We start from the raw sequence: 56,793 nt of genomic DNA, 5'->3' as shown, positions 1-56,793 counted from the left end.
CGACGGGTCGAGCAACATCGACGTCGATCTCTCGGTCGGCACGATCTTTTCGGTGCTGCGCGCGGCCGAGACCGCGTCGGGTGCCGACGTGACCGAGAATGATTTCCTCCAGGCGGGGCAGACTCAGGTCGCGGCCGGCTATGCGGTGTACGGGCCGCAGACGATCCTGGTGCTGACCGTCGGCGCGGGCGTCCACGAGTTCACGCTCGATCGAGAGGTCGGGTCATGGGTCATGACGGATACCAACATCCGCATGCCCGGCGGCAAGCGCGAGTTCGCCATCAACACGTCGAACGCGCGGCAATGGTCGGCCGAGGTCACGCAGTTCATCGACGATCGCGTCGCGGGCGCCGAAGGGCCGCTCGGCAAGGATTACAACATGCGCTGGACCGGATCGATGGTCGCCGACGCGCACCGGATTCTCAAGCGCGGCGGCGTCTTCCTGTACCCGCGCGACGTTCGCCAGCCGGGCAAGGTCGGCAAGCTGCGGCTGATGTACGAGGGCAACCCGATGGCGATGCTGATGGAGCAGGCCGGCGGTGCCGCGACCGATGGCGAACAGCGCATCCTGTCGATCGAGCCCAGCAGCCTGCACCAGCGTATCGGCCTGATCATGGGTGATCCGGCCGAAGTCGAAGCGATTACCAGCGCGTATCGGGACTGATCGGCGCGCAGTCGGCGGCCCGGTACGACGTGACGAGAGGAGCAAGAGATGGATGTTGCGTCACAAGGATATGCCGCCGACCGCGAGGATCGCGCGTCCTGGAGCCGGCTGATCGACGATCACGACCGGATCGCCGAACGATGCGTGGACCTGGTCGCATTGCTCCAGCGGCGCCACCGGAACTGCGCGGCGGCGTCGCGCAAGCTGGTGGATCTGGCCGTGCTGGTCGCGGATCATCTCGGCGTCGAGGACGATATCGTCGACCTCAGCGCGCTGGCGACCGAGGCCGACTATGCCCCCGAGACGGTCGAGCGGATGGCGGCCGAACTGGCCGCGCTGCGGCGCGACTGGCGCGTGTACATCGGACGCTGGCTGCCGACGATCGAGCCCGCCGACTGGACCGAATTCCGTGCCGAATCAGAGGCGATGCTGGAACGGTTGTCGCATCAGGTGAAGCGCGAGAGCGCGCTGCTGTACGATGATGCGCTGCAAACCGGGGTGATCGCCACGGGACCGGTCGAGCTGCACTGAGCCGCAGGACGGTTGAGCACGCGCGGGTTCGCGCGATCTTAACCGACCCGCTCTACCCCGAGGCTCATGCTGCGCGTCCTGACCCTGTCCAGCCTGTTCCCCGACGCGACGCGGCCGAATTTCGGGGTGTTCGTCGAGCAGCAGACGCTCGGCCTCGCTGCGCATCACGACGTCGAGTTGTGCGCCGTCGCGCCGGTCGGCGTGCCGCCGCTACCGTTTGATCGGCTGTCCCGATACGCGCCGCTGACGCGGTTGCCGACGCGCGAGACGTGGCGAGGGATCGAGGTCGATCGGCCGCGCTTCACGACAATTCCGGCGACGCAGGGGCGGTGGCATGCCGCCGCGCTGGTCCGCGCGCTGGTCCCGCTGTTGGATGCGCTTCGCACCGACTTCGCGTTCGATGTCATTGATGCGTCGTTCTTCTTTCCCGATGGTGTCGCCGCGGTGGCGCTGGGACGGCGGTACGGGGTGCCCGTCTCGATCAAGGCGCGCGGCGCGGATATTCATCATTGGGGATGCGCCGGCGCGACGCGCGCGCAGGTCGTTGGCGCCGGGCGGGCGGCGGACGGTCTACTTGCGGTCAGCGGCGCGATGAAGGCGGACATGATCGCGCTCGGCATGCCGGGCGATCGGATCCGGGTGCACCATACAGGCGTCGATCACGACCGGTTTCATCCGATCGATGCCGAGGACCGGACGCGCGAGAAACGGAAGCTCGGCGTTCGTGGTCCGCTCGTCCTCTCGGTCGGGGCGCTGATCCCGCGCAAGGGGCATGACGTGGTGATCCAGGCGGTCGCGCGGTTGCCCGGCGTGGCGTTGATCATCGCGGGGGAGGGGAGCGACCGTCCCCGGCTCGAGGCCGCGATCGCCCGTCACGGCGTTGCGGACCGGGTCCGGCTGCTCGGGAGCGTCGCGCATGCGGACATTCCGCGGCTCGTCGCGACGGCGGACGTCATGGCGCTGGCATCGGCGTCGGAGGGGCTCGCCAATGCGTGGGTCGAGGCACTGGCGTGCGGGACGCCGATCGTGATCACCGAGGCGGGCGGCGCGGGCGAGGTGGTGACGTCGCGCGATGCCGGGCGGATCGTGCCGCGCGACGCCGCCGCCTTTGCCGCGGCGATCGCCGACGTGCTGGCCGACCCGCCCGCGGCCGACGCGACATGCGCGGTGGCGGGGCGGTTTACGTGGGAGGCGAATACCGCGGCGCTCTATGCGCATCTCGCGGGGCTGGTCGGACCGCGGTCCTAGGCCTTATTGTTCAAGCGGATAGAGCGCGCCGGCGATCCACCGGCCTTCGCCGCGCAGCACCGCCCAGGCGCGCGCCGCCGCACGGCTGTCCATTGCCTCGATCCCGATGCCGCGCGCCTCGACCGCGCGACGGAACGCTGCGGACGGCTGCCGCAGCTGTGTGCCGGTGCCGAGCAACAGGAACTCCGGTGCAGGGGACAGGCCGAGGATAGCGTCGATATCCGATGCCGCGAGCGCCGCGAACGGCGGCGGGGTCCAGCCGTCCGCGCGTTCGGGGGTGATCAGCAGCGCGGTATAATAGCCGTCGTCGACCTTGAACCCGGCGCGACCGATCGCCGCGATCATCGGCCCGTCGGTCTTCTCGCGGTCCATCCTCATGCGCGACCCCCGGCGCGCATCAGCGTCCGGCCTTCGGGCCGACCCGCTCCGCGCCGTCCTGATCGCCCTTGCGGCCCTCGGGCTCGGCGCGCAGGCCGAGCGTGATGAGCAGCGACGACGATACGTAGATCGACGAATAGGTGCCGACGACGATGCCGAGGATCATCGCGGCGGTGAAGCCGCGCAGGACGTGCCCGCCGAGGATCAGCATCGCGAAGAGCGCGAGCAGGATCGTCACCGAGGTCATGACGGTACGCGGCAGCGTCTCGTTCACCGAAAGGTCGATGATCTCGCGCATGTCCATCTTCCGGTACCGGCGCATGTTCTCGCGGATGCGGTCGTCGATCACGATCTTGTCGTTGATCGAATAGGAGATAATCGTCAGCACGGCCGCGACGATGTTGAGATCGACTTCGAAATAATCGCGCATCAACGCGAAAAAGCCGATCGTCATCAACAGGTCGTGGACGATCGCGACGATCGTCGAGACGCCGAACTGCCATTCGAACCGGACGACCGCGAACAGCGCGATGCCGAGGATCGACAGCCCGACCGCGAGCAGGCCGCGGGTGATCAGCTCGTCGGAGACCTTCCCCGTGATCGTGTCGTATTTGGAGAAGGTCGCGCCGGGGAACTTGACCGCGAGGTGGTCGGAGACCTTCTTCACCAGCCGGTTGGTCGCGCCTTCGTCGTTGCTCTCGGGCAGCGGGAGGCGGATCGACAGCGTCCGCGGATTGCTGAACGACTGGATCGAGGCTTCGCCGACGCCGAGCCGGTCGACTTCGGTCCGTACCGCCTCGATCGACGGCGGGGTCGCGAAATTCTCCTCCATCAGCACGCCGCCGACAAAGTCGACGCCCATGTTGAGGCCGCGGACCGCGACCAGTCCGATCGCCAGCAGCGAGAGGACGAGCGTCAGCCCGAACGCCCATTTGCGGAGCGCGACGAACTGCAGGTTGGTGTTGTCGGGTACGAGTTTCAGCAGGCGCATGATGATCTCCCGCCTCAAATATTGATCGTGGAGGGACGGTTCTTGCGCAGCCACAGCGCCACCAACATCCGCGTGAAGGTCACCGCGGTGAACACGCTGGTGCAGATGCCGATCAGCAGCACGACCGCGAAGCCCTTGACCGGGCCCGAGCCCAGCAGGAGCATGATCACGCCGGTGATCGCGTGCGTCACATTGGCCTCGAAGATCGTCCGCGACGCCTCCTTATAGCCGAGCTCGACCGCCTGGACGACGTTGCGCCCGCGACGGCGTTCCTCGCGAATCCGCTCGTTGATCAGCACGTTGGCGTCGACCGCGGTACCGATCGTCAGCACGAAGCCGGCGATGCCGGGCAGCGTCAGCGTCGCGCCGAGCATCGACATGACCGCGACGATCACGAGGATGTTGATGACCACCGCGAGGTTCGCATAGAGGCCGAACCGGCCATAGGTGACGAACATGAACACGATCACCGCGACCGCGGCGACGATGCTCGCCAGCACGCCCGCGCGGATCGAATCCTTGCCGAGATCGGGGCTGACGGTGCTTTCGGCGATGATCTTCAGGTTCACCGGCAGCTTGCCCGAACGCAGCGAGATGGCGAGCGAGTTGGCGGATTCGGTGGTGAAGTTGCCCGAGATCGAGGCGCGGCCACCAAGGATCGGCTCGTTGATGTTGGGCGCGGAAATGACCGAATTGTCGAGGATGATCGCGAACGGCTTGTTCGTGTTCTCCTGCGTGACCTTGGCGAAACGGCGGCCGCCGACCGCATCGAAGGTGATCGCTACCTGCGGCGCGTTGGTCTGCGGCTCGAATTCCTGGCGCGCATCGGCGAGCTGGTCGCCCGAGATGATCACCGACCGCTTGACCGCGATGAAGGGAACCCCCTGCGGGTTGCCGGGATAGGGCAGGACCTGACTGCCGACGGGCGCGATGCCCTTGACGAGGTCGGCGGGGTTCGCGGTCTCGTCGACCAGCTTGAATTCGAGCTTGGCGGTCTTGCCGAGCAGGCTTTTCAGCGCCTGCGGATCCTGCAGGCCGGGGACCTGGACGACGATTCGCGTCGCGCCCTGGCGGACGATCGACGGCTCCTTGGTCCCGAGTTCGTCGATGCGGCGGCGAACGACTTCGGTCGCATCCGTCATCGCGCGGTCGATCGCCTGCTGGAGCCCGGCCTCGGTCGGCTTGAGCACGAACCGGCTCGTGTCGACGACGGTGATGTCCCATTCGCGCTGGCCGCTCATCCCGGCGCCGCCGCCGGTGATCCCGAGCAGCCGCTCGCGCGCGGCATCGACCTGGCTCGGATCGCGGAGCAGGAAGCTAAGCTGCCCGCCACGCACCGAAATATCGCCGATCGCGATCCGCGGCGTGCCGTTGCGCATCGTCCCCGCGACGCTGTCGCGCATCGCCTCGATCCGCGTGTTCGCGAGATCGGCGGTGTCCGCCTCGAGCAGCAGATAGCTGCCGCCCGCCAGATCGAGACCCAGGTTGATCCGCTGATGCGGGATCGCCCCCCACTTGCTGGTCGTCGATTCGGAGAAAAAGCTCGGGATCGCAAGCGCGCAGAGCACGGCCAGCAGGCCGATGATCGAGGCGACCTTCCAGCGGGGAAAGTCCAGCATCAGTCGTTCGCCGGCTTCGTGTTCGGGCTGGTGATGTCGGTCAGCGTCGCCTTGACGACGCGGACGCGCGTGTTCGGCGCGATCTCGACCTCGACGATGCTATCCTCGACCTTGGTCACCTTGCCGATGATCCCGCCCGAGGTCACGACGCTGTCGTTCTTCTTGACCGCGGCGACCGACGCCTGAAGCGCCTTCATCCGCTTTTGCTGCGGACGGATCATCAGGAAATAGAACACGATGAAGACGAGGAAGAGCGGCGCGATGCTCAGGAAAGAGGCGATGCCGCCCGATGCTGCCGTCTCGCCGGCGGCCTGCGCGTATGCTGGGGAAATGAACATGGAGTCCCGTTTTGGCTGGTGGGCAGGCGCCATACGCCCGCGCTCGCATGGGCGATGCCGCTATCACCGGTTGCGGGTCCGTGCAACCGATGTGCGGGGCAGGCGGCCGCGTATGGCGCCGGTGAAGCGAGCCGCAGCGGCGACGAGCGCGCGCGGCCGGTTCGGCAAAATCACGGTCGCGACACGGTTTTTGCGGCATTCGCTTGCATCGCGTGCGGCATCGGCATAAGGCGCGCCCCTCGGTCGGGGCGTAGCGCAGCCTGGTAGCGCATCACACTGGGGGTGTGGGGGTCGCAGGTTCGAATCCTGTCGCCCCGACCAGAGAATTTCAGGCCGCTGGCGGATCGCTTCGGATCCGGCCCGGCCTGTTCCCCTTACACTATCGGCAGCGGTTACAGCGCCTTGAGCGTCGCGTACGGCGGTCAGCCCTTGCAGGTCGGGCCGGCGCGCGTCGCGACCTGATCCGCGACGATCCGCATCGCGCCCTTGTCGGTCTGCCCGGTCATCGTCATCCGGGCGGTGAAGCCGCTCGCGCCGTAGCTGCCCGCGCGGACGACGCGCATCGGCGGGCCCTTTTTCTGCGGGCACAGCATCACATGATCGATTCGCCCGCCGTCGAACTGCGCGCGCTCGACGGTGCATTTCGCATCGGGGCGGGGCACGAACAGTGTCGCGACGCCGGTCCGCGCCTGGTCGGGCGCGATGCATTTATGCTCGGTCTTCGACTTGCCGCGCATCATCCGCAGCATGAAGCCGGGGGCGCCCGGAATCTCGAGGTCGACCGCGGTCGATTTGATGGCCCAGTTGCCCGCGGGAAGCGACTGCGCCGACGTCGCGGCGGGGCACAGGAGAACGGGGGCCAGCAGGACGGGCAACAGCAGGAAAGGCGGGGATATCTGGCGCATAGGCGGGGCAGTCTGTAGCGCGATCGGGATGCTGGCAAGCGGCGAACGGAGATTTGTCATGGGCGAGATCGTCAATCTTCGACTGGCGCGCAAGGCGAAGGCGCGCCGTGCGGCGGCAGCGGCCGCGGACGTCAATCGCGCGGCGTTCGGGCGGACCAGCGCGGAGCGCGCGCGGGATGCTGCGGATCGGGCGAAGGTGGAGCGGGTGCTCGATCAGGCGCGGCGGGATGGGGAGGAAAGCTGATTTCCGGCAGCGGGTTGCGGGTTGGCGGCGTGATCGAGGGGGCGGTGTGCGGGGCTCTGGATCCTGACTTTCGTCAGGATGACGGGGTGTTGGGGGAGTCGCGTTTGCTGCTGCGTCATCCTGGGCTTGACCCGGGATCCAGGGTTGCGGGGGGTGGCGCTGCTTGGCTCTGGATCCTGACTTTCGTCAGGATGACGGGGTGGGTGTGGGGTCTGCGTTACCTTCTCCGTCATCCTGGGCCTGACCCAGGATCCAGGGTTACGGGGGGTGGCGCTGCTTGGCTCTGGGTCCTGACTTTCGTCGGGATGACGGGGTGTTGGGGAGTCGCGTTTCCTGCTCCGTCATCCTGGGCTCGACCCAGGATCCAGGGTTGCGGGGGGTGGCGCTGTTCGGCTCTGGATCCTGGGTTTCGTCGGGATGACGGGGTGGGGGGGGTTTGTCTTTTACCATTGACGGCTCTGATCTTGCTTTTCGCTAACCCATATGGTTATAACGCGATGGGCGAATCGGGGGGGACTTGGGATGGAGATCGGCGAGCGGATCGACGACGTGATCGATCGTGAGGGAGGCTATGGCGATCATCCGGCGGATCGCGGGGGGGCGACGCGGTTCGGGATCACGCAGGCGGTGGCGCGGGCGCATGGCTTTGCGGGGGACATGCGGGTGTTTCCGCGGGCGGCGGCAGTCGCGATCTATCGGCAGGCTTACTGGATTGACCCCGGATATGAGGGGGTTGGCCGACTCGCGCCGGCTATTGCGGGCGAATTGTTCGACACCGGGGTCAATATGGGGCGGGCGGTCGCGAGCGGGTTCCTGCAGCGCGCGCTCAACGCGCTCAATCGCGGGGCGAGCGATTATCCCGATCTCGTCGTCGATGGCCGGATCGGGCCGGGGACGCTCGCGGCGCTGGCGGGGTTCCTTAGGCGACGCGGCGCGGGGGGCGAGGCGGTGCTGCTCAAGGCGATCGAGGCGTTGCAGGGCGAGCGCTATGTCGCGCTCGCCGAGCGGCGGCCGGCGAACGAGGCGTTTCTCTATGGCTGGCTCGCCAACCGGGCGTGAGGCGGAAAGCGCCACTTTTCCAGGGGGGTGTCATGACGAGAGGCGTTGAGGAGGGGGCGGCAATGCCTGTCGATCCGTGGGTGACGCGGGCGCGGCCGGGGTTCCTGTATGTGATGTACGCGTTGCTGCTGGGGGCGATCCCGGTGGGGCTGCTTGCGGCGGTGCGACCGGGGGCGGCGCAGGCGATCGCGCGCGGAATGTCGGCGTATCTGAACGCGATACCCGAGCCGCTCTATGCGCTCTTCGGGACGGGGTATCTGGGGTATACCGCGGCGCGTGAGTGGGGGAAGCGGCGGTGAGCGGGGTGGGCGGCCGCGCGGCGGGCGTGGCGTTCGGGGCTCTGGATCCTGACTTTCGTCAGGATGACGGGAAGGGGGAAGGTAACCGGGACGCTGACAGGGAAGTCGAGCGGGAGGGTGAGGGGGTGGTGCAGGGGGTCGGTGCAGCGAACCGTTGCGTGGTCGAAAGCGCACCCTACATCGCTGGTATGAGTGCACATGATCCCCACGCCATGCCCGTCTGGCACGGCACCACCATCCTTTCGGTCCGGCGCGGCGGCAAGGTCGTCGTGATCGGCGACGGCCAGGTCTCGATGGGCCAGACCGTCATGAAACCCAATGCGCGGAAAGTGCGGCGGCTCGGCGACGGGTCGGTGATCGGCGGGTTCGCCGGCGCGACCGCGGATGCCTTCACGCTGTTCGAACGGCTCGAACGCAAGCTGGAGCAGCATCAGGGGCAGTTGCTCCGCGCGGCGGTCGAGCTTGCCAAGGACTGGCGGACCGACAAGTTCCTGCGCAACCTCGAGGCGATGATGATCGTCGCGGACAAGGACGTGACGCTGATCCTGACGGGCAATGGCGACGTGCTCGAGCCCGAGAACGGCGTCGCGGCGATCGGGTCGGGCGGCAACTATGCGCTCGCCGCGGCGCGTGCGCTGGTCGAGTATGAGAGCGATGCCGAGATACTGTGCCGCAAGGCGATGGGAATCGCGGGCGAGCTCTGCGTGTATACCAATGACCGGCTGACGGTGGAGTCGATGGACTCAACCAGTTGAAGACCCGGAAGCCCCTCTCCTTCAGGGGAGGGGTTGGGGTGGGGGGCTTCATAAAGCGCTCCGCCCGCGGATAGTCCCCACCCCCAACCCCTCCCCTGAAGGGGCGGGGCGAAGAAGAGTAATCATGAACGACCAGCTTACCCCCAAGGCGATCGTCGCCGCGCTCGACGCCCATATCATCGGCCAGGCCGCCGCCAAGCGCGCGGTCGCGGTCGCAATGCGCAACCGGTGGCGGCGCCAGCAGCTCGACGAGGATCTGCGCGACGAGGTGACGCCCAAGAACATCCTGATGATCGGGCCGACCGGGTGCGGCAAGACCGAGATCAGCCGGCGCCTCGCCAAGCTCGCCGATGCGCCGTTCGTCAAGGTCGAGGCGACCAAGTTCACCGAGGTCGGCTATGTCGGGCGCGACGTCGAGCAGATCGCGCGCGACCTGGTCGAGGAGGCGATCCGGCTGGAGAAGGAGCGCCGGCGGATCGCGGTGAAGGACAAGGCGGAGGAGGCGGCGATGGGCCGGCTGCTCGACGCGCTGGTCGGCAAGGATTCGAGCACCGCGACGCGCGAAAGCTTCAAGCAAAGGTTCCTCGACGGGCATCTGAACGCCGCCGAGGTCGAGATCGAGGTCGAGCAGACGCCGACCACGCCGTTCGAGATCCCCGGCGGTGCGCCGCAGATGATCAATATCGGCGAGATGATGAAGTCGCTCGGCGGCGGGCAGCAGCTGAAGCGCCGCAAGCTGACGGTGACCGCGGCGTGGGACAAGCTGGTCGAGGAAGAGGCCGACAAGCGTCTCGACCAGGACGAGGTGAGCCGCGTCGCGCTGGCGGATGCCGAGGCGAACGGGATCGTGTTCCTCGACGAGATCGACAAGATCGCGGTCAGCGACGGGCGCGGCGGGTCGGTGAGCCGCGAGGGCGTGCAGCGCGACCTGCTGCCGCTGATCGAGGGGACGACGGTCGCGACCAAATACGGGCCGATGAAGACGGACCATATCCTGTTCATCGCGAGCGGGGCGTTCCATGTGGCGAAGCCGAGCGATTTGCTGCCCGAGCTGCAGGGGCGGTTGCCGATCCGCGTCGAGCTGAAGGGGCTGACCGAGGGGGATTTCGTTGCGATCCTGTCGGATACGAAGGCGTCGCTGCCGCTGCAGTACAAGGCGCTGATCGCGACCGAAGGCGTCGAGATCAGCTTCACCGAGGACGGCATTGCCGCGATCGCGCGGATCGCCGCGGAGGTGAATGCCGAGGTCGAGAATATCGGCGCGCGGCGGTTGCAGACGGTGATGGAGAAGCTGCTCGAAGAGGTCAGCTACAATGCCGAGGATCGCGGCGGGTCGAGCGTGGTGATCGACGGGGCGTATGTGGATAGTCAGCTGAAGGAGATCGCGCGGAATACGGATCTCAGCCGGTTCGTGCTGTAGGCGGCGGGGGGCTTCTGCCGTCATCCTGGGGTTGACCCGGGATCCAGGGTTAGGCCCGGTGTCGCTCTTGGCTCTGGATCCTGACTTTCGTCAGGATGACGGGGGTGGGGCGGGTGGCTTCACCTTGGCCCTGATGCGCGGCGATCGCCCTGCTTTCCGTCATCCTGGGCTTGACCCAGGATCCAGGGTTGCGGGCGGGGTCGCTTTTGGCTCTGGGTCCTAACTTTCGTCAGGATGACGGGGGGTGGCGTGGGTGGCTTCGCCTTGAGCCTGATGCGCGGTGCTCGCCCCGCTTCCGTCATCCTGGGCTTGACCCAGGATCCAGGGTTAGGCGCGGTGTCGCTCTTGGCTCTGGATCCTGACTTTCGTCAGGATGACGGGGGTGGGGCGGGTGGCTTCACCTTGGCCCTGATGCGCGGTGCTTGCCCTTCTTGCGTCATCCTGGGCTTGAGCCAGGATCCAGGGTTAGGCGCGGGGTCGTTCGTGGCTCTGGGTCCTGACTTTCGTCAGGATGACGGGGGGTGGGGTGGGTGGCTTCGCCTTCGCCCTGATGCGCGGTGCTCGCCCCGCTTCCGTCATCCTGGGTTTGACCCGGGATCCAGGGTTAGGCGCGGTGTCGTTCTTGGTTCTGGATCCTGACTTTCGTCAGCATGACGGGGGATGGGGCGGGTGGCTTCGCCTTTGCCCTGATGCGCGGTGCTCGCCCCGCTTTTCGTCATCCTGGGCTTGACCCAGGATCCAGGGTTAGGCGCGGTGTCGTTCTTGGCTCTGGATCCTGACTTTCGTCAGGATGACGGGGGTGGGGCGGGTGGCTTCGCCTTGGGCTTGACGCGCGGCGCTTGCCCTTCTTGCGTCATCCTGGGCTTGACCCGGGATCTAGGGTTACGGGCGGTGTCGTTCGCGGCTCTGGGTCCTGACTTTCGTCAGGATGACGGGGGTGGGATGGCGGCCGCCCCCGTGCAACCGGGGGGCGTCAGAGGATGACGGTTTGGGGTTTGGCGTTCTTGATGCCCGCGAGGATCATCGCTTCCCAGACCGCGGGGTCGCCCGCGGCGGCCATGGCCTTGTCGGGTTCGCGCAGCGTGCGCAGGACCGCGAGCGCGTCGGGCAGATAGTCGGCCCAGGCATCGTCGATCAGCCGCGATGCGGATTCGGCGTCGCCGCCCGCATTCGCGCTGATCCGCTGGCCGGCGAGCACGCGTGCGATGCGCTCGGCGACGGGGGTAGTGGAAACGTCCATGATCCTTCTCCTCGCGACCCTGCATACAGCAAACCCGCGAGGGGAGGATATGGTCCGTTAGCGCGCGGCGCTCGGACCGGCGCCGCGACCGCCACGGCCGCCGCCGCCACCGGCCGGGCGACCACCGCCCTGGCCGCCCGGACGACCGCCGCCCTGCGGACGACCGCCGCCGCCGCCCTGGCCGCCACGGCTCGCACCCGCATAGTTGCGGCCGGTGCTGCCCGTCGCGCGCGGTGCATGCGTCGCGCGCGGACGCGCCGGATCGCGCGGACGGTCGATCCGGACTTCGGGATCGGCGCCCATCGTCTTGACGCGCGTCTGCTTGATCTGGTTCGACAGGTTGACGAAATCGTCGGGCAGCGCGCGGACCGTCACCTTCTGGCGGGTGATCCGCTCGATGTCGCGCAGATACGCCTTCTCGTCATCCGCGCAGAACGCGACGGCGATGCCGCTGGCGCCCGCACGCGCGGTGCGGCCGATGCGGTGGACATATTGCTCGGCGACGTTGGGCAGCTCGAAGTTGATGACGTGGCTGACGCCCGAGACGTCGATGCCGCGCGCGGCGATGTCGGTCGCGATCAGGACCTTGACCTTGCCCTGCTTGAATTCGCCGAGTGCGCGTTCGCGCTGGCCCTGGCTCTTGTTGCCGTGGATCGCGTTCGAGGCGATGCCGTTGCCCGCGAGCAGCTTCACGACGCGGTCGGCGCCGTGCTTGGTACGCGTGAAGACGAGCGCGCGGTCAATCGCGGGATCACCCAGCGTGATCGTCAGCAAAGCCTGCTTTTCCGACTGGTTGCAGAAGGTGACATACTGGTCGACGCGCTCGGCGGTGGTCGCGGCGGGCTTGACCGAGACGGTCTTCGGGTCGAGCAGGAACTGCGAGGCGAGGTCGCGGATCGCGGCCGGCATCGTCGCCGAGAAGAAGAGCGTCTGGCGCTTCTTCGGGAGCATGCGGACGATCTTCTTGAGCGCATGGATGAAGCCGAGGTCCATCATCTGGTCGGCTTCGTCGAGCACGAGGATCTCGATCATCGACAGGTTGCAGAAGCCCTGCTCGATCAGGTCGATCAGGCGGCCCGGCGTGGCGACGAGGATGTCGACGCCGCGGCTGAGGTCCTGGCGGTTCTTGTTGATGCTGGTGCCGCCGAACACGGTGGTCACCGACATCTTGCTGAACTGGCCGTAGGCGCGCGCGCTGTCGGCGATCTGGCTGGCGAGTTCGCGCGTCGGCGCGAGCACGAGCATGCGGCAATGCGTCGGCAGGACGCGCTTCTGGTTTTCGGTCAGCCGCTGGATCGAGGGGAGCACGAACGCGGCGGTCTTGCCGGTGCCGGTCTGCGCGATGCCGAGCAGATCGCCGCCCTCGAGCAGGATCGGGATCGACTGTGCCTGGATCGGCGTCGGCTCGGTATAGCCCTTGGCTTCGAGCGCACGGACGAGCGGCTCGGCAAGGCCGAGGTTTGCAAATGACATGTAGAGTCTCTCAAATATGCCGGGCTCGCGAATCCACGAAGCGGACGCACGAGGGGCGGTGGTGTTTTGACACCCCGCGTGAAAAGGGAAGCCCGTTGGAAACGACCGAGGCGGAGCTTAGACCGTAAAGGTCCAATCACGCTGCATTACGCCTCGATCCGGTGCAGATGGTCGATAAGGACCAAAATGTCAAGCGGAGGGGGCGGGCCGGTCTCGCGGCGGGGCCCTTGGCCCGGCCGCGGGCTTCAGCGGCGGAACTGGTCGAGGTGGAGATAGCGTTCGTTGAATTCGGCGGCGTCGCGCAGCGCGTGCCAGTCCGCGACGCCGATCTGGCGCTTCCGGCGGGTGATCAGCCCCTCGGTCTCGAGCGACTTGAGCACGCGGTTGACATGGACCGGGGTCAGCCCGAGCGCATCGCCGATCTGCTCCTGCGTCATCGGCAGCTCGTAGCCGTCGTCCTCGGTCATCATCGACGAGGCGCGCAGCCGTGCGGCATATTCGCAGAGCAGGTGCGCGAGCCGCATCTTGGCGTTGCGGCGGCCGATGTTGAGCAGCCACTCGCGGTGGATCGACGCCTCGATCAGCACTTCGGTCCACAGCGCGCTTGCGATCCGCGGGCATTGCGCGACGGCCTCGCGCAACGCGGGGATCGCGATCTCGGCGACGGTGATCCGCGTCAGCGCCTGGACGTCGTGATCCGATTCCTCGAGAAACAGGTTCTGCAGGTCGATGAAGTCGCCGGGCATCAGGATCGAGACGATCTCGCGCTCGCCATTGGGGGTGAGCTTCTGGCGATAGGCGAACCCCTCGATGACGAACGCGCAGCGCTGCGGCCGCTGTCCCTCGCGCACCATATAGGTCGACTGCGCGATCGTCCGCAGCTTGAACGGCAGGTCGGCGATGGTCGCACGGTCGCCGTCCGTCAGCGCGACGCGCGTGGACAGCTTGGCGATCAGATGATCGGTAACAACGGTGGATCTTTCCACATGAACTCCGCATCGAGGCGGGAGCACATCGAAACTCTCAGTCGCCTCGACCATGTCTAGACGAACCCCATTTCTAAAACTCTATCACAGGAGGCACGGGCTGGCTTATACATAGGTTAGGAAAACCCCCGTATGGAACCACCGCGCCAAGGAGGCGTAGTCCACAACGCAGGAAAGGCGCATTTCGCGACGTCGTATATAAGGGAAACTACGTAGGGCGATCAATCGGACCGCAGGCGCTCGCGCCCTTTCCGATCGGGACCCCGCCGATCAGGACATCGTCAATGCCGTGGTTTCACTTCCATCTCTCCATCGGAGACGCGGTGATCGAGGACCCCGAGGGGCTCGAACTGCCCGACCGGACCGCGGCGATCCGCCAGGCGCTGGTCTCGGTGCGCGAGATCCTCGCGGAGGACATCCGGATGGGCCGTACCGACCTGACGCTCCAGCTCGCGCTGGCGGACGAGACCGGGGTGTTCCACGTCACGACCTGTACCGACGCGATGGCAACGAAAGTCTAGCGGGGGGAGCCGCCGGCGCGATCCGCGGCGGCTCCCGGTCCGCGCCTACCAGTGGCCCCTACCAGTGACCGGTGTTGGGCATCGACGCCCAGGGCTCGGCGGGGTCGAGATGACCGTCCTGGAGCAGCTCGATCGAGATGTTGTCGGGGGTGCGGACGAACGCCATGTGGCCGTCGCGCGGCGGGCGGTTGATCGTCACGCCCGCGTCCATGAGCCGCTGGCACGTGTCGTAGATATTGTCGACGCGGTAGGCGAGATGGCCGAAATTGCGGCCTTCGCCATATTCTTCCGGATCCCAGTTGTGCGTCAGCTCGACCTCGGCGGACTCGTCGCCCGGCGCGGAGAGGAAGATGAGCGTGAAGCGGCCCTTCTCGTTTTCCATGCGACGCGCTTCTTTCAGCCCGAGCAGCTCGAAGAACGCGATCGTCTTGGCCGGATCGGTGACCCGGATCATCGTGTGGAGATATTTCATGGACGGCCTTTTCCGTTGGACCGCCGCTAGATAGGCGGCGTCCGGGTGAGGTTCCAGAGGGGGCGACACGTCATCCCGGCCCGTCATCCTCGCGCAGGCGGGGATCCATAGTCGCATCGTCCACGATAGAATCGTGAGGGTCGCCAGTCTGGCTTCCCGCCTTCGCGGGAATGACGGTGGGGGAGGTGGGGGGGGGCGCGACCTGCCGTACGGATCAGGGTTTGGGCGGGTCGAACTGGCGGAGCGCGGCGACGGCGTTGCGCGCGGTGGGGGTGTCGGGGGCGAGGCGTGCGGCTTCGGCCCAGGCGGTGCGGGCGCGGTCCTCGTCGCCGCCCGCCGCGGCGATGTTGCCCGCCTCGAGCTGGACCGAGGCGTCGTCGGCGGAGCGCTTGAGCGCCTCGGCGATGTCGCCCTTCGCGCGCGGCAGATTGCCCATCCGGCGCGACAGCGTCGCCGACAGCAGCCACGCGAGCGGATCGTCGCCCGCGGTCGTCAGCGCGAGGTCGATGTCGGTGCGCGCGGCGTCGAGATCGCCCGCGGCCACCAGCGCACGCGCATGGTCGAGCCGCGCCTCGCCCAGCTGCAGGCCCTCGAGCGTTCCCGCGGTCAGCGCCGAATCGAGCGCGAGCCGTGCCTTGGCGGGGTCGCCCGCCGCCAGCCAGGCATTCCCACCCTGCGCCCAGTAGTTCGCGGCGCGGTCGTCCCTGGCGAGCTGCGCCTCGCGCGCGGCGGCCTCGAATTCGTCCGCGGCCGAGCCCCAGTTCTTCTCCGCGGCGAGGGCGAGGCCCGCGCACTGCCGTGCGACGTACCCGCCGCCCGCGATCCGCCAGCGACCCGCCTCCGCGCGCGCCGCCGCGGGATCGGTCGCGATCATCGTGACGCAGCGCGAAAACCGTGCCTCACGATTGTCGACCGGACCCGAAGGCCTGGCCGGCCTGGCCTGGGCCGGCGCGGCCTTTGCCGGGGGGCGGGCGGACGCGCTGGTCGCCTGCGCGGGCGACGCGGCGGGCAGCAGGGCGGGAGCGATCAGGGCGGGAGTGAGCAGGGCGGGGGCAAGCAGCATCAATATCATAGCGGGGCGATCACATCCTCGACCGCGCGGATGATCAGCGCGATGTCGGAATCGCGTGACAGGCGGTGATCGCCGTCCTTGACGAGCAGCGTCTGCACATCGGCTGAACGAAGCAGATCGGCGAGCCGGGTGGTGCGCAGCCACGGCACCTCCGTGTCGCGCTGGCCCTGGAGGAGGCGGACGGGGCAGGTGACCTCGATCCAGCCGAACATCAGCCGGTTCGCCTCGCCCGACGACCAGAAGGCGCGCGTATAGACGGTCGGCTGGGGGCCGTAGCTGTTGGGGCGTTCGAGCCGGCCCGCGCTGAGCAAGGTCAGCTTTTCCTCGGGCGTGAAGCCCCAGTCGGTGAAGTCGGGCGCGGGGGCGATGCCGATGAGTGCTGCGACCAGATCGGGACGCAGCTTGGCCACCAGCAGCATCAGCCAGCCGCCGAGCGAGGAGCCGACGAGCACCGCCGGGCCATTGCCGAGCGCCTCGAGCATCGCGATCGTGTCGTCGCGCCAGTCGACCAGCGTCTGGTCCTCGAACGCGCCCTCGCTCTGGCCGCAGCCGCCATAGTCGAAGCGGAGGAACGCGCGGCCCTGCGATTTCGCCCAGGCTTCGAGCGTGACCGCCTTGGTGCCCGCCATGTCCGAGCCATAGCCCGAGAGGAAGACGATCGTCGGGCCGGTGCCCTCGCTGTGGTGATAGGCGAGGCGGGGGCGTTCCTTAACGGGAGCGGGGACAGGAGCGGGCGTCGGGGCGGGCGTGTCGGTCATGCCACGGCTTTAGCCAGACCGGGCGGGCGGGGCTAGGTCAAGAGGGGGCGGACGGGCTGGTGAAGATGTCCTCGATCGCGAGGCCGAACAGCTCGGCGATGCGGAAGGCGAGCGGGAGCGAGGGGTCGTAGCGGCCGGTCTCGATCGCGTTGACGCTCTGGCGCGAGACGTCGAGGCGGTCGGCGAGGTCGCTTTGGCTCCAGTCGCGTTCGGCGCGCAGGACTTTGAGGCGGTTCTTCATACCGCGCGGCGCATCGTCAGCGTGTTGATGCAGCTGCCGACGCCGAGCCCGCCGAACCACAGCACCGCGATGTAGAAGGATTCGACATGGCCGACGATCTCGAACGATTCGAGAAAGCCCCAGATCGTGGCCACGCTGAGCGCGAAGCCGGTCGCGTAGAAGCTCTGTCGCGCGGTGAGCATGCGGATATATTCGTCGGTCTCCTCGACCAGATACCGCCCCATCGCCGCGAACACGCCGATGATCGGCAGCGCGGGGAGGATCGCCACCACGACCGCGAGCGGGCCGCTGACAAGCTGGTGGTTGAAGGCGTAGATCGCGGTCATCAAGAACGCCGCGTAGAGCAGGCAGAGGATGATGACGGTGCTGTTGTAGCGGCGGATGGCGCGACTGCGTGACATGGAAAGCTCCCTTGCGGATTGGTAAAGGGAGCTTGTCATTTGCGGGTGTGAGAGTCAAGGGGGCTTTACAGGGGGTGGCGTCTCACCGCCGTCATCCTGGGCCTGACCCAGGATCCAGAGTCGCGGGGGTTGCGCTGCTTGGCTCTGGATCCTGACTTTCGTCAGGATGACGGGTGGGGGATGGGGGTGCTTCCCCGCCGTCGAGATGACGGGTGGGGCGGGCTGCACTTCATCGCCGTCATCCTGGGCTTGACCCAGGATCCAGGGTTACGGGGCGCAGCGCTGCTGGGCTCTGGATCCTGACTTTCGTCAGGATGACGGGTGGGGAGGGGGCGGCGCTTCACCGCCCTCGGGTGACGGGTGGGGGCTGCACTTCATCGCCGTCATCCTGGGCTTGACACAGGATCCAGGGTTCGGGGCGCAGCGCTGCTGGGCTCTGGGTCCTGACTTTCGTCAGGATGACGGGTGGGGGGAGGGCGGCGCTTGCCGCCGTCGTCCTGGGCCCCGCTTTCGCGGGGCGCGCGGGGTCAGATGATGAATTCTACCGTCTTCATCTGCGTCTGGTCGGCCGCCACCGCGCCGCGTTTGGCGACCATCTGGCGGTGGAGTTCGCGGACCGTGTCGCTGCCGCGCGTCTTGCAGAGCGCGGGGACGACCGCGTGGACGAGCGCGCCGAGCCCGCCGGCGATCATCGCCACGCCGAACCGGCCCGCGACGCCGAAATGCTCGGCATAGCTTTCGCCGACAGTGGCGGGATGGTCGAGGAAGAGGCGGCGGAACATCGGCGGGTCTCCGGACGGGCTGGTGCGGCTATCCTATCAGCCGCCGAGGGATTCGACCATGGTCGCCGCGAGCAGCCCGAGCGTGTCGTCGCGCGCGCCCATCACGACGATGCGGTCGCCGGGGCGCGCCTCGGCTACCAGCAAGGCGGCGGCGTCGGCGCGGTCGGCGATGTGGCGGGCGTCGCGACTTCCCGCGGCGATCCGGGCGACGATGTCGGCGCTCGTCACCTCGCGGGTGACGGTGCCGCCGTAATAGGCCGGGTCGGGAAGGACGAGCAGGTCTTCGGGGGCCATCCGGTCGACGAAGGTGGCGACGAGTTCGCTGCCCATGACCTTCAAGGGGCCATAGCCGTGCGGCTGGAAGAGGATCAGCAGGCGGCCGGGAAACGCGTGGAGCGTGTCGAGCGTCGCGGCGATCTTGTCGGGGTTGTGGCCGAAATCGTCGATCACCGCGACGCCGTTCGCCTCTCCCACCAGGTCGAAGCGGCGGCGCAGGCCGGTGAAGCTCGCGAGCGCCCTGACCGCGTCGGGGAGCGACACGTCGGCGGCCATCGCCGCGCCGATCGCGGCGAGCGCGTTCGAGACGTTGTGGCGGCCGGGGACCGCGAGCTTCACGCGCGTGCGGACGCCGCGCGAGACGAGGTCGAAGCCAATCGCGAAGGGCTCGGGCTTGAGGTTCTCGGCGCGGAGGTCGGCGGAGGCGTCGATCGCGAAGGTGGTGACCTGGCCGCGGGGGAGGCGCGACGCGAGCGCGGCGGCGTCGGGGTCGTTGGCGTTGACGACCGTGGTCTCGGCCTTGGCGATGAAGCTGCCGAAGAGCGCGCGGAGCTCGTCGAGCGACTTGTGGTCGAGGCTGACATTGTTGAGCACGGCGATCTTCGGCGCGTACTGCGCGATCGAGCCGTCGCTTTCGTCGACTTCGCTCACGAAGGTGTCGCCCGCACCCACGAGCGCGCTGGCGAAGGGGGCGTCGGGCCCTGCGAAGTTCTTCATCACCGCGCCGTTCATCACGGTCGGGTCGCGGCCGACGGCGTGGAGGATCCAGCCGATCATGCCGGTGACGGTCGACTTGCCGCTGGTGCCCGCGACGCCGATCGGGAGGCGGCTGTCGTTGAACAGCGAGGCGAGCATCGCCGCGCGCGTCGAGCGCGTGCAGCCCTGCGCGTCAGCGGCGATCATGTCGGGGACGGTCGGCTCGATCGCGGCAGACGCGATCACGATCTGGTCGGGCGAGACGATGCCGCTGCCGTCCTGCGGGAAGAGCGCGACGCCCTTGGCGGCGAGGTCGGCGAACTTGGCGGGGACGCGGCCCTGGTCGAGGTTACGGTCCGACCCCGCGACGGTCGCGCCGCGGCCCGCGAGGATCATCGCGAGCGGCATCATGCCGCTGCCGCCGATGCCGACGAAAAAATAGGCGGGCTGGTCGGCGGCGGGCTGGTCGGAGGGGTTGGTGATATCCATGCGACCGCGCTATCGGCGGTTGCGTAACGGGGCAAGACAGGACGAACCATGCGCATCGGTGTTCTCGCCGCGTCGAGCCGGACCAATCCTTCGGCGATCCCCGTGATGACCGCCTATGTGGCGGCAGCGTTTCCCGAGGTCGAGCTGGTGTTCCATCCGCAATGCACCGCGACCGACGGCCATTTCGCGGGGTCGGATTTCGCGCGCGCGGCGGCGTTTCTGGAATATGCGAACGATCCGGCGTTCGACGCGGTCTGGTTCCTGCGCGGGGGCTATGGCGCGAACCGGATCCTCGCGATGGTGATGCCCGAGCTGGGGCGTGCGGCGCGGCACAAGATGTATCTGGGCTATTCGGATGTCGGGTTTTTGCTGGGGGCGCTGTACGCGCGGCGGATCGGGCGGGTGGCGCATGGGCCGATGGTGAGCGACATCAACCGGCATGACGGCGAGACGACGGTCGCGCGGTCGCTCGGGTGGATGGCGCGGGGGGATCGCTCGGGGCTCGAGCCGGGGCTCGGGGGGCAGCCCTCGGCGGCGTTCAACCTGTCGATCCTGACGGCGCTGATCGGGACGCCGTGGCTGCCGGATCTGACCGATCACGTGCTGATCGTCGAGGAGGTGTCGGAGCCGATGTATGCGATCGACCGGATGCTGTTCAAGGTGGCGAACGCGACGCAGCTGAAGGGGATTGCGGGGCTCAGGCTCGGAGCGGTGACCGCGGTGCAGGCGAACGAGCCGGCCTGGGGGGAGACGCTCGACTATATGATGGTGCGGTGGGCGCGGGATATGGGGGTGCCGTATCTGGGGCGGGCCGAGGTGGGGCACACGCAGGGGAACCATGTGGTGCCGTTTGGGGTGGCTTGAGGGGGGCGTTCATTGCCGTCATCCTGGGGTTACGGGGGTGGCGCTGCTTGGCTCTGGGTCCTGACTTTCGTCAGGATGACGGGGGGTGGGGGTGGCGGCTCTCCCTTCTCGTTATCCTGGGCTTGACCCAGGATCCAGGGTTACGGGGGGTGGTGCTGTTTGGCACTGGGTCCTGACTTTCGTCAGGATGACGGGGGGTGGGGGCGGCTCTCCCTTCTCGTCATCCTGGGCTTGACCCAGGATCCAGGGTTGCGGGGGGTGGTGCTGCTTGGCTCTGGGTCCTGACTTTCGTCAGGATGACGGAAGGGGTGTCGGTGCGTGGCGGGTTGCCTATATCGGCACCGCGACGGCATAAGCGCCGTTCTTCCATCACGAGAAAGTTCCTCATGTCTGCCATGTTCCGCATTACGCTTCCCGACGGCTCCGTCCGCGAGGTTGCGCCCGGGACTACGCCCGCGGATGTCGCCGCGGCGATCGGGCCGGGGCTCGCCAAGGCGGCGCTTGCTGCGCGGATCGACGGGCAGGTGCGCGATCTGGGGCGGCCGTTCGAGGGCGACACGAACCTCGCGCTCGTCACCGCGCGCGACGAGGCGGATGCGCTCGAGCTGGTGCGGCATGACCTCGCGCATGTGATGGCGGAAGCGGTGCAGCATCTGTTCCCGGGCACGCAGATCACGTTCGGGCCGGCGACCGATGACGGCTTCTATTACGACTTCGCGCCGAAGGACCGGCCGTTCACCGACGAGGACCTGCCCGCGATCGAGGCGGAGATGCGCGCGATCATCGCGCGGAACGAGCCGTTCCTGCGCGAGGTGTGGTCGCGCCAGCAGCTGATCGACCGCTGGACCGAGCAGGGCGAGACGTTCAAGGCCGAATGGGCCGCCGAGCTGCCCGAGGGCGAGGAGCTGACCATCTATCGCCAGGGCGAGTGGCTCGACATGTGCCGCGGGCCGCACATGGTGTCGACCGGCAAGCTGGACCCGGCTGCGTTCAAGCTGACGCGCGTTTCGGGGGCTTACTGGCGCGGCGACCAGAAGAACGCGATGCTCAGCCGCATCTACGGCACCGGCTGGCTCAACAAGAAGCAGCTCGACCAGCACCTGTTCCGGCTGGAAGAAGCCGCCAAGCGCGATCATCGCAAGATCGGGCAGGAGATGGACCTGTTCCACCTCCAGAGCGAGGCGCAGGGGTCGGTGTTCTGGCATCCCAACGGCTTCGTGCTGTGGCGGCAGCTCGAGGCGTATATGCGCCGGCGGCTCGACGCGGCGGACTATGCCGAGGTGAAGACGCCGCAGCTGATGGACGCCAAGCAGTGGGAACAGTCGGGCCACTGGGGCAAGTATCGCGAGAACATGTTCGTGGTGCCCGACGAGATTCCCAACGTCGAGGACGAGGGCGCGGTGCTGTCGGGCGAGGGCGACCTGATGGCGCTCAAGCCGATGAACTGCCCCGCGCACGTCCTGATCTTCAAGCAGGGGATCAAGTCGTATCGTGACCTGCCGATCCGGATGGCGGAGTTCGGCTGCTGCCACCGCAACGAGCCGCATGGCGCGCTGCACGGGATCATGCGCGTCCGCCAGTTCACGCAGGACGACGCGCATATCTTCGTCCGCGAGGACCAGCTGGTCGAGGAGGTCCGGAAATTCTGCGAGCTGCTCGACAGCGTGTACAAGCATCTGGGCTTCGAGGAGTATGCGGTGAAGCTCGCGCTGCGCCCCGAGAAGCGGTTCGGCGACGACGCGATGTGGGACAAGGCCGAGGCCGAACTGCGCGAGGCGGTGATGCAGTCGACCTTGTCCGACACGATCAAGGCGAATTTCGAGGAGCTGCCGGGCGAGGGGGCGTTCTATGCGCCGAAACTCGAATTCCACCTGACCGATGCGATCGGGCGGACGTGGCAGGTCGGCACGATCCAGTCGGACCGCGTGCTGCCCGAGCGACTCGACGCGTCGTATGTGGGTGCGGATGGCGAGCGGCACCGGCCGGTGATGCTCCACCGCGCGATTTTGGGCACGTTCGAGCGGTTCATCGGCATATTGATCGAGCATCATGCCGGGCGCTTCCCGCTGTGGCTGGCGCCGGTGCAGGTGGTGGTCGCGACGATCGTGTCGGATGCCGACGAGTATGCGCACCGTGTCGTGGCGGCGCTGCGCAAGGCGGGGATCCGCGTCGAGACCGATCTGCGTAACGAGAAGATCAACTACAAGGTGCGCGAGCACAGCCTGGCCAAGGTGCCGGTGCTGTTCGTGGTCGGCAAGCGCGAGGCGGACGAGGCGACGGTCGCGATCCGGCGGCTCGGCAGCCAGGGGCAGGAGATGCTGTCGCTCGACGAGGCGGTGGCACGCCTTGCGGTCGAGGCGCGCGCACCCGATATGTGATGTCGTAACGGGCCGGCTATCCGCGCAAGCGATTTTACGCTATGAGTCGGCCCAAATACTGCGTCAGAAACAACAGGAGCAACCCCCATACGTCCTCCCACGATGCGCCGGCCCATGCAGACTCCCGCGATGAACGGCCCGCGATTCAACGAATTCATCCAGAGCCAGAAGGTCCGCGTGATCGATCACGAGGGCGAGAATCTGGGCGTGATGTTCACGCGCGAAGCGATGGAGCAGGCGGCCGAGCTCGGCCTCGACCTGGTTGAGGTTTCGCCCAACGCCGATCCGCCCGTCGCCAAGTTCCTCGACGTGGGCAAGTTCAAGTACGAGGCGCAGAAGAAGGCGAACCTCGCACGCAAGTCGCAGAAGACGCAGGAGATCAAGGAGATCAAGATGCGTCCGAACATCGACGACCATGATTACGACACGAAGATGAAGAAGGTGAACGACTTCATCGGCGAGGGCGACAAGGTCAAGATCACGCTGCGCTTCCGTGGCCGCGAGCTGAGCCATGGCCAGCTGGGCATGAACCTGTTGAAGCGCGTGCAGGACGACGTCGCGGAAATCGCCAAGATCGAGGCATACCCGCGCATGGAAGGCCGTCAGATGCTGATGGTGCTCGCGCCCAAGTAAGCGACGCCCGCAGCGCCCCCGGTCAGGATGTGCCGGCCGGGGGCGGCTTGTAAAAACTTCCTGTAAATAATTTCGGGGTCGTCGGGTCCGTGCGTTGCGCCAGACCCGCCTCCGCCAGCCAGCCGTAGCGTCAAGCGCGTGTCACGCCGGGTCCCGTCGGGGCCCGGTGTTGCGCATCTGCGACACAATTGCCGGAAAGCGTTTGCCGCATACGGAAATTGATGGACGTTGACGCAGGTTTCTCCTTACCTCCTGACCAAACCGGATATTCGAACTAATTCGAAGCCGCCAGGAGAGATGCCCATGCGTATGACCGCGTATCTGTTGTCTGCCGCTGCTACCGTCGCGCTCGCCGCGCCCGCCTATGCGCAGGACGTCCCGACGACGCAGCCCGAGGCGCAGACCGTACCCTCAAACGCCTCGGGTACGGCGGCGGGATCGGTCGACGCGCAGCAGCCGCCGGTCGCGGTCAACGACACGCCGCAGCCGGTCAACGCAGGCGACATCGTCATCACCGCGACGCGCCGCTCCGAGCGGCTGTCGAACGTGCCGATCGCGGTGTCCGCCGTCGGCCAGGCCGCGCTGCAGAATTCGGGCGCGACCGACATCCGCCAGATGACGCAGCTGGCGCCATCGCTGCTGATCTCGTCGACGGGCTCGGAGGCGAACGCCTCGGCGCGTATCCGCGGTATCGGCACGGTCGGCGACAATCCCGGCCTCGAAAGCTCGGTCGCGGTGTTCATCGACGGCGTCTATCGCAGCCGCACCGGCTCGGGTCTGAACGATCTCGGCGAAGTCGACCGGATCGAGGTGCTGCGCGGGCCGCAGGGGACGCTGGCCGGGCGCAACGCGTCCGCGGGCACGATCAACATCCTGACCAAGCTGCCGTCCTACCAGTTCGGCGGGTACGGCGACGTGACCTACGGCAACTACAACAATATCCGCATCGCGGGCGGGCTGACCGGGCCGATCATCAAGGACAAGCTGGCGTTCCGCCTCGACGGCGTGTTCGGCAAGCGCGACGGCTATTATTACGACGTCATCAACAAGACCGATTACAACGACCGCAACCGCTATTTCGTGCGTGGCCAGCTGCTGTTCGAGCCGAGCAGCGACGTGTCGGTCCGCCTGATCGGCGATTACACGCGGCGCGACGAGAAGTGCTGCGGCGCGGTCTATATCGACACGCGCGAGAAGATCGACCCGACGCCCGGCGTCGCGGGCGACTTCGCGATCAACCCCGCGGGCAACCGCATCCAGCAGGTCATGCAGAGCATGGGTGCGGTGTTCCCGAGCCAGGGCGATCCGTATAACCGCCGCATCGCCAACACGCTGGGCCGCGCCTATTCGAACATCACCAAGGATTATGGCGGCTCGGGGCAGATCGACGCGAACCTCGGCTTTGCGCAGCTGACGTCGATCACCGCCTACCGCGAGTACAAGTCGGGTGGCGCGGCGGACATCGATTACGGCAATCTCGACATCGGTTACCGCGCGGACGACGGCAACAGCTATCGCCAGTTCCACACCTTCAGCCAGGAAGTCCGGCTGAACGGGTCGCTGTTCAACGACAAGCTCGACTGGCTGATCGGCGGCTATTTCTCGAAGGAAGACCTGGTCGTTGCGGACAATCTGAAGTTCGGGACGCAGTACGGCGCGTTCGCCGCGTGCCGGATCGTCGCGACGGTCAGCCCGATCGCGGCGCTGCGTAACCCCAATGCGCCGGGCTGCCTCGGCACGACGCCCGTCGCGGCGTTCGGCGGGGCCACCGGGCGGCAGGCGTTCGGCGCGAACTTCGGCCAGCTCGCGCAGCCGATCCTCGGCATGATCGACCGGCTGAGCGCGCTCAACAACCTGGGCGATCAGCGTTCGACCTATTACCAGGACAGCAAGAACTACGCGTTCTTCACGCACAACATCTTCAAGGTGACCGACAAGCTGTCGATCACGGGCGGTCTTCGCTACACGCACGAGCAGAAGGATTTCCACGCCGATTTCAACAACAATAACACGCTCTGCCCCGCGCAGCAGGCAACCGGCAGCCAGGTTTTCGCCGGAATCGCGGGCGCGCCCGGCCTGACCGCGGCGCAGCGGGCGCAGCTCAACCAGATCGTCGGCGGGATCGTCACGCTGACCTGCACGGGCAACTCGACGTCGGCGCTCAACGCACTCGACCTGAACGACGGGTTCAAGGAAGGCGAGTTCAGCGGCACGGGTATCGTGTCGTACAAGCCGCGCACCGACACGCTGCTCTATGCGTCCTATTCGCGCGGCTACAAGGCGGGCGGCTATAACCTCGACCGGTCGGATCTGACCGCGAACGTCTTCGCGGCGCCGACCAATGCCAGCGCGAGCCGGCTGCGGTTCGATCCCGAGACGGTCAACGCGTACGAGGTCGGGCTGAAGTTCACGTCGAGCGACTTCACCTTCAACGTCGCGGGCTTCCGCCAGGAGTTCAAGAACTTCCAGCTGAACACGTTCAACGGCACCAACTTCATCGTCCAGAACATCAGCTCGTGCGACACCAGCCTCAACGGCGCGGATCGCGATGCGAGTGCGGCGACGGGCGCGTGCACCGGCGACGTGAAATACGGCGTGCAGTCGCAGGGCTTCGAGCTCGAGGCGGGGCTGTTCCCGGTCCGCAACGTCGCGGTGAGCCTCGGCTACACGTTCGTCGACACGAAGTTCAAAAACAACCTGGTCGGATCGGAGACGGGCGAGGCGCTCGACCCCGCGCTGTTCCTGCTGTCGGGCAACAACGTCTCGAACGCGCCGAAGCACACGGTGACGGCATCGACGACCTGGACGCCCGATCTGGGTTCGTCGGGGATCACCGGGCTGTTCTATCTCGATGGCCGCATGACGAGCGACTACAACACCGGGTCGGACCTGTTCACCGAGAAGACGCAGGACGGCTTCTTCCTGATGAACGCACGCGTCGGCATCCGCGGGCCCGCGCAGAAATGGGCGATCGAGCTCTGGGCGCAGAACCTGCTCGACACCGATTACCAGCAGGTCGGGTTCAACGCGCCGTTCCAGGGCGCGGGCAACCTCGACCAGGTCAAGGCGTTCGGCGGCGTGGGGAACCAGATCTTCACCTCGTACCTCGCCGAGCCGCGGACGTACGGGCTGACGCTGCGCACGCGGTTCTGATCGTTCGACAGGGCTAAGGGGAGGCCGGTCCGCTCGGGTGAGCGGGCCGGCCTTTTTTTTGGCGGGGCTTTCGTTCACGTCCGTCATCCTGACGAAAGTCAGGATCCAGGATAACTCAGCGGGACGTTCGTGGCTCTGGATCCTGACTTTCGTCAGGATGACGCGGGAGGGCGTGACCGGACGGGGTTCGCACCCCCACCGGGGGTCAGGCGGCGATCGATTCGAGCGCTTCGCTGGCCTCGAGCCACTTGGCTTCGCTTGCCTCGAGCTTGGCGTTAACCTCGGCGCGGCGCTTGCTGAGGTCGCCCATCGACATCCGCGAGAAGCGCGGCTCGGCATTTGCCGGGTCGATCATCGCGCGGTCGATCGCGTTGCGTTCCTTGGTGAACTTGGCGGTCTGCTCCTCGACCTCGCGGAGCGCCTTGCGCAGCGCGGCGTCGTTGCTCTTCGCGTCCGCGGCGGCCTTCTTGCCCGCCTTCTTGTCGGCCTTCGACGCGGCATCGCCCTTGCCCGCGTCGCCCTTGAGCACGAACGCGATGTAATCGTCGAGGCTGCCGTCGAATTCCTTCGCGGTGCCGTCGTCGACCAGCACGAGGCGGTCGGCGGTCAGTTCGAGCATGTGGCGGTCATGGCTGACGAGCACGACGGCGCCGGTATAGGCGTTGAGCGCCTGGACGAGCGCCTCGCGCGCATCGACGTCGAGATGGTTGGTCGGCTCGTCGAGGATGAGCAGATGCGGCGCGTCGCGCGTGATCAGCGCGAGTGCGAGGCGCGCGCGTTCGCCACCCGACAGCTTGCCGACCTTGGTCGTCGCCTTGTCGCCCGAAAAGCCGAACCGGCCGAGCTGGCCGCGCACCGCGGCGGGCGTCGCGCCCTTCATCAGGTGCGACATATGCTCGATCGGCGTGTCGGTCGGGTCGAGTTCCTCGACCTGATACTGCGTGAAATAGCCGACCTTCATCTTGCCCGACGACGCCATCTCGCCGTCCATCGGCGTCAGCTGTGCCGCGAGCAGCCGCGCGAGCGTGGTCTTGCCGTTGCCGTTGCGCCCGAGCAGCGCAACGCGGTCGTCGGGATCGAGCCGCATGTTGAGCCGCTTGAGGATCGGCACGTCGGCATAGCCGACCGTCGCCATGTCGAGCGTGATCAGCGGCGGACGCAGCTCGGTCGGGTTGGGGAAGCCGAACGAGAGCGTGGGATCGTTGTAGCTCTCGGCGATCGGCTGCATCTTGGACAGCATCTTCTGGCGCGACTGGGCCTGCTTGGCGGTCGAGGCGCGCGCGCTGTTCTTGGCGATATATTCCTGGAGCTTCTCGCGCTGCACCGCCTGGTTGGCGCGTGCCGCCTCGATCTGCGCGAGGCGCTCGGCGCGCTGGCGCTCGAACGCGTCATAGCCGCCGGGATAGAGCGTGATCTTGCCGCCCTGCAGATGCAGGATGTGATCGACGACGTTGTTGAGGAAATCGCGCTCGTGGCTGACGACGACGATCGTCGCCTTGTAGCTTTTGAGGAAGTCCTCGAGCCACATCACCGCTTCGAGATCGAGATGGTTCGACGGCTCGTCGAGCAGCAGCAGGTCGGGCTGCGAGAACAGCAGCGCGGCGAGCGCGACGCGCATCTTCCAGCCACCCGAGAAGCTGTCGAGCGTGCGCGCCTGCATCTCCTCGTCGAAGCCGAGGCCGAGCAGGATCTGCGCGGCGCGCGCGGGCGCGGTGTAGGCGTCGATCGCGATCAGCCGCTCGTACACGTCGCCGAGGCGATCGGGATCCTCGCTCGTCTCGCTCTCGAGCATCAGCGCGGCGCGTTCGAGATCGGCCTCGAGCACGGTCTCGAACGGCGTCTTCACGCCGTGCGGCGCTTCCTGCGCGAGATAGCCGATGCGCGCGCCTTTCGGCATGTCCGCGGAGCCGTCATCGGGTTCGAGCTGGCCTGCGATCACGCGCACCATCGTCGACTTGCCCGCGCCGTTGCGCCCGATCAGCCCGACTCGGCTGCCCGGCGGCAATGCGGCACTGGCGCCATCGAGGATAACGCGTCCGCCAAGGCGCACCGTGATATTGTTCAGGTTCAGCATGGCCGCGGGCGTTAGCAGATGCAGCACGGTTTTACGAGGGGGCGGGGTGAGGGGGCGGGGTCGTACCGGGTCGGCCCGGTTGCTTTCGCCCACGGCCGCCGCCCCACGTTTGCCGTCATCCTGACGGAGGTCAGGATCCAGAGTTGCGGGCGGTGGCGGTTGGGGCTCTGGATCCTGACTTTCGTCAGGATGACGGGGGTTTTTGCTGGTCGGGGTGCGGGGCGTGGATTCGCAGCGAGGCCGCATGGGTGCTTGGTTCGCGGCGGCTGCCCCACGCTTGTCGTCATCCTGACGGAGGTCGGGATCCAGGGTTGCGGGCGGGGGCGGTTGGGGCTCTGGATCCTGACTTTCGTCAGGATGACGGGGGGGTTGGATGGTCGGGCTGCGGGGCGTGGGTTCGCAGCGAGGCCGCTTGGTTGCTTGGTTCGCGGCGGCTGTCCCACGCCTGTCGTCATCCTGTCGGAGGTCAGGATCCAGGGTTGCGGGCGGTGGGGGTTGGGGCTCTGGATCCTGACTTTCGTCAGGATGACGGGGGTTTGGATGGTCGGGTTGCGGGGTTTGGATTCGCGGCGAGGCCGGCTTGGTTGCTTGGTTCGCGGCGGCCGCCCCATGCTTGCCGTCATCCTGACGGAGGTCAGGATCCAGGGTTACGGGTGGGGGCGCTTGCGGCTCTGGGTCCTGACTTTCGTCAGGATGACGGGGGTTTTGCTGGTCGGGGTGCGGGGCGTGGGTTCGCAGCGAGGCCGCATGGGTTCTTGGCCCGCGGCGGCCGCCCCATGCTTGCCGTCATCCTGACGGAGGTCAGGATCCAGGGTTGCGGGCGGGGCGCTTGCGGCTCTGGGTCCTGACTTTCGTCAGGGTGACGGCGGGGGGATGGATCAGTGGACGAAGCGTGCCACGACGTCGCGGTAGGAGCGCGAGACCTTTACGCTCGCGCCCGAGTTCAGCACCAGGAAGCATTCGCCGTTGGTATGCGGCTTGACCTGCTTGACGAGGTCGAGGTTGACGATCGTCGAGCGGTGGACGCGCTGGAAGCGGCGCGGGTCGAGGCGCTTTTCGAGGTCCTTCATCGTCTCGCGCAGGATCAGCGTGTTGTCGCCGGTATAGATGCACATGTAATCGCCCGCCGCATCGATCCGCTCGATCGTGTCGACGTCGACGCGGAAGATCTGGCCGCGATCCTTGATGTTGATGAGCTTTTCGAAGCGGTTGGCAGAGACCGCGTCGCCGTCGGGCATGTCGGCCGCGGCATCGGGGGCGACGTCGGCGAGCACTTCGCGCAACCGGTCGACTTCCTCGACGCCGCGCTTTTCCGAGAGACGCTGGCGGACGCGCTCGATCGTGTCGGCGAGCCGCGATTCCTCGACGGGCTTCATCAGATAATCGACCGCCTGCGCCTCGAACGCGCGCAGTGCGTGGTCGGAATAGGCGGTGACGAAGACGAACAAGGGCGGCTCGACCTCCATCAGGCCTTGCACGACGGAGAAGCCGTCAAAGCCCGGCATCTGGATATCGAGGAAGACGAGATCGGGCTTGTGCGTCTTGATCGCACGAATCGCCTCGCGGCCGTTCGAGCATTTTTCGATGATCTCGACGTCTTCATGCGCCTGGAGGCGCAGTTCGAGCCCCTGGATCGCCAACGGCTCGTCGTCGACGAGAATGGTACGGATGGTCATGCGGCCTCTCTGTTCACGTCTTCAAGCTGATAGGGAATCTCGATCTCGACCGAGAAGCCCCCAGCGGGCGTGGAGCGGGTTTCAAAACGATGGTCGGGCCCATATGCCTGCACCAACCTGTCTCTAATATTAGCGAGCCCCACGCCGGTGGAAAGGCTTGGACTGATCCGGCCATCGATCAAGCCCGGTCCGGTATCGGATACGGCGATCTGCACCCGTTCCCCGGCCAGCCGCACGGTAACACAGATTTCCGCGCCCTCTTCCTGCGGCGTGACCGCATATTTGATCGCGTTCTCGACCAGCGGCTGAAGCAGCAGCGACGGCAGGCGCGCGCGTTCGGCGCGCGGATCGATGTCGAATTTGGGGCGCATCCGGTCCTCGAAGCGCATCTTCTCGATCTCCAGATACAGCTTCAGCTGGTCGACCTCCTGCGCGACGGTGACGTGCGCGGTCGGCTCGTTCGCCAGCGTATAGCGCAGGAACGACGACAGCCGCGACAGCATCGCGTTCGCGCGCTCGGTCTGTTTGAGCAGCACCAGCGTCGAGATCGAGTTGAGCGTGTTGAACAGGAAATGCGGATTGAGCTGATAGCGCAGCATCGCGAGCTGCGCCGACGACGCCTGGTTCTCGAGATGCTCCATCTGATCGATCTGCTGCTCGACGATCAGGTAGAAGTTGATCCCGAAATACAGCGCCGACCAGCCCGCCAGCGTGACGAAGTTGAGGAACACGAAGCCGAGCATCCGCGTGATCGTGATCCCGGGCGTCGCGGTCTGGATGAACGAGAAGGAAAACGCGTCGAGCACCGCGTAGAGGAAGGTCGCGGCCGCCAGCGTCGCGATCGTCAGGAACAGCCCGATGAGGCGCGGGATGCGGCGATAATAGCCGTACATCGTCGAGAGCAGCAATGTGATGCAATAGCCGACGATCGCCTCGATGATGACGGGGATGATCGAGGTGAGCGTGAGCCCGTTCGACACCGACGAGACGCCGCGCAGCATGAGATAGCCGCTCCACCCGACCGCCTGCAGCGTCCAGAACGCGCGCGCCTTGTTCTCGAAGAACGGCCGCGCCGAAAAGGGCAGGCGCGGCGTCGTGCCGGGATACGCGGCAGGCGGTGCGGCGGGGGTCTTGCCGGCGGCGGTGCCGGGGGGCGGGGCGGGAGAACTGGCCATGATTGGCCGCGGTCTTACACGGCGGCGGCGGCGCGCGCAAAAGGGCTTGGGGGTATTGGTGTTTTTCGCAGACGGGGTGCTGCGCCGGGGGGGCTGGTGGAGGGGCGGGCACGAAAAGGCCGCCGTTCCCGGGGGAACGGCGGCCTCATGACCGGTCAGGCCATCGCGACGCTTAGAAGGTGAAGCGCGCGCCGAGACGGATCAGGTAAAGCGATCCGTTGAACACCGGCGACACGGCGGTCGCAGGCTCGCGGAACGACGAGTAGCGATACTGGGCGCAGGTCTGGCCCGCGTTCGCGTTGGGGACAGCCGTGGCACCCGTCGGGGTCGCAACGGCAAGGCACTGAACCGTGACGACCGATGCGGTGGACGGGAAGGCGAGCTGACGCAGGCCGCCCCACTTGCTGTTGAGCAGGTTCGGCAGGTTCTCGATATCGCCGAACAGCGTGACGCGCGACTTTCCGATGAAGGTCGGAACCTCCTGCTCGAGGTGGAGATCGATGCGCGTGAAGGCGCGGCTGCGGGCAATGTTGCGACCCGCGATCCGGCCGCGATACTTGTTCAGCTCGGTGTTGCTGATGAGGCCCTCGAGCTGCGTCTGCGTGTTCGCGTTGTCGTAGCTCACGAGCGGATCATTGGCGCCGGTCGGTACGTAGAGCAGATAGCGGTTGTTGTTCGACAGCGTGCCGAACACCGGGCTGCGCGCCGACGAGCCGTTCGAAGCCTGATCGATCATCGTGAAGCTGTAGTTGCGGCCCGCACGCGTCTCGCCGAACAGCTGGATCGCGGTACGATAGTCGCCGAAGAACGCGTGATCGAAGCCGATGTTATACTTGAACGCCCAACGCGTCTCGTCGTTCGAGCGGCCATAGGCGGCGAAGTTCGGATCGACCATCGCGCCGTTGCCATAGTTCGACAGCGCGGTCGACGAGGTGGCGGGCGTCGCGTCCTTCACGTCCTGCCAGGTGTAGCTGCCGCCGAGCGACAGGCCCCAGTCGAACGTCTTGGCGGCGCGGACGTCGAACACATGGCCACGACCACGGTCCGTGTTGCCGAGCACGATGTCGGTGTTCGTATCGGTGAAGCTGATCCCGCCGGCGCTGGTCCGAGCGGCATAGCGCGGGCGACCATCGGGCAGGCGCCCGACAACGACCGAGCGTGCGTCGCTGAACTGAACCTGCTGGATGACCTGCGAGTAGATATAGTCGGCGCCGAACTGGATGCCGAACAGGTCGTAATCCGCCGACAGCGTCGCCTTGAGCGTCGACGGGAGGTCGAAGCCGGGTGCGATCGCGTTCACGGGCGCGGTCGACAGCGATCCGGTGTTGGTCGACAGGAAGCCCGACAGCGCCGCCGGGATGGCCGCACCGTTGACGTTGTTGAGCGCGGCGTCGCCAACCGCGAGCGGCTGGTTGTACCCCGACAGGCCACTGGCGGTGCGCGTCACGTTCACCTGGTTGGTGACGACGCCGGTGTTCGAGAAGCTGTTCGACAGATAGACGTCAGGAGCGCCGCCCGCGAACACGCCCGCACCGCCGCGCAGCTTCAGGCCCGAGACGGGGGTCTTGAAGTCGAAGCTGATGCGCGGCTGGAACGCGCCGAGGCCCTTGAAGGTCTTGGTGTTGGTGAAGCCGACGCGGCTCTGGAAGTTGGCGTTGGCGGGAACGCGGCTCTGCATGTCGTACAGGTCGTAGCGCGCGCCATAGGTCAGGTTCAGCGTGTCGCTGACGCGCCAGCTGTCCTGCACGCCGAACGTGTACTGCTGATACCCGAAGTCCGCGGCGGCGTCGGCGGTGTTGAGCGAGACCGCATCCTGATAGGTGACCGAGTTCGCCCGGCGCGCCTGGAAGTCCGCGATCGAGTCGAAATAATAGTTACCGGCGGTGTTCTGCAGGAACAGGTTGTTGATCGTGACATGCGCGAACTCGCCGAGCAGGCGGATGCTGTGGTCACCGGCCGTGACGTTGGCCAGCGCCGAGCCGCCGAACGTCTCGGTCGCGAAGGTGTTCGACTGGCTGGCGCTGTCGGGACCGAAGGTGATGATTGGGGTGCCCGTGCTGCACGTCAGCTGCCCGCCGGCGCTGCCGACCGAGTTCGGATCGAGGCAGACGCGGAACTGCGCGAAGTCGTTGCCGCGCAGCGGGTCACGCGTACGCGTATAGCGCTTGTAGGTACCGCGGATTTCGGTCGAGAAGGTGTCGCTCCAGTCCGAGTTCAGCTGCGCGATGCCGGCACGGAGCAATTCGCCGAGCTTGTACCCGTTCGAATCCAGCGAGAAGCCGGGGGTCGCGTTGTTGACGGAGTTGCTGCCGCTGACGACGAACGAGTCGAACGCGTTGACGTAGGACAGAGCGAGCTTCTGGCCATCGGTGATGTTCCAGTCGAGCTTGCCGACGATCTTCTCGTCCTTCTGCTGCGCGATCGTCAGGATCTGGCCGGCGTCATAACCATAGACCGACTGCGCGATGTTGGCGACGTTGGTCACCTGCGCCTCGGTCAGGAAGCCGGTGCCGAACGGCACCTGCGATGGCGACGACACGGTCAGCGGGCGCGCTTCGGTGTTGCGCTCGGCCGAGACCATGAAGAACAGCTTGTCCTTGATGATCGGGCCCGACAGCGTCGCGCCGTAGGTCTCGGACTTGAAGCTGGTCGCGGGGCGCTTGAACGACCCGATCCGCTCGCCGTACAGCCCGTCGGTGTTCTGTGAATAGAAGCCCGTGCCGTGGAATTCGTTGGTGCCGGACGCGAGCGTGGCGTCGATCGCGCCGCCCTGAAAATTGCCCTGGCGGAAGTCATACGGCGCGATCGAGACCGAAACCTGCGCGATCGCATCATACGGGATCGGGCCGCGCGCGGTCGGGCTGGCATCGGGGTTCAGACCGAAATTGTCGCTGACCGAGACGCCGTTGATCGAGAAGCGGTTGAAGCGCGGGTTGCTGCCAGCAAAGCTGACGGCGCGGTTGTTCGACAGATCGAGCGTGGCGAACGGGTCGCGACGCTGGATGTCGCGGATGTCGCGGTTCACCGAGGCGACCTTGGCGATGTCGCGCGCGCTGAGCACCGTCTGGGGGCCGTCCGACGAGGTGCCGGCGCCACGGATCGACGACGCGGTGATGACGATCTCTTCGCTCTCCGCATTGCCGCCCGCTGCGAGTTCGATGGGGAGATCGAAGGGCTGGCCGATGACGGTGTAGATGTCGGTGACGCTGCTGTTACCCTGCGCCGACGTGACGTCGACGGTGAAGGGGCCACCCGACCGGAGACCGGTTGCCGTGAACGTGCCGTTCGCGTCGGTCGTGGCGGTCGAGCGCGAGCCCGACGGGACATGGGTGATCGTGACGGTTGCCGCACCGACGGGCGCGCCCGCCGACTGTACGGAGCCGCGGATCGTGGCGGTCGTCTCCTGTGCCGATGCGGCCATCGGTGCGATCAGCGCAATCGCCGCCGCACCCAGGAAAAGGTTGTTACGCATTAGAAATGTCCCCTTTGAGCTTTTGCTCGAGATCCGCGACGTGTCGTTCGGTCAGCCGCGCCCCTGCGCCCCAAATATTTCGGTTCCATGACATTGGCGAGTCGCGAGTTGCACGCGATGCACTCCGTCATATTGCGTTGCAAAAAAGCCACGCTCGCGCGCCGATCACGCGCGAATGGAACCAATCTCGATCAAGTGCGTGCCGCGCGATGCTCAGGCGGCGGCGACGATCGCGGCCCATTCCGCCTCGGTGATCACGCGGATCCCGAGGTCGGTCGCCTTTTTGAGCTTCGACCCCGCGCCGGGGCCGGCGATGACGAGGTCGGTCTTGGCCGAGACCGACGCCGCGACTCGCGCGCCGAGCAGCTCGGCCTGCGCCTTGGCCTCGTCGCGGCTGAGCGTCTCGAGGCTGCCGGTGAAGACGAGCGTCTGGCCCGTCACGTCCGAATCGCGCGTCTCGTGGACGACATCGAGCGGGGTCACCTCGCGCAGCAGGTCGAACACGACCGCGCGGTTGTGCGGCTCTGCGCAGAAGCCGATCAGCGCGTTGGCGACCTCGGGACCGACGCCCGCCGTCTCGATCACGCCGACGAGCAGCTTGTCGCGGCGCAGGACATATTTGCGCTCGGGCTCGCCGATCACGGGCGTGATGCTGTGGTAGAGGAACACCGCGCGGCGCAGCATGCTGCCGAGCGCCCTGGCCGAGCGATAGCGGCGCGCGAGGTCGCGCGCGGTGATCTCGCCGACATGGCGGATACCGAGCGAGAAGAGGAAGCGGTCGAGCGCGATCTGGCGGCGCGCGTCGATCGCGGCGATCAGCTTGGCCGCCCAGACGCGGCCGTCCTTCTTGCGCGCGACGAGCTGTTCCTCGGTCAGGCGGAAGATGTCGGCGGGCGACTCGATCAGCCCGTCGCGGAAGAACGCCTCGACCAGCGTCTGGCCGAGCCCGCCAATGTCGAAGGCGTGGCGCGAGGTGAAGTGGATGAGCCGCTCGACGCGCTGCGCGGGACAGATCAGCCCGCCGGTGCAGCGATAGACGACCTCGCCCTCCTCGCGCTCGGCGGCCGACCCGCACTCAGGGCAGAGCCGGTCGAAGACATAGGCGGGGCGATCCTCGGCGGCGGTCAGGCTCTCGACGATCTGCGGGATAACGTCGCCCGCGCGCTGGACGAGGACGCGGTCGCCGACGCGGACGCCGAGCCGCTCGATCTCGTCGAAATTGTGAAGCGTCGCGTTGGTGACGACGACGCCGCCGACGGTGACGGGGTCGAGCCGCGCGACCGGGGTCAGCGCGCCGGTGCGGCCGACCTGGATGTCGATCGCGTTGAGCGTGGTCTGCGCGCGCTCGGCGGGGAATTTGTGCGCGATCGCCCAGCGCGGTGCGCGTGCGACCTGGCCGAGTCGCGCCTGCCAGTCGAGCCGGTCGACCTTGTACACCACGCCGTCGATATCGAAGGGGAGCTCGGCCCGGCCCGCCTCGATCGCGCGGTAGACTCCGAGCGCGCCGCGTTCGTCCTCGACGCGCGCGAACGCGTCGGCGACCGCGAAGCCCCAGGCGCGGAACTGGTCGACGATCGCGGACTGTGTCTCCGCGGGGACGGCGCTTGCCTCGCCCCAGCCATGCGCGAGGAAGCGCAGCGTGCGTTCGGCGGTGATGCCCGCGTCCTTCTGGCGGAGCGAGCCCGCGGCGGCGTTGCGCGGGTTGGCGAACTGGCGCGCCTCCTTGCCGGTCTGCGCGGCGTCCGCGAGCAGGCGGGCGTTGAGCGCGGCGAAGTCGGCCTTTGCCATGTACACCTCGCCGCGGATCTCGAAGATCGCGGGGTAGGGGGGCTCGCCGCCGAGCATCTGCGGGATGTCGGCGATCGTGCGGACATTGGCGGTGACGTCCTCGCCGACCTGGCCGTCGCCGCGGGTGAGCGCCTGGACCAGCCGGCCGTCCTCGTAGCGCAGCGAGCAGGACAGGCCGTCGATCTTGGGCTCGGCGGTGAGCGCGACGGGGGCGTCGTCGGCAAGCTTGAGGAAGCGGCGGACGCGGCCGACGAACTCCTCGACCTCCGCGTCCGAGAACGCGTTGTCGAGGCTCATCATCGGCTTGGCGTGCGCGACCTTCGACAAATGCCCGGCGGGCGCGGCGCCGACGCTGCGGCTCGGCGAATCGGCGCGGACGCTTGCGGGGAAGGCGGTCTCGATTGCGGTGTTGCGGCGGACCAGCGCGTCATAGTCCGCGTCGCTGATCTCGGGCGCGTCGTCGGTGTGATAGCGCGCATTGTGATAGGCGATGCGCTCGGCGAGCGTCGCCAGCTCGGCGGCGGCCTCCGCTTCGGTGGCGGGAAGGGCGGACGTGGGCAGCGCGGTCATGATCGCGGGTTAGGCACGCGTCCTCCGCGCGGCAAGGGTTTCAGGCGGTTTCGAGCAGCCGTTCGGCCTGCGCGCGCGCCTCGTCGGTGATCGTCGCACCCGAGAGCATGCGGGCGATCTCCTCGCGGCGCTCGGCCTCGTCGAGCGCGCGGACGCCGGTACGCGTGACGGTGCCGTCGTTGCTTTTCGCGATCAGCAGGTGCTTGGCGCCGCGCGCCGCGACCTGCGGGCTGTGCGTGACGACGAGCAGCTGCGTGCTCTGCGCGAGGCGGGCGAGTCGCTCGCCGATCGCGCTGGCGACCGCGCCGCCGACGCCGCGGTCGATCTCGTCGAACACCATCGTCGTCGCGCCGCCTTCCTCCGCGAGCGCGACCTTCAAGGCGAGGATGAAGCGCGACAATTCGCCGCCGCTGGCGATCTTGGTGAGGCCCGCGAACGGCGCGCCGGGGTTGGTCGAGATCTCGAACTCGACGCGGTCCTTGCCCGCGCCCGACCAGCCGTCCTCGCCGAGCGGGGCGCAGACGGTGCGGAAGCGGGCGGCGTCGAGTTTCAGCGGCGCGAGCTCGCCCGCGACCGCGGTATCGAGCCGCAGCGCCGCCTTGGCACGGCGGGCGGACAGCGCGTCCGCGGCCTTGTCGTACGCGGCGCGCGCCTTGGCGAGCGTTGCCTCGAGTACCGCGATCCCGCCTTCGCCCGCGTCGAGCCGTTCGAGCCGCGCGCGCATCTCGTCGGTCAGCGCGGCGAGGTCGTCGGGCTGGACGCGGTGCTTGCGTGCCATTGCGCGGAGTTCGAACAGCCGCGCCTCGTCGTCCTCGAGGCTGCGCGGATCGTAGGCGAGGTCGATGCGGGCATCGCGCATCCGCTCCTCGGCGACCGATCCCTCGATCACCGCGCGGTCGACCGCGGCGAGCGCGTCGGCGAGCGCGACATGGTCGCCCGCGATCCGTTCGAGCACGCGCGCGGCCTGGCGCAGCTTGGCGAGCCCGCCGTCCGAGCCTTCGAGATAGTCGTCGATCGCCGACAGGTCGTCCGCGATCTTTTCCGCGCGCTGCATCGAGCGGCGGGTGTCGGCGAGCGTCTCCTCCTCGCCCGGCTCGGCGCCGAGCGCGGTGAGTTCGGCGACGGTATGTTCGAGCCAGTCGCGGTCGCGCGCGGCGCTCTCGATATCCGCGCGCGCGGTGGCGAGTGCATCCTCGGCGTCGCGCAATGCGGCCCAGGCGCGCGTCGTCGCGGCGGGTTCGGTGCGGCCGAAGATGTCGAGCAGCGCGCGGTGGCCGCGCGGGTTGAGCAGGCCGCGTTCGTCATGCTGGCCGTGGATCTCGACGAGCGTCGGCGCCATTTCGCGGAGCAGCCCGGCGGAGGCGGGCTGGTCGTTGACGAAGCCGCGGCTGCCGCCATCGGCCTTGACGATCCGGCGGATGATGAGCGGTTCGCCCGTCTCGATCGTCAGCCCGTTCTCGTCGAGCAGCGCGGTGAGCGGCGTGCCGGGGGCGGGGGGATCGAAGGTCGCGGTGACGACCGCCTGCGCGGCACCGTGGCGGACGAGCCCGCTGTCGCCGCGGCCGCCGAGCGCGAGCCCGAGCGCATCGAGCAGGATCGACTTGCCCGCGCCGGTCTCGCCGGTCAGCACGCCGAGCCCCGGGCCGAAGCCCAGGTCGAGCGCCTCGATCAATACCACGTCGCGGATGGAGAGTTCGGTCAGCATCGGTTCGTCCCTTAGACGATCCGGATGCGAAAATGATCCCCCAATGTTCCGTCTGGTTTGACGGGGGGGCGGGGGGGGGCGGTTCGCGTTACTGCGGCGCTCTAGTCATTACCCTCTCCTCGTCATCCTGACGAAAGTCAGGATCCAGGGTTACGAGCGCTGCGGTCTGTGGCTCTGGATCCTGACTTTCGTCAGGATGACGGGTTGGGGGAGACGGGCGCGTCTGCGGCTCTGGATCCTGACTTTCGTCAGGATGACGCGGGGGGGGGCGGGCGCGTTTGGGGCTCTGGGTCCTGACTCTCGTCAGGATGACGTTGAGTGGGGGACGGGACGAGGGGGGGGCGGCCCCCCCCCTGCTCAGTTGCCGGGGGTGGTGCGGGTGGTGCCGGCGGGGCCGACGGGGCCGGCGCCGCTTGGGGCGGCGGAGCCCGAGCCGCCATTGCCGACCGAGCCGGGAATCGCCGGGGCCTCGCCGAGGCCGGCGGCGGGGAGCGCGCCGGGGGTGCCCGCGGGGACGACCTGCGCGCCGGTCGCGATCGGTGCGAGCGGCTTGACCGGGTGCTCCTGCATCAGCTTGTACGCGCGCTGGTACCAGGCGGTGCCGGGATAGTTGCGGCCGAGCACCGCCGCGGCCTTTTCGGCCTCGATCGGGACGCCGAGCGCGAGATAGGTCTCGGTCAGCCGCATCAGCGCCTCGGGCGTGTGCGTGGTCTGCTGATACTGGTCGACGACGGTGCGGAAGCGGCCGTTTGCCGCGAGCCACTGGCCGCGCGTCTCGTAGAAGCGGCCGATCTCCATCTCCTTGCCGCCGAGATGGTCGTTGACGAGATCGATCTTGAGCCGTGCGTCCGACGCGTAGCGCGTGTTGGGATAGCGGCGCATGAGTTCGCCGAGCGCGTCGAGCGCCTGGCGCGTGATCTTCTGGTCCCGCGTCACGTCGGTGATCTGCTCGTAATAGCCGAGCGCGATCAGGTAATAGGCATAAGGGGCGTCGCGATTGCCGGGGTGGACCGAGATGAAGCGCTGCGCCGACTGGATCGACTTGGTGTAATCGGCGTCGAGATAATAGCTGAACGCGCTCATCACCTGCGCGCGGCGGGCCCAGATCGAATAGGGATGCTGGCGCTCGACCTCGTCGAAGAGCTGCGCCGACTCCTTGTACCGCCCCTGATCGAGCCGGCGCTTGGCCAGCGAGTAGAGCGTGCCGACGTCGCGCGCGACATAGGGAATGTCGGTCGAGGTGCGCGAGCTCGCGCATCCGGCCATCGGGAGCGCTATGGCGGCGAGGAGCGCGATCGTGAGCGCGCGAGACTGGGGGATACGCATGGACGTCGTCCTTAGCGTAACCGGGGCCGCACGAACAATCCCCTTCGGCGGGGGGATTGCACGGGGGATCACGCGGGGGGATCGCACGGACCTCGAGCAAACGCGCCGGGGCGAACCGGCGGGGTCGGATCGGACGCGCACGACCCGCGTTAACACCCGCGTTAACAGCGTCTCGCCACCGGGCGTCGCGAGGGCTATGTCCGAGCCGATACGCCCGACGTCAGAAGGAATAGCCTATGCCCGCCACCCTGCTCCACACGCATCGTGTCGAGAAGCCATGGGGGCGTCACACCCTCTGGCCCGGTTTCGACGATCCGGCGCCGGGTTCGCCGCCGATCGGCGAGGTGTGGTTCCAGGAGCCGGGCGACACGACCCCCGATCTGCTGATCAAGTATCTGTTCACGAGCGAGAAACTGTCGGTGCAGGTGCATCCCGACGACGACCAGGCGCATGCGCGCGGGTTGCCGCGCGGCAAGGACGAATGCTGGACGGTGCTTGCCGCCGAACCCGATTCGACGATCGCGGTCGGGACGAAGACGCCGATCTCGCACGAGGAACTGCGCGCCTCCGCGGTCGACGGGACGATCGAGGACAAGCTCTACTGGAAGCCGGTAAAGGCGGGCGACTTCATGTACTGCGCGTCGGACACGATCCATGCGATCGGCGGCGGGCTGACGGTGATCGAGGTGCAGCAGAATTCGGAAACCACGTACCGCCTCTATGATTATGGCAGCGACCGCGAACTGCATCTCGACGACGGCATCGCGGTGTCGGACCCCGTGCCCTATCAGCCGATCACCTCGCCCGGTCGCGTGTCGGAGGGGCGGACCATCCAGGTCGAGGGGCCGAAATTCGTGCTCGAGCGGTGGAGCGGGCGCGACCATGCGGTGACGCTGCCAGAGGGCAAGACCGGCTGGCTGATCCCGGTCACGGGGTCGGGCTCGGTCGCGGGCGTCGATTTCAAGGCGGGCGAGTGCGTCACGGTGACGGGCAGCGAGCAGGTCGTGCTGGGCGACGATGCCGACGTGCTGTTCGCCTATTCGGGCACCACGCGGATCTGACGCGGGGCGGCGAATCGGGGTTCGCCCCGGTTCGCCGCATTTCAAACGCGCCGCGTCAGGCGGTGACGCGCGCGATCAGCGTGTCGATCTGCGCGCGGTGAAATCCGGCGGCGACGAATCGCTCGATCTCGGCGGCGGGGAGCGCGAGCCCCTTGCGCCATGCGTGGACCGCGATGCGGCGTAGCGCCTCGAGCCGCGGATCCGCGAGCGGCGCCTGCGCGGCGATCCCGAAGATCGCGCCGAGCGCGCGTGCGACCCGGCCGCGACTCGACAGGCTGGCGACGCTGTCGTTGCGCGCGAGCAAGATGACGTTCCACTCGAGCGCCGAAAACCCCGTGCGCGCCGCGATGACACGGCTGCCACTGGCCGAACCGGCGGGGGCGGCGAACAGGTTGTCGAGGTCGAGATAGGCCATGATCGGGTCTCTTCGGATGGGCAGTTCGGATGGGCAGGCGGGCACGTCGCACCAGCGCGCGACGCGGTTGGGATGGGCAGGCGGTGATCGGCGAGGCGCAGGGCGTTCGCGAACCGGGCGCCAACCGGGTCGTGTCCGACGCGGCGTGGCGGTATAGCCCGATCGTCTTCGATACCGTCCGGTACAGTACGGTCTTTCGCGCGTCAATCGGCGCGCGCGACGGGGCCGGCGGATTTGCGACGAGCCGTTGCCGTAACGTCAACCGCCGCCGCAGGGCTGCGACGGCGGATTGGAGCGCGCGAGGTGAGGGACCGACAGCGGGACGCGCAAGGCGCCCTGTCACGGTGTCGTCGTTTGCGGGTCAGCGCTCGTTCGCGCGCTTCGCCAGTTCCTTGTTCACGCCGAGCGCGATCAGCGTGCAGACCGCACCCGAGAAGAGATACGCGCCACTGGCGGCGAGCCCAAGTTCACTCGACAGGACGAGCGCCGCGAGCGGGGCGAAGCCCGCGCCGAACAGCCAAGCGAGATCGGTCGTCAGCGCGGAGCCGGTATAGCGGTGCGTCTTGCCGAGGCTGGTCGCGAGCGACCCCGACGACTGGCCGAACGACAGGCCGAACAGCAGGAAGCCGATGATCATGAACGCCCATTCGCCGGTCGGACCGCCGCTGAGCAGCATCGGTGCGCCGATCGCGAACAGCGCGATCAGCACCGCGGTGCTGCCGAGCAGCGTACGGCGGCCGATCCGGTCGGCGAGCAGCCCCGAGACGAGCGTCGCGCCGAGACCGATCGCGGCACCGATGACCTCGATCGTCAGGAAGCGGCCGGGCGTTTCCGAGGTGAAGAGCACGATCCACGAGAGCGGGAACACGGTGACCATGTGGAACAGCGCGAAGCTGGCGAGCGGCGCGAACGCGCCGAGCACGATCGTGCGGCCTTCTGCGCGGATCGTGTCGAGCACGGGCGCGGGCTGAAGCGCGCGCGATTCGAACAGCGTCTCGAACTCGGGCGTGACGACGAGGCGGAGGCGGGCGAAGAGCGCGACGACGTTGATCGCGAACGCGACGAAGAACGGATAGCGCCAGCCCCAGTCGATGAAGTCGGCGGCGGGCAGCGTCGCGACGAAGAAGGCGAACAGACCGCTGGCGACAAGCAGGCCGAACGGCGCGCCGAGCTGGGGCAGCATCGCGTACCAGCCGCGGCGACCCTCGGGCGCGTTGAGCGACAGCAGCGAGGCGAGGCCGTCCCATGCGCCGGCGAGCGCGATGCCCTGCGCGATTCGCAGCAGCGACAGCAGCACGACCGACCAGTTCCCGACCTGCTCATAGCCGGGCAGGAAGCCCATCGCGACGGTCGCGGTGCCGAGCAGGAACAGCGCCATCGTCAGCTTCGCGCTGCGGCCATAGAGACGGTCGACCGCGATGAAGATGATCGACCCGAACGGACGCGCGATGAAGGCGAGCGCGAAGACCGCGAACGAGTAGATCGTCCCCTGCAGCCGGTCGACATAGGGGAAGACGAGCGCGGGGAAGACGATCACCGAGGCGATCGCATAGACGAAGAAGTCGAAGAATTCCGACGTCCGGCCGATGACCACGCCGATCGCGATCTCGCCGGGCGAGATCTTTTTGCCGTGATCGTGGAGATCGCGGGTATCGTCCTCGAAAGACGTCGATCCTGCGTGTGCACTCATTCTCAAACTCGCTTCCGTGAGGCGGCACGCCGCCCATGGCCTGTTCGGACGGCGCATTGATCATACGCCGTTTTTTCACCTGCGGGCAGGGCCTTTCGGACTCTCTCCGTAACGCCTATGTCTGTCGCAGCATGAGCGCCATGCCTTTGCTGCAGTGCGGCGCCCATTGGACAAATTGTCCACTATGGTATGACCGAACTGCGGCGTAGGGGCGAGCGTATGACCGCCGAGCTATCGAATTCCAGGCCTAGATCCTGGCTCTTACGCGCAGCCGCCGTGCTGCCCGCGCTGCTGATCAGTGGGTGCAACTGGGTCGTGATGTCGCCGTCTGGCGATATTGCGGTGCAGCAGCGCGACCTGGTGCTCATTTCCACGGGGCTGATGCTGCTGATCATCATTCCGGTGATCGTGCTGACGCTGCTGTTCGCCTATCGCTACCGCCAGGCGAACAAGGCCGCGAAGTACGAGCCGAACTGGGATCACTCGATCGGCCTCGAGCTGCTGATCTGGGGCGTGCCGCTGCTGATCATCATCGCGCTCGGCGCGCTGACATGGACGAGCACGCATCTGCTCGACCCGTATCGCCCGCTCGGCCGGATCTCGGCGCAGACCAGCGATGTCGGCGAGAACGCGCCGATCGGCCAGCTTTCGGACAACCAGCAGACGATCACGGGCGGCAAGCCGCTCGACGTCCAGGTGGTCGCGCTCGACTGGAAATGGCTGTTCATCTATCCCGAATACGGCATCGCGACGGTCAACGAGCTGGCCGCGCCGGTCGATCGCCCGCTGCGTTTCAAGATGACGTCGTCGTCGGTGATGAACGCGTTCTACATCCCGGCGCTCGCGGGCATGATCTACACGATGCCCGGGATGGCGACGACGCTGCACGCGGTGATCAACAAGCCCGGCAACTATGAGGGCTTCTCTTCGCATTACAGCGGCGCGGGCTTCTCGGGGATGCGCTTCCGCTTCCACGGCGTGTCCGACGCGGGCTTCGATGCCTGGGTCGCCAAGGTCCGGAACGGCGGCGGCGGGCTGAACCGCACCAACTACATGCAGCTCGAAAAGCCGAGCGAGAAGGTCCCGGTCCGCTATTTCGGTGCGGTCGACGGCGGGCTTTTCCAGGCGATCGTCGAGCAGTGCGTCAAGCCCGGCAAGGCATGCATGTCCGACCTGATGAAGAAGGACGCGCATGGCGGCATGGCGATGCCCGGCGTCAACGGCGGGAGCGGTCCGCAGGACGGCTCGACCCGCGTCGAAGGCGCGCTGATGAAGGATGCCGACGAGAAGGGCAACGCCCCGCACTGGTCGGCACCCGCGACGACGAAATCGGACGGCGGCAACAATGCCCCCGGCGCCTCGCAGAACCGCAACCACACGCAAATGATCCCAGTGCCGACACCCGGCACGCAACGCCTCGCCCTCGGCTAGGTCAAGAGAACCATGATGTCTGATACCCTGTTGAAGACCATCTTCGGGCGGCTCACGCTGGAGTCGCTGCCGCTGCACGAACCGATCGTCGTCGCGACGTTCGGGATGGTGGCGATCGGCGGCGCCGCACTCGTCGCGGCCCTCACCTATTTCAAGGTGTGGGGCTATCTGTGGAACCAGTGGTTCACCAGCGTCGACCACAAGAAGATCGGCATCATGTACATGGTGCTCGCGATCGTCATGCTGCTGCGCGGATTCTCCGACGCGATCATGATGCGCCTGCAGCAGGCGATGGCGTTCGGGGGTAGCGAAGGCTATCTCAACGCGCATCACTATGACCAGGTGTTCACCGCGCACGGCGTGATCATGATCTTCTTCGTCGCGATGCCGATGGTCACGGGCCTGATGAACTATGTCGTCCCGCTCCAGATCGGTGCGCGCGACGTGTCGTTCCCGTTCCTCAACAATTTCAGCTTCTGGATGACCGCGGCGGGTGCCGTCGTCGTCATGATGTCGCTGTTCATCGGCGAGTTCGCGCGGACCGGCTGGCTGGCGATGCCGCCCTTGTCGGGGATCGCCTATTCGCCCGATGTCGGTGTCGACTATTACATATGGGCGCTGCAGATCGCGGGCGTCGGCACGTTGCTGTCGGGCGTCAACCTGGTCGCGACGATCGTCAAGATGCGCGCACCCGGCATGGGCCTGATGAAGATGCCGATCTTCACCTGGACCGCGTTGTGCACCAACATCCTGATCGTCGCCGCCTTCCCGGTGCTGACCGCAGTGCTCGCGATGCTGTCGCTCGACCGCTATATCGGCACGGCGTTCTTCACGAACGACGCGGGCGGCAACCCGATGATGTACGTCAACCTGATCTGGATCTGGGGTCACCCCGAGGTCTACATCCTGGTCCTGCCGGCGTTCGGCATCTTCTCGGAGGTCACCTCGACCTTCTCGGGCAAGCGCCTCTTCGGCTACAGCTCGATGGTCTATGCGACGCTCGTCATCACGATCCTGTCGTATCTCGTCTGGCTGCACCATTTCTTCACGATGGGGTCGGGCGCGAGCGTCAACTCGTTCTTCGGCATCACCACGATGATCATCTCGATCCCGACAGGGGCCAAGATCTTCAACTGGCTGTTCACGATGTACAAGGGGCGGATCCGGTACGAGCTGCCGATGATGTGGACAGTGGCCTTCATGGTGACGTTCACGATCGGCGGGATGACCGGCGTGCTGCTCGCAGTGCCGCCAGCCGACTTCGTGCTGCACAACTCGCTGTTCCTGGTCGCGCATTTCCATAACGTGATCATCGGCGGGACGCTGTTCGGGATGTTCGCGGGGATCAACTACTGGTTCCCCAAGGCGTTCGGCTTCCGGCTCGACCCGAAGTGGGGCACGATCTCGTTCTGGTGCTGGGTCGTCGGCTTCTACCTCGCGTTCATGCCGCTCTATGTGCTCGGCCTGATGGGCGTGACCCGCCGGATGCGCTATTTCGACGATCCGAACCTGCAGATCTGGTTCGTCATCGCCGCACTCGGCGCAGCGCTGATCGCAGCGGGCATCGGTGCCTTCCTGATGCAGATCTTCGTCAGCATCCGGAACCGCGAGGCGCTTGCCGACCATACCGGCGATCCGTGGAACGGTCGTACGCTGGAGTGGGCGACCTCGTCGCCGCCGCCGGAGTACAACTTCGCGTTCACGCCGGTCGTTCACGACCTGGACGCCTGGTACGACATGAAGGACCGCAAGCACGAGCGGCCGCTCAGCGGCTTCCGCAAGATCCACATGCCGAGCGGCACCGGCACCGGTGTCGTCCTGGCCGGACTGAGCGTGGCATTCGGCTTCGCGATGATCTGGTACATGTGGTGGCTGGCGGGTCTGGCGCTGGTCGGGATCTTCGCCACGACGATCTTCCACACCTTCAACTTCAAGCGCGACTTCTACATCCCGGTCGAGGACGTGATCGCCAGCGAGGACGCGCGCACCCGCCTGCTCGCGACCCAGGGAGCCTGACGCGATGTCTTCGGTATCATTGAAGAAGGATGGTCTGGACGAGAAGGGTGAGCCCCTCTCGTTCTACCAGCTCGAGGAACATCACCATCCCGAGGGCAGCAGCACGATGCTGGGCTTCTGGATGTACCTGATGAGCGATTGCCTCATCTTCGCGGTGTTGTTCGCGGCGTACGGCGTGCTCGGCAGCAGCTATGCCGGCGGGCCGACGCCCAAGGAGATCTTCGAGCTGCCGCTCGTCGCGGTGAACACCGCGATGCTGCTGTTCTCGTCGATCACCTACGGCTTTGCGATGCTGTCGATGGAAGAGGGCCGCCAGCGCATCATGCAGATGTGGCTCGCGTTCACCGGGCTGTTCGGCCTGTGCTTCCTGTCGATCGAGATGTACGAGTTCGCCACCCTCATCCACGAGGGTGCGGGCCCGACGCGCAGCGCGTTCCTGTCGTCGTTCTTCACGCTGGTCGGCACGCACGGCCTGCACGTGACGATGGGCTTCATCTGGCTCGTCACGCTGATGGTGCAGGTGCAGAAGCACGGCCTGATCGCCGCGAACAAGCGCCGCCTGATGTGCCTCAGCATGTTCTGGCACTTTCTCGACGTCATCTGGATCGGCGTCTTCACCTTCGTCTATCTGATGGGTTCGCTGCGATGACCGACCGCCACGCCACGCCGCACGACGCGCATGCCGAGCATGCGCATGATGATCACGCGCACGGGCACGATGATCACGGGAACGACCACGCGTCGCACGGGACGCGGGGGAGCTATCTCAAGGGGTTCTTCCTCTCGGTCCTGCTGACCGCGGTGCCGTTCTGGGCGGTGATGACGGGGGCGTTCAAGGACCCGTCGACCGCCGCGCTGGTCATCATGCTGTTCGCGGTGCTCCAGATCATCGTCCACATGATCTACTTCCTGCACATGAACACCAAGTCCGAGAATGGCTGGACGATGATGGCGCTGATCTTCACGATCATCCTCGTCGTGATCACGCTCAGCGGCTCGATCTGGGTCATGTATCACATGAACACGAACATGATGCCGATGCAGGCCGCGGTAGACATGTGATGACCGCGCATGCCCGGCCGCGGCCGGCGATATGGGTGGCAGGCTTCATCGCGCTGCTGCTGTTCGCCGGGTTCGTCGCGCTGGGTGTGTGGCAGGTCGAGCGCCGTGCATGGAAGCTCGACCTGATCCGGCAGGTCGACGCGCGCGCGACCGCCGCACCGGTCGCGCCGCCGGGACCCGATCGCTGGCCGGCGATCACCGCCGCGAGCGACGCGTATCGCCGGATCCGCGTCAGCGGCACGTTCGCGCATGACCGCGAGACTTTGGTCCGCGCGGCCACCGCGCTCGGCAGCGGCTATTGGGTGATGACGCCGCTGCGGACAGCGCAGGGGTTCAGCGTCCTCGTCAATCGTGGCTATGTCTCGCCCGAGCAGCGCCGCACGCATGCGCGGCCTGCGGGGCCCGTCACCGTGACGGGCTATCTGCGCATCACCGAGCCAAAGGGCGGGTTCCTGCGCAGCAACGATGCCGCTGCCGACAGCTGGTATTCGCGCGACGTCGCGGCGATCGCGGCGAAACGCGCATTGGGGCGCACCGCGCCCTATTTCATCGATGCCGACCGGGTCGGGACCGGCGCCCCCGTCGGCGGGCTGACGATCATCGCGTTTCCGAACAACCACCTCGTCTATATGCTGACCTGGTTCGGCCTCGCCGCGATGACCGCGCTCGGCTTCGTGATCGTCGTGCGCAACGAGCGCCGTCGTGACGGGCGCTGAGACGCGCGCTCACGCGTTGATGCCGTCGCAGGAGGGATCGACCGCGTGACGCCGCCCGACACGACACGAATGACGCTTGACACGTCGCGGTGGCAGACATGGCTGAGCCGCGCGCGCGCCGATACCGATGCGGCGGGCAACGCGAACATGCGGCAGCTGGTGACGCTGCGCTGGATCGCGGTGGCGGGACAGCTGGTCACGGTGCTGACGGTGCGGTTCCTGTTCGGGATCGACCTGCCGCTCGTCCCGATGCTGATGGCGATGGCGGCGTCGGTCGCGCTCAACCTCGCGAGCATGCGGCTCTACGGGTGGCAGCGCGGGGCGAATGCGCAGCTGCTGCTGGCGATGCTGCTCGACGTCGCGCTGCTCACGGTGCAGCTGTACCTGAGCGGCGGCGCGACCAACCCGTTCATCGCGCTGTATCTATTGCAGGTCGTGCTGGGCGCGGTGCTGCTCGATCGCTGGTCGAGCTGGGCGATCGTCGGGGTGACGGGCGGGTGCTTCGCGCTGCTGACGATCCGCTATCGCCCGCTCGCGCTGCCGACCGATTACACGGGCGAGTATTTCGCGCTCTATACGGTCGGGTCGCTGCTCAACTTCCTGCTGATCGCGACGTTGCTCGTGCTGTTCATGACGCGGATCACGGGCAACCTGCGCGCACGCGACGAGCATCTCGCCGACCTGCGGCAACAGGCGGCGGAAGAGGACCATATCGTCCGCATGGGCCTGCTCGCATCGGGCGCCGCGCACGAGCTCGGCACGCCGCTCGCCTCGCTCGCGGTGATCCTCAACGATTGGAAGCGGATGCCCGCGCTCGTCACCGATGCCGGCATGCTCGAGGAGATCGGCGAGATGCAGGCCGAGGTGCAGCGGTGCAAGACGATCGTCACCAACATCCTGCTCGCGGCGGGCGAAGCGCGCGGCGAGGCGCCCGAGGTCGTGCCGCTGCACGCGTTTCTCGACGCGATCGTCGAGGACTGGCGCGCGCTGCATGCCGGGGTCGAGTTCGACTATACCAGCCGGCTGGGCGACGATCCGCTGATCGTGTCGGACCCCGCGCTGAAACAGGTGATCGCGAACGTGCTCGACAACGCGGCGGAGGCGTCGCCGCACTGGGTCGGATTTTCGGGCGAGCGGACGGGCGATCACCTCGCGCTGATCGTGCGCGATCACGGGCCGGGGTTCACGCGCGACAAGCTGGCGAGCTTCGGCAAGCCCTATCAGTCGAGCAAGCGCGATCCGGGGCACGGGCTCGGGCTGTTCCTCGCGGTCAACGCGATGCGCAAGCTGGGCGGCAGCGTCGCGGTCGCCAATCGGGATTCGGGCGGGGCAGAAGTGACGCTGACGCTGCCGCTCGCGGCGATCGCACTGGAGCGTGACGAATGAACGACGACGGCCTCCCCCCGGTTAAGCATCTGGTGATCGTCGAGGATGACGAGACGTTCGCGCGCACGCTCAAACGCTCGTTCGAGCGGCGCGGCTATGCGGTCCGGCTGGCGGCGAGCCATGAGGATCTGGTGCTGCTGCTGGCGGACGGGGTGCCGCAATATGCGGTGGTCGATCTGAAGCTCGGCGGCGCGTCGGGGCTGGTCTGCGTCCAGACGCTCCACGCGCACGATCCCGATATCCTCGTCGTCGTGTTGACGGGGTTTGCCAGCATCGCGACCGCGGTCGAGGCGATCAAGCTGGGCGCGTCGCATTACCTGGTGAAACCGTCGAACACCGACGACATCGAGGCGGCGTTCGACCGGACCGAGGGCAAGGTCGACACCGCGGTCACCGAACGCCGCGCGACGATCAAGACGCTCGAATGGGAGCGGATCCACGCGACGCTCGCGGAGACGGGGTTCAACATATCGGAGACCGCGCGGCAGCTCGGCATGCACCGGCGGACGCTCGCGCGGAAGCTGGAGAAGCGCCCGGTCAAGTGATGCGCAGGGGCGCGCGGCAACGCTGTGTTGCCGAACGCGCTATTCCGGGGGGCGATCGCAGCGCCTAGATCGCGTGGACCGTCCTGCCGGGAGCCGTCCGATGACCACGACCTTGCGCCAGCCGAGCCTGTTCATCCCGCATGGCGGTGGACCGTGCTTCTTCATGGAGGATCCCGCGGGCAGCTGGACGGGCATGGCGGCGTTCCTGCGCACGCTCGCCGACCGGCTGCCCGAGCGGCCGCGCGCGGTGCTGGTCGTGTCGGGACATTGGGAAACGCGTGGCTTCGCCTTTACCGGCGCCGCCCGGCCGCCGCTGATCTACGATTATGGCGGCTTCCCGCCGCATACCTATGAGCTGCGCTACGACGTGCCGGGCGACCCTGCGCTGGCAGCGCGCGGCGCGGCGTTGCTCGAGGCGGCGGGGATCGCGGCGCAGGTCGATACGGCGCGCGGGCTTGATCACGGCGTGTTCGTGCCGATGAAGGTCGCGTTTCCGGAGGCCGATATCCCGGTGGTCGAGATGTCGGTCGACAAGGATCTCGACCCCGCGCTGCACCGTGCGGCGGGCCGCGCGCTCGCGCCGCTGCGCGACGAGGGCGTGCTGATCGTCGCGTCGGGGATGAGCTTCCACAACATGCGCGGCTATGGCGATCCGCGGTTCACCGCGCCGTCCGAGGCGTTCGATGCGTGGCTGAGCGATGCGGTCGCGGCCGCACCCGACGCACGCGGTGCCGCGCTCGATCGCTGGGCCGAAGCGCCTGCGGGGCGGCTGTCGCACCCGCGCGCGGAGCATCTGCTGCCGCTCATGGTCGCCGCGGGCGCGTCGGAGGCGCGCGGGACCAGGATTTACGCCGAACACGTTCTCGAGACCGCGATTTCCGGTTTCAGCTTTGCCTGACCCTTTCACAGGAGACACGTCCATGCCCCTTCTTCTCGGTATTTCCGGCAGCCTGCGCCGCCACTCGTTCAACACCGCGATCCTCGAATCGCTCGCCGATGCGCTGGGCGACAAGGCGACGCTGCGGATCTTCCCGCTCAACGCGATCCCGATGTACGATCAGGACGCCGACACCGAGACGCCGCCCGAGACGGTGGCCGCGTTCCGCGCTGCGATCGGCGAGGCGGACGGGATCGTGATCGCGTCGCCCGAATATAATCACGGGATGCCCGGCGTGCTCAAGAACGCGCTCGACTGGGCGTCGCGGCCCTATGGCAAGGCGACGCTGACGGGGAAGCCGGTGTTCACGCTGACCTCGTCGCCGGGCGCGGTCGGCGGCGCGCGCGCGCAGGCGCAGCTCAACGAGACGCTGGCGTCGATCGGCGCGCGCACGGTGCTGCGGCCGCAATCGGTGATCGGCGCGGTGCACGAGAAGATGACCGACGGACGGCTGGGCAACAAGGGGACGCTCGATTTCCTGATGCACGGGGTCGACGACCTGCTGCGCGAGATCGCGCGGCCCGCCTCGGCCGTGCGCGAGGCGAACTGAGATGCGGCGCGTGCTGCGGACCTATCCCGCCCAGCGTGACGACATCGCCGATCTCGTCACGCGGCGGCCGCTGCCGGGGCCGCAGCTGCCGCAGGTCGATCCGTTCCTGTTCCTCAACCATCACGGGCCGCAGACCTATCGGCCCGGCAATAACGGCCTGCCGTTCGGGCCGCATCCGCATCGCGGGTTCGAGACGGTCAGCTTCATCCTGAGCGGCGAAATGGCGCATCTCGACAGCGGCGGGCATGAAAGCGTGATGCGCGCGGGCGGCGTGCAGTGGATGACCGCGGGGTCTGGGCTGATCCATGCCGAGGTCTCGCCCGCGTCGTTCAAGCGCGACGGCGGGCCGCTCGAGATCCTGCAGCTGTGGGTCAATCTGCCGGGGCGGCTCAAGATGACCAAGCCCGCCTATACCGGGCTCCAGCGCGAGGATATTCCGGCGGTCGCGGTCGACGGCGGTGTCGTGAATGTGATCGCGGGGACGTTTGCGGGGCAGGCGGGGCCGGTCGAGTCGCTGACGGGTGTCGCGATGATGACGGTCGAGCTGGCGGCGGGGGGGCGGGTTACACTGCCGGCACCGCGCGGGCGCAGCGTGTTCTTCTATGTGATCGAGGGGCGGCCCGAGGTCGGCGGGACGGTCGTCGAGCCGTGGCATCTCGTCACGTTCGGCGAGCACGGCGACCGGATCGAGGTCGCGGCGGCGGGGCCGGTGCGGCTGGTGTTCGGGCATGCCGATCCGATCGACGAGCCGGTCGTCGCGCACGGGCCGTTCGTGATGACGACGCGCGAGGAGATCGGCGAAGCGATCCGCGATTACCAGGCGGGGCTGTTCGGGCCCGCGCCGGTTATCTGATCGCGGAACGTCCAAACTAGATCCTCCCTCGCCAGGGGGAGGTGGCAGGCGTCAGCCTGACGGAGGGGGCGGGAAGGGAAACGCCTGTTCCGTGTCCTCCCCCTCCGTCACCTTCGGCGACACCTCCCCCTGGCGGGGGAGGATTATACGCTTACTTCGCCAGCACCGCCGACTGGTCGACCGCCACCACCGGCAGCCACACCGCGCTCGCATTCGCGCCGCCGCGTTCGATCGTTACCGTCGCCTTCCTGTAGTCCGCCTTCTTCGCGAGGAAGATGTTGGGGACGAAGGTCTGCGGGTTGCGGTCGTAGAGCGGGAACAGGCTCGACTGGACCTGCACCATGATCCGGTGCCCCGGCTGGAAGACGTGGTTCACCGTCGGCAGCCGGAACTTGTAGCGCTGCGTCTTGCCCGCCGGGATCGCGGTCGGCTTGGCGAAGCTGTCGCGGTAGCGGCCGCGGAAGATGTCGAGGCTGATCGGCAGCTCATAGCCGCCCATCTTCGGATCGCTCGCGACCTCGTCGGGATAGACGTCGATCACCTTGACGACGAAATCGGCATCGGTGCCCGTCGTCTTGGCATAGATGTCCGCGATCGGTGCGCCCGAGACGCGGACGGGCGTCGTCAGCACGTCGGTCGTGTAGGTCATCACGTCGGTGCGGCCATCCACCCCGCGCTGGTCGCTGACCAGCCAGTCGCCCCAGCGGCCGTCGCCGAAATTGACCGGCCTCGGCAGATGCGGGACGGGCCTGGCGGGGTCGGAGACATAGCTGTCGCCGCCGCTCGCCGCCTTGGTGAAGCCCAGCCCGCCCTCGGCGCCGAGGTAGATCGGCTTGAGCGGCGCGGCACAACCGCTCTCGCAGGCGAGTGGCCAGGTCGACAGCCTGTCCCAGTGATTCTCGCCGGTGTTGTAGATCGCGGCGGCGGGCAGCGTGACCGCGGGGCCGTCCTTCAGATACTGTTCGAACATCGGCAACACCATCTGTTCGCGGAACTGCTGCGCGGTGTCGCCGTCCCACTCGAACGGGCCGAGGCTGCGGCCGTCGCGGTTGACTTGGCTGTGCCGCCACGGACCCATGACGAGATGGTTGTTGCCCATCTTGCCCTTGCCCTTCAGCGCCTCCCAGGCGGTGATCGCACCGTACATGTCCTCCTGATCCCACAGCCCCTGTTCCCAGAGCGTGGGGACGTTCGAGGGGTTGGCGGCGAGCAACTTGTCGAGCGCCTGACCCTGCCAGAAGCCGTCATAGGCGGGATGCGCGACCATCCGCTGCCAATAGGGCAGCTGGTCGTAGCCCGACGCCTTGGCCCAGTCGCCCGCCGAGCCGATGCGGCGGAAATTCTCGTAATCGTCATAGCCTCCCGTCGGCGGCGCCTTGCCCGCGCCTTTGTAGCCGGTCTGGCCGCCGAGCCAGGCGATGTTGGCGAGGCGGAACGCGCCGTAATGGAACCAGTCGTCGCCCATCCAGCCGTCGATCATCGGGCTTTCAGGCACCGCGGCTTTCAGCGCAGGGTGCGGGTTGAGCAGCGCCATGACGACGGTGAAGCCCTCGTAGGACGACCCGATCATGCCGACGCGGCCGTTCGATTCGGGCAGGTTCGCCTTGTTCACCAGCCAGTCGATCGTGTCATAGGCGTCGGTGACGTGATCGACCTTGGTCGGGTTGAGCGGGCCGATCACCGGGCGCGTGACGACATACTCGCCCTCCGAGCCATATTTGCCGCGGACGTCCTGATAGACCCGGATATAGCCGCCCTTGACGAACATCTCGTCGGCGAGCGGCAGCGTCGAGAGGATGCTCGGGCTGTCCATCCGCGACGCGCGCGACTTCGCGTCGTACGGCGTGCGCGTCAGCACGATCGGCGCGTTGGTCAGCCCCTTGGGATAGACGATGACGGTGTAGAGCTTCGTCCCGTCGCGCATCGGCACCATCACCTCGCGCTTGACGTAGTCGCGGTTGGCGGTGGCGGGGACGAACTTGGCGGGGACATCGCCGCCGGCGGGGGCGGTCTGGGGCACCTGCGCCGACGAAACGGTGGCGAGCGCGATCGAGGCGAGGAGGACGAGCTTGAGGGTCATGCAAACGCTCCGGGAGGGGAATGGCCACAGGCTAGGCGCAATTGTCGCGCGGGGGCAATCGGGTTTGTCTCGCCGGCACGAGATCGCGGGTGGTGGTGGTTTTGGCTCTGGGTCCTGACTTTCGTCAGGATGACGAAAAGGGGGGCGTCAGGATGATGGAAGGGGGGGCGTCAGGATGACGGAAGGGAGGGGGGCGAGCACCGCGCGTTCGCGGCCGACGAGGGCGACGAGCCAGTCGGTGAAGGCGCGGATCGCGTCGAAGCGGCCGGTGTCCTGGTGCGTGACGAGCCAGAAGGCGCGGCTGATGCGGATGTCGGGGAGGATCGCGACGAGCCCCGGATACGCCTCGCCGATGAAGCAGGGGAGCACGCCGATCCCTGCGCCCGACGCGATCATGTGCGCCTGCGCGTTGATGCTCGACGACCGCAGCACGGGGTCGCGGACGCCCGGGATCTCGTCGAGATAGCGCAGCTCGGGCGCGTAGACGATGTCGGGGACATAGCCGATCATCCGCCGGTCGCGCAGGTCGGCGATGCCGTGCACCGGGCCGTGCGCCGCGAGATGCTCCGCCGACGCATAGAGCCGCAGCGTATAGTCGGTGAGCTTGCGCGTCCGCAGCGGACCGCGGCGCGGGCGCGCGAGCAGGACCGCGACGTCGGTCTCGCGCCGGGTCGGGTTGAGGAAGCCGCTGGTCGCGACGAGATCGACCGCGAGCTTGGGATGCGCCTGTGCGAGCGTGCCGAGATGCCGGCTGACGAACCAGGTGCCGAAGCCCTCGGCGACGCTGACGCGGATCGTGCCGTCGACCTCGGTCCGCCCCGCGGGCGGGGTGCGGATGTCCGATGCGATCGCTGCCATCGCGGTCGCGCGCGCGAGCAGGTCCTCGCCCGCGCTGGTCAGGATCTGGCCGTCGGGGCCCTGTTCGAACAGCCGCTGGCCGACCGCGGTCTCGAGCCGGCGGAGGCGGCGGCCGACCGTCGTCGCATCGACGCCAAGGCTCGCCGCGGCGCGGCCAAGCTGCTGCGCGCGGGCGACTTCGAGGAAGATCGGGAGGTCGCTCCAGTCCATGCCGGCTGCAGATATGCAGCTATCGCCTGCAAGTCTATCGCTTGTGTCGTGGTGGATGCGGTGGTGTAGAGGCCACAAAACAAGGAGAGGCGCCATGACCGTTCGCACCATCGAGCATCTGATCGCAGGCGGCGGCGCGGGTGCACCGCCCTCCGGCGGCGCGCGCAGTGGCGACGTGTTCGATCCGAACAGCGGCGAGATCCAGGCGCGCGTGACGCTCGGCACGCAGGCCGATCTCGACCGCGCGGTGGCCGCCGCGAACAGGGCGCAGCCGGGCTGGGCGGCGATCAACCCGCAGCGCCGCGCGCGCG

At 67.4% G+C, this 56,793-nt stretch carries 50 protein-coding genes, 1 tRNA gene and 1 pseudogene (2 of these 52 cut by a window edge); 26 read left to right on the top strand and 26 right to left on the bottom strand.

Going from position 1 to position 56,793, the window contains the following annotated elements:
- The 3 genes from ASE72_RS04425 to ASE72_RS04415 form a co-directional block, all read left to right on the top strand.
- A protein-coding gene (locus ASE72_RS04425) for a class 1 fructose-bisphosphatase (RefSeq protein WP_056017129.1) crosses the window boundary here: on the top strand, positions 1-664 show its 3' portion. The gene continues 344 nt to the left of window position 1, outside the view; the window shows 664 of its 1,008 coding nt (coding positions 345-1,008); its start codon lies beyond the left edge, outside the window; it ends in the stop codon at positions 662-664.
- Between the two features lie 48 nt (positions 665-712).
- Positions 713-1,195: a hemerythrin domain-containing protein gene (locus tag ASE72_RS04420; protein WP_056017126.1), complete on the top strand. Its 483-nt coding sequence runs from the start codon at positions 713-715 to the stop codon at positions 1,193-1,195.
- 66 nt (positions 1,196-1,261) lie between these two features.
- The gene (locus ASE72_RS04415) at positions 1,262-2,443 is read left to right on the top strand and encodes a glycosyltransferase (RefSeq protein ID WP_056017123.1); all 1,182 of its coding nucleotides are present in this window, start codon (positions 1,262-1,264) and stop codon (positions 2,441-2,443) included.
- A 3-nt stretch (positions 2,444-2,446) separates the two neighbouring features.
- On the opposite strand, the gene ASE72_RS04410 is transcribed toward ASE72_RS04415, so the two are convergent.
- From ASE72_RS04410 to yajC, 4 genes are read right to left on the bottom strand one after another with little or no spacing between them, the layout of a single operon-like run.
- Entirely contained in the window at positions 2,447-2,821 is a 375-nt protein-coding gene (locus tag ASE72_RS04410; protein WP_056017120.1) for an MTH938/NDUFAF3 family protein, read from the bottom strand.
- A 19-nt stretch (positions 2,822-2,840) separates the two neighbouring features.
- Positions 2,841-3,812 carry a protein translocase subunit SecF gene (secF, locus tag ASE72_RS04405; RefSeq protein ID WP_056017118.1) on the bottom strand — a complete coding sequence of 324 codons (972 nt, stop codon included), beginning with the start codon at positions 3,810-3,812 and terminating at the stop codon, positions 2,841-2,843.
- 14 nt (positions 3,813-3,826) lie between these two features.
- Positions 3,827-5,431 (bottom strand): protein translocase subunit SecD, encoded by a 1,605-nt coding sequence (secD, locus tag ASE72_RS04400; RefSeq protein ID WP_056017114.1) that lies wholly within the window; start codon positions 5,429-5,431, stop codon positions 3,827-3,829.
- Complete coding sequence (yajC, locus tag ASE72_RS04395) at positions 5,431-5,769, bottom strand: preprotein translocase subunit YajC (protein ID WP_056017111.1); 339 nt, start codon at positions 5,767-5,769, stop codon at positions 5,431-5,433. Before yajC ends, secD begins: the two co-directional genes overlap by 1 nt.
- Positions 5,770-6,013: 244 nt before the next feature.
- Between yajC and ASE72_RS04390 the strand changes: the two genes are divergently transcribed.
- Positions 6,014-6,090: transfer RNA gene (locus ASE72_RS04390), tRNA-Pro, on the top strand.
- A gap of 101 nt (positions 6,091-6,191) precedes the next feature.
- On the opposite strand, the gene ASE72_RS04385 is transcribed toward ASE72_RS04390, so the two are convergent.
- On the bottom strand, positions 6,192-6,734 hold the full coding sequence (locus ASE72_RS04385; protein WP_235532225.1) for a DUF3617 domain-containing protein: 543 nt from the start codon (positions 6,732-6,734) through the stop codon (positions 6,192-6,194).
- Here ASE72_RS04385 and ASE72_RS04380 point away from each other — a divergent pair.
- The 5 genes and pseudogenes from ASE72_RS04380 to hslU all read left to right on the top strand — a co-directional run bounded on the left by ASE72_RS04380 (position 6,733) and on the right by hslU (position 10,451).
- A complete protein-coding gene (locus ASE72_RS04380; protein WP_056017108.1) occupies positions 6,733-6,918 on the top strand; it encodes a DUF4169 family protein in 186 nt (61 codons plus the stop codon). The two genes, ASE72_RS04385 and ASE72_RS04380, sit on opposite strands and share 2 nt — an antisense overlap.
- Positions 6,919-7,440: 522 nt before the next feature.
- Complete coding sequence (locus ASE72_RS04375; protein ID WP_056017105.1) at positions 7,441-7,977, top strand: glycoside hydrolase family 108 protein; 537 nt, start codon at positions 7,441-7,443, stop codon at positions 7,975-7,977.
- A gap of 59 nt (positions 7,978-8,036) precedes the next feature.
- Positions 8,037-8,276: pseudogene (locus ASE72_RS04370) on the top strand (3TM-type holin); the annotation flags it as partial.
- A gap of 212 nt (positions 8,277-8,488) precedes the next feature.
- Positions 8,489-9,031 carry an ATP-dependent protease subunit HslV gene (gene hslV / locus ASE72_RS04365; RefSeq protein WP_082445779.1) on the top strand — a complete coding sequence of 181 codons (543 nt, stop codon included), beginning with the start codon at positions 8,489-8,491 and terminating at the stop codon, positions 9,029-9,031.
- Between the two features lie 124 nt (positions 9,032-9,155).
- Positions 9,156-10,451: an ATP-dependent protease ATPase subunit HslU gene (hslU, locus tag ASE72_RS04360; protein WP_056017095.1), complete on the top strand. Its 1,296-nt coding sequence runs from the start codon at positions 9,156-9,158 to the stop codon at positions 10,449-10,451.
- Between the two features lie 973 nt (positions 10,452-11,424).
- Here hslU and ASE72_RS04350 read toward each other — a convergent pair.
- From ASE72_RS04350 to ASE72_RS04340, 3 genes are all read right to left on the bottom strand, one after another.
- Entirely contained in the window at positions 11,425-11,691 is a 267-nt protein-coding gene (locus tag ASE72_RS04350; RefSeq protein WP_056017092.1) for a hypothetical protein, read from the bottom strand.
- Positions 11,692-11,748: 57 nt separating this feature from the next.
- Positions 11,749-13,164 carry a DEAD/DEAH box helicase gene (locus tag ASE72_RS04345; RefSeq protein WP_056017090.1) on the bottom strand — a complete coding sequence of 472 codons (1,416 nt, stop codon included), beginning with the start codon at positions 13,162-13,164 and terminating at the stop codon, positions 11,749-11,751.
- Between the two features lie 245 nt (positions 13,165-13,409).
- Positions 13,410-14,150 (bottom strand): Crp/Fnr family transcriptional regulator, encoded by a 741-nt coding sequence (locus ASE72_RS04340; RefSeq protein ID WP_056017087.1) that lies wholly within the window; start codon positions 14,148-14,150, stop codon positions 13,410-13,412.
- 284 nt (positions 14,151-14,434) lie between these two features.
- Between ASE72_RS04340 and ASE72_RS04335 the strand changes: the two genes are divergently transcribed.
- Positions 14,435-14,671: a DUF6894 family protein gene (locus ASE72_RS04335; RefSeq protein ID WP_056017084.1), complete on the top strand. Its 237-nt coding sequence runs from the start codon at positions 14,435-14,437 to the stop codon at positions 14,669-14,671.
- A 58-nt stretch (positions 14,672-14,729) separates the two neighbouring features.
- Here ASE72_RS04335 and ASE72_RS04330 read toward each other — a convergent pair whose 3' ends face one another.
- From ASE72_RS04330 to ASE72_RS04300, 7 genes are all read right to left on the bottom strand, one after another.
- Entirely contained in the window at positions 14,730-15,143 is a 414-nt protein-coding gene (locus ASE72_RS04330) for a VOC family protein (RefSeq protein WP_056017081.1), read from the bottom strand.
- Positions 15,144-15,357: 214 nt separating this feature from the next.
- A complete protein-coding gene (locus tag ASE72_RS04325; protein ID WP_235532224.1) occupies positions 15,358-16,206 on the bottom strand; it encodes a hypothetical protein in 849 nt (282 codons plus the stop codon).
- A 5-nt stretch (positions 16,207-16,211) separates the two neighbouring features.
- Positions 16,212-16,973 carry an alpha/beta fold hydrolase gene (locus ASE72_RS04320; RefSeq protein WP_056017078.1) on the bottom strand — a complete coding sequence of 254 codons (762 nt, stop codon included), beginning with the start codon at positions 16,971-16,973 and terminating at the stop codon, positions 16,212-16,214.
- 37 nt (positions 16,974-17,010) lie between these two features.
- Positions 17,011-17,214, bottom strand: coding sequence for a helix-turn-helix transcriptional regulator (locus ASE72_RS04315; RefSeq protein WP_056017075.1), 204 nt, complete (start codon positions 17,212-17,214; stop codon positions 17,011-17,013).
- Positions 17,211-17,615 carry a hypothetical protein gene (locus ASE72_RS04310; protein ID WP_056017072.1) on the bottom strand — a complete coding sequence of 135 codons (405 nt, stop codon included), beginning with the start codon at positions 17,613-17,615 and terminating at the stop codon, positions 17,211-17,213. The genes ASE72_RS04315 and ASE72_RS04310 overlap by 4 nt, the downstream gene beginning before the upstream one ends.
- A gap of 527 nt (positions 17,616-18,142) precedes the next feature.
- Positions 18,143-18,397 (bottom strand): DUF6356 family protein, encoded by a 255-nt coding sequence (locus tag ASE72_RS04305; protein WP_056017068.1) that lies wholly within the window; start codon positions 18,395-18,397, stop codon positions 18,143-18,145.
- A gap of 36 nt (positions 18,398-18,433) precedes the next feature.
- Positions 18,434-19,858 carry a UDP-N-acetylmuramate--L-alanine ligase gene (locus ASE72_RS04300; protein WP_056017065.1) on the bottom strand — a complete coding sequence of 475 codons (1,425 nt, stop codon included), beginning with the start codon at positions 19,856-19,858 and terminating at the stop codon, positions 18,434-18,436.
- A 48-nt stretch (positions 19,859-19,906) separates the two neighbouring features.
- On the opposite strand from ASE72_RS04300, the gene ASE72_RS04295 reads away from it, so the two are divergent.
- From ASE72_RS04295 to ASE72_RS04280, 4 genes are all read left to right on the top strand, one after another.
- On the top strand, positions 19,907-20,722 hold the full coding sequence (locus ASE72_RS04295; protein WP_056017062.1) for an LD-carboxypeptidase: 816 nt from the start codon (positions 19,907-19,909) through the stop codon (positions 20,720-20,722).
- A 386-nt stretch (positions 20,723-21,108) separates the two neighbouring features.
- Positions 21,109-23,100, top strand: coding sequence for a threonine--tRNA ligase (thrS, locus tag ASE72_RS04290; protein ID WP_056017059.1), 1,992 nt, complete (start codon positions 21,109-21,111; stop codon positions 23,098-23,100).
- Positions 23,101-23,202: 102 nt separating this feature from the next.
- Complete coding sequence (gene infC, locus ASE72_RS04285; RefSeq protein WP_056017057.1) at positions 23,203-23,733, top strand: translation initiation factor IF-3; 531 nt, start codon at positions 23,203-23,205, stop codon at positions 23,731-23,733.
- A 303-nt stretch (positions 23,734-24,036) separates the two neighbouring features.
- Positions 24,037-26,886: a TonB-dependent receptor gene (locus tag ASE72_RS04280; protein WP_056017055.1), complete on the top strand. Its 2,850-nt coding sequence runs from the start codon at positions 24,037-24,039 to the stop codon at positions 26,884-26,886.
- Between the two features lie 205 nt (positions 26,887-27,091).
- Here the strand turns inward: ASE72_RS04280 and ASE72_RS04275 are convergent, their stop codons facing one another.
- The 7 genes from ASE72_RS04275 to ASE72_RS04240 all read right to left on the bottom strand — a co-directional run bounded on the left by ASE72_RS04275 (position 27,092) and on the right by ASE72_RS04240 (position 40,672).
- On the bottom strand, positions 27,092-28,960 hold the full coding sequence (locus tag ASE72_RS04275) for an ABC-F family ATP-binding cassette domain-containing protein (protein ID WP_056017052.1): 1,869 nt from the start codon (positions 28,958-28,960) through the stop codon (positions 27,092-27,094).
- 878 nt (positions 28,961-29,838) lie between these two features.
- Positions 29,839-30,636, bottom strand: a complete 798-nt coding sequence (locus ASE72_RS04265) for a LytR/AlgR family response regulator transcription factor (RefSeq protein ID WP_031393111.1) — start codon at positions 30,634-30,636, stop codon at positions 29,839-29,841.
- Positions 30,633-31,811 (bottom strand): sensor histidine kinase, encoded by a 1,179-nt coding sequence (locus ASE72_RS04260; RefSeq protein ID WP_082445778.1) that lies wholly within the window; start codon positions 31,809-31,811, stop codon positions 30,633-30,635. Before ASE72_RS04260 ends, ASE72_RS04265 begins: the two co-directional genes overlap by 4 nt.
- Positions 31,812-31,983: 172 nt before the next feature.
- A complete protein-coding gene (locus tag ASE72_RS04255; protein ID WP_056017045.1) occupies positions 31,984-35,283 on the bottom strand; it encodes a TonB-dependent receptor in 3,300 nt (1,099 codons plus the stop codon).
- Positions 35,284-35,496: 213 nt separating this feature from the next.
- The gene (ligA, locus tag ASE72_RS04250) at positions 35,497-37,641 is read right to left on the bottom strand and encodes an NAD-dependent DNA ligase LigA (RefSeq protein ID WP_056017042.1); all 2,145 of its coding nucleotides are present in this window, start codon (positions 37,639-37,641) and stop codon (positions 35,497-35,499) included.
- Between the two features lie 40 nt (positions 37,642-37,681).
- Positions 37,682-39,346 (bottom strand): DNA repair protein RecN, encoded by a 1,665-nt coding sequence (gene recN, locus ASE72_RS04245; RefSeq protein ID WP_056017039.1) that lies wholly within the window; start codon positions 39,344-39,346, stop codon positions 37,682-37,684.
- A 357-nt stretch (positions 39,347-39,703) separates the two neighbouring features.
- On the bottom strand, positions 39,704-40,672 hold the full coding sequence (locus tag ASE72_RS04240; protein ID WP_056017036.1) for an outer membrane protein assembly factor BamD: 969 nt from the start codon (positions 40,670-40,672) through the stop codon (positions 39,704-39,706).
- A gap of 236 nt (positions 40,673-40,908) precedes the next feature.
- On the opposite strand from ASE72_RS04240, the gene ASE72_RS04235 reads away from it, so the two are divergent.
- A complete protein-coding gene (locus ASE72_RS04235) occupies positions 40,909-41,733 on the top strand; it encodes a class I mannose-6-phosphate isomerase (protein WP_056017033.1) in 825 nt (274 codons plus the stop codon).
- A gap of 55 nt (positions 41,734-41,788) precedes the next feature.
- On the opposite strand, the gene ASE72_RS04230 is transcribed toward ASE72_RS04235, so the two are convergent.
- Positions 41,789-42,148: a hypothetical protein gene (locus tag ASE72_RS04230; RefSeq protein ID WP_056017030.1), complete on the bottom strand. Its 360-nt coding sequence runs from the start codon at positions 42,146-42,148 to the stop codon at positions 41,789-41,791.
- A 361-nt stretch (positions 42,149-42,509) separates the two neighbouring features.
- Positions 42,510-43,838, bottom strand: a complete 1,329-nt coding sequence (locus tag ASE72_RS04225) for an MFS transporter (RefSeq protein WP_056017027.1) — start codon at positions 43,836-43,838, stop codon at positions 42,510-42,512.
- A 219-nt stretch (positions 43,839-44,057) separates the two neighbouring features.
- Here ASE72_RS04225 and ASE72_RS04220 point away from each other — a divergent pair, with 219 nt between their 5' ends.
- The 10 genes from ASE72_RS04220 (at position 44,058) to ASE72_RS04175 (ending at position 53,334) form a co-directional block, all read left to right on the top strand.
- Complete coding sequence (locus tag ASE72_RS04220) at positions 44,058-45,269, top strand: ubiquinol oxidase subunit II (RefSeq protein WP_056017024.1); 1,212 nt, start codon at positions 44,058-44,060, stop codon at positions 45,267-45,269.
- A 12-nt stretch (positions 45,270-45,281) separates the two neighbouring features.
- Positions 45,282-47,285 carry a cytochrome o ubiquinol oxidase subunit I gene (gene cyoB, locus ASE72_RS04215; protein WP_056017021.1) on the top strand — a complete coding sequence of 668 codons (2,004 nt, stop codon included), beginning with the start codon at positions 45,282-45,284 and terminating at the stop codon, positions 47,283-47,285.
- 4 nt (positions 47,286-47,289) lie between these two features.
- Positions 47,290-47,934 (top strand): cytochrome o ubiquinol oxidase subunit III, encoded by a 645-nt coding sequence (gene cyoC, locus ASE72_RS04210; protein ID WP_056017017.1) that lies wholly within the window; start codon positions 47,290-47,292, stop codon positions 47,932-47,934.
- Positions 47,931-48,347: a cytochrome o ubiquinol oxidase subunit IV gene (gene cyoD, locus ASE72_RS04205; RefSeq protein WP_056017014.1), complete on the top strand. Its 417-nt coding sequence runs from the start codon at positions 47,931-47,933 to the stop codon at positions 48,345-48,347. The genes cyoC and cyoD overlap by 4 nt, the downstream gene beginning before the upstream one ends.
- The gene (locus ASE72_RS04200) at positions 48,347-49,063 is read left to right on the top strand and encodes an SURF1 family protein (protein WP_056017010.1); all 717 of its coding nucleotides are present in this window, start codon (positions 48,347-48,349) and stop codon (positions 49,061-49,063) included. Before cyoD ends, ASE72_RS04200 begins: the two co-directional genes overlap by 1 nt.
- Before the next feature lie 45 nt (positions 49,064-49,108).
- Entirely contained in the window at positions 49,109-50,449 is a 1,341-nt protein-coding gene (locus tag ASE72_RS04195) for an ATP-binding protein (RefSeq protein WP_443019273.1), read from the top strand.
- Positions 50,446-50,994, top strand: coding sequence for a response regulator transcription factor (locus ASE72_RS04190; protein ID WP_056017007.1), 549 nt, complete (start codon positions 50,446-50,448; stop codon positions 50,992-50,994). Before ASE72_RS04195 ends, ASE72_RS04190 begins: the two co-directional genes overlap by 4 nt.
- Before the next feature lie 100 nt (positions 50,995-51,094).
- Positions 51,095-51,892, top strand: a complete 798-nt coding sequence (locus ASE72_RS04185) for a DODA-type extradiol aromatic ring-opening family dioxygenase (RefSeq protein WP_156350103.1) — start codon at positions 51,095-51,097, stop codon at positions 51,890-51,892.
- A gap of 22 nt (positions 51,893-51,914) precedes the next feature.
- Positions 51,915-52,481, top strand: coding sequence for an NADPH-dependent FMN reductase (locus ASE72_RS04180; protein ID WP_056017001.1), 567 nt, complete (start codon positions 51,915-51,917; stop codon positions 52,479-52,481).
- Between the two features lies 1 nt (position 52,482).
- On the top strand, positions 52,483-53,334 hold the full coding sequence (locus tag ASE72_RS04175) for a pirin family protein (RefSeq protein ID WP_056016998.1): 852 nt from the start codon (positions 52,483-52,485) through the stop codon (positions 53,332-53,334).
- A gap of 151 nt (positions 53,335-53,485) precedes the next feature.
- On the opposite strand, the gene ASE72_RS04170 is transcribed toward ASE72_RS04175, so the two are convergent.
- On the bottom strand, positions 53,486-55,414 hold the full coding sequence (locus ASE72_RS04170; RefSeq protein WP_056016995.1) for a CocE/NonD family hydrolase: 1,929 nt from the start codon (positions 55,412-55,414) through the stop codon (positions 53,486-53,488).
- 147 nt (positions 55,415-55,561) lie between these two features.
- Complete coding sequence (locus ASE72_RS04165; protein ID WP_056016992.1) at positions 55,562-56,482, bottom strand: LysR family transcriptional regulator; 921 nt, start codon at positions 56,480-56,482, stop codon at positions 55,562-55,564.
- Between the two features lie 94 nt (positions 56,483-56,576).
- On the opposite strand from ASE72_RS04165, the gene ASE72_RS04160 reads away from it, so the two are divergent.
- On the top strand, positions 56,577-56,793 hold the 5' end (the start) of the coding sequence (locus ASE72_RS04160; protein ID WP_056016989.1) for a CoA-acylating methylmalonate-semialdehyde dehydrogenase. Its footprint extends 1,331 nt past the window's final position; 217 of the gene's 1,548 nt are visible here — the first part of the coding sequence; the start codon lies at positions 56,577-56,579; the stop codon falls past the right edge of the window.

This window comes from Sphingomonas sp. Leaf20 (assembly GCF_001421535.1).
Lineage (GTDB): Bacteria > Pseudomonadota > Alphaproteobacteria > Sphingomonadales > Sphingomonadaceae > Sphingomonas.
The sequence above is the reverse complement of the archived record's forward strand: the minus strand, read 5'-3'. Positions and strand labels throughout refer to the sequence as shown.

Excerpts from the sequence above, each read along its gene's own strand:
- ASE72_RS04420 (WP_056017126.1), top strand. The coding sequence starts at position 713 with ATGGATGTTGCGTCACAAGGATATGCCGCCGACCGCGAGGATCGCGCG.
- ASE72_RS04415 (WP_056017123.1), top strand. The coding sequence starts at position 1,262 with ATGCTGCGCGTCCTGACCCTGTCCAGCCTGTTCCCCGACGCGACGCGG.
- ASE72_RS04410 (WP_056017120.1), bottom strand. The coding sequence starts at position 2,821 with ATGAGGATGGACCGCGAGAAGACCGACGGGCCGATGATCGCGGCGATC.
- secF (WP_056017118.1), bottom strand. The coding sequence starts at position 3,812 with ATGCGCCTGCTGAAACTCGTACCCGACAACACCAACCTGCAGTTCGTC.
- secD (WP_056017114.1), bottom strand. The coding sequence starts at position 5,431 with ATGCTGGACTTTCCCCGCTGGAAGGTCGCCTCGATCATCGGCCTGCTG.
- yajC (WP_056017111.1), bottom strand. The coding sequence starts at position 5,769 with ATGTTCATTTCCCCAGCATACGCGCAGGCCGCCGGCGAGACGGCAGCA.
- ASE72_RS04380 (WP_056017108.1), top strand. The coding sequence starts at position 6,733 with ATGGGCGAGATCGTCAATCTTCGACTGGCGCGCAAGGCGAAGGCGCGC.
- ASE72_RS04385 (WP_235532225.1), bottom strand. The coding sequence starts at position 6,734 with ATGACAAATCTCCGTTCGCCGCTTGCCAGCATCCCGATCGCGCTACAG.
- ASE72_RS04375 (WP_056017105.1), top strand. The coding sequence starts at position 7,441 with ATGGAGATCGGCGAGCGGATCGACGACGTGATCGATCGTGAGGGAGGC.
- hslV (WP_082445779.1), top strand. The coding sequence starts at position 8,489 with ATGCCCGTCTGGCACGGCACCACCATCCTTTCGGTCCGGCGCGGCGGC.
- hslU (WP_056017095.1), top strand. The coding sequence starts at position 9,156 with ATGAACGACCAGCTTACCCCCAAGGCGATCGTCGCCGCGCTCGACGCC.
- ASE72_RS04350 (WP_056017092.1), bottom strand. The coding sequence starts at position 11,691 with ATGGACGTTTCCACTACCCCCGTCGCCGAGCGCATCGCACGCGTGCTC.
- ASE72_RS04345 (WP_056017090.1), bottom strand. The coding sequence starts at position 13,164 with ATGTCATTTGCAAACCTCGGCCTTGCCGAGCCGCTCGTCCGTGCGCTC.
- ASE72_RS04335 (WP_056017084.1), top strand. The coding sequence starts at position 14,435 with ATGCCGTGGTTTCACTTCCATCTCTCCATCGGAGACGCGGTGATCGAG.
- ASE72_RS04330 (WP_056017081.1), bottom strand. The coding sequence starts at position 15,143 with ATGAAATATCTCCACACGATGATCCGGGTCACCGATCCGGCCAAGACG.
- ASE72_RS04325 (WP_235532224.1), bottom strand. The coding sequence starts at position 16,206 with ATGCTGCTTGCCCCCGCCCTGCTCACTCCCGCCCTGATCGCTCCCGCC.
- ASE72_RS04320 (WP_056017078.1), bottom strand. The coding sequence starts at position 16,973 with ATGACCGACACGCCCGCCCCGACGCCCGCTCCTGTCCCCGCTCCCGTT.
- ASE72_RS04315 (WP_056017075.1), bottom strand. The coding sequence starts at position 17,214 with ATGAAGAACCGCCTCAAAGTCCTGCGCGCCGAACGCGACTGGAGCCAA.
- ASE72_RS04310 (WP_056017072.1), bottom strand. The coding sequence starts at position 17,615 with ATGTCACGCAGTCGCGCCATCCGCCGCTACAACAGCACCGTCATCATC.
- ASE72_RS04305 (WP_056017068.1), bottom strand. The coding sequence starts at position 18,397 with ATGTTCCGCCGCCTCTTCCTCGACCATCCCGCCACTGTCGGCGAAAGC.
- ASE72_RS04300 (WP_056017065.1), bottom strand. The coding sequence starts at position 19,858 with ATGGATATCACCAACCCCTCCGACCAGCCCGCCGCCGACCAGCCCGCC.
- ASE72_RS04295 (WP_056017062.1), top strand. The coding sequence starts at position 19,907 with ATGCGCATCGGTGTTCTCGCCGCGTCGAGCCGGACCAATCCTTCGGCG.
- thrS (WP_056017059.1), top strand. The coding sequence starts at position 21,109 with ATGTCTGCCATGTTCCGCATTACGCTTCCCGACGGCTCCGTCCGCGAG.
- infC (WP_056017057.1), top strand. The coding sequence starts at position 23,203 with ATGCGCCGGCCCATGCAGACTCCCGCGATGAACGGCCCGCGATTCAAC.
- ASE72_RS04280 (WP_056017055.1), top strand. The coding sequence starts at position 24,037 with ATGCGTATGACCGCGTATCTGTTGTCTGCCGCTGCTACCGTCGCGCTC.
- ASE72_RS04275 (WP_056017052.1), bottom strand. The coding sequence starts at position 28,960 with ATGCTGAACCTGAACAATATCACGGTGCGCCTTGGCGGACGCGTTATC.
- ASE72_RS04265 (WP_031393111.1), bottom strand. The coding sequence starts at position 30,636 with ATGACCATCCGTACCATTCTCGTCGACGACGAGCCGTTGGCGATCCAG.
- ASE72_RS04260 (WP_082445778.1), bottom strand. The coding sequence starts at position 31,811 with ATGGCCAGTTCTCCCGCCCCGCCCCCCGGCACCGCCGCCGGCAAGACC.
- ASE72_RS04255 (WP_056017045.1), bottom strand. The coding sequence starts at position 35,283 with ATGCGTAACAACCTTTTCCTGGGTGCGGCGGCGATTGCGCTGATCGCA.
- ligA (WP_056017042.1), bottom strand. The coding sequence starts at position 37,641 with ATGACCGCGCTGCCCACGTCCGCCCTTCCCGCCACCGAAGCGGAGGCC.
- recN (WP_056017039.1), bottom strand. The coding sequence starts at position 39,346 with ATGCTGACCGAACTCTCCATCCGCGACGTGGTATTGATCGAGGCGCTC.
- ASE72_RS04240 (WP_056017036.1), bottom strand. The coding sequence starts at position 40,672 with ATGCGTATCCCCCAGTCTCGCGCGCTCACGATCGCGCTCCTCGCCGCC.
- ASE72_RS04235 (WP_056017033.1), top strand. The coding sequence starts at position 40,909 with ATGCCCGCCACCCTGCTCCACACGCATCGTGTCGAGAAGCCATGGGGG.
- ASE72_RS04230 (WP_056017030.1), bottom strand. The coding sequence starts at position 42,148 with ATGGCCTATCTCGACCTCGACAACCTGTTCGCCGCCCCCGCCGGTTCG.
- ASE72_RS04225 (WP_056017027.1), bottom strand. The coding sequence starts at position 43,838 with ATGAGTGCACACGCAGGATCGACGTCTTTCGAGGACGATACCCGCGAT.
- ASE72_RS04220 (WP_056017024.1), top strand. The coding sequence starts at position 44,058 with ATGACCGCCGAGCTATCGAATTCCAGGCCTAGATCCTGGCTCTTACGC.
- cyoB (WP_056017021.1), top strand. The coding sequence starts at position 45,282 with ATGATGTCTGATACCCTGTTGAAGACCATCTTCGGGCGGCTCACGCTG.
- cyoC (WP_056017017.1), top strand. The coding sequence starts at position 47,290 with ATGTCTTCGGTATCATTGAAGAAGGATGGTCTGGACGAGAAGGGTGAG.
- cyoD (WP_056017014.1), top strand. The coding sequence starts at position 47,931 with ATGACCGACCGCCACGCCACGCCGCACGACGCGCATGCCGAGCATGCG.
- ASE72_RS04200 (WP_056017010.1), top strand. The coding sequence starts at position 48,347 with ATGACCGCGCATGCCCGGCCGCGGCCGGCGATATGGGTGGCAGGCTTC.
- ASE72_RS04190 (WP_056017007.1), top strand. The coding sequence starts at position 50,446 with ATGAACGACGACGGCCTCCCCCCGGTTAAGCATCTGGTGATCGTCGAG.
- ASE72_RS04185 (WP_156350103.1), top strand. The coding sequence starts at position 51,095 with ATGACCACGACCTTGCGCCAGCCGAGCCTGTTCATCCCGCATGGCGGT.
- ASE72_RS04180 (WP_056017001.1), top strand. The coding sequence starts at position 51,915 with ATGCCCCTTCTTCTCGGTATTTCCGGCAGCCTGCGCCGCCACTCGTTC.
- ASE72_RS04175 (WP_056016998.1), top strand. The coding sequence starts at position 52,483 with ATGCGGCGCGTGCTGCGGACCTATCCCGCCCAGCGTGACGACATCGCC.
- ASE72_RS04170 (WP_056016995.1), bottom strand. The coding sequence starts at position 55,414 with ATGACCCTCAAGCTCGTCCTCCTCGCCTCGATCGCGCTCGCCACCGTT.
- ASE72_RS04165 (WP_056016992.1), bottom strand. The coding sequence starts at position 56,482 with ATGGACTGGAGCGACCTCCCGATCTTCCTCGAAGTCGCCCGCGCGCAG.